Annotated in this window: 55 protein-coding genes (1 of these 55 only partly in view); 15 read left to right on the top strand and 40 right to left on the bottom strand. The window is 58.2% G+C overall.

Annotation, left to right across the window (positions count from 1 at the left end; genetic code table 11):
• The first annotated feature begins 189 nt into the window (after positions 1–189).
• A complete protein-coding gene (locus GGI48_RS15090; RefSeq protein ID WP_179598981.1) occupies positions 190–1,242 on the top strand; it encodes a DNA cytosine methyltransferase in 1,053 nt (350 codons plus the stop codon).
• Here the strand turns inward: GGI48_RS15090 and GGI48_RS15085 are convergent.
• From GGI48_RS15085 to GGI48_RS14945, 30 genes are all read right to left on the bottom strand, one after another.
• Positions 1,208–1,618, bottom strand: coding sequence for a very short patch repair endonuclease (locus GGI48_RS15085; protein ID WP_179598979.1), 411 nt, complete (start codon positions 1,616–1,618; stop codon positions 1,208–1,210). The two genes, GGI48_RS15090 and GGI48_RS15085, sit on opposite strands and share 35 nt — an antisense overlap.
• Positions 1,615–3,564, bottom strand: a complete 1,950-nt coding sequence (locus GGI48_RS15080; protein ID WP_218872807.1) for an ATP-binding protein — start codon at positions 3,562–3,564, stop codon at positions 1,615–1,617. The genes GGI48_RS15085 and GGI48_RS15080 overlap by 4 nt, the downstream gene beginning before the upstream one ends.
• 73 nt (positions 3,565–3,637) lie before the next feature.
• The gene (locus tag GGI48_RS15075; protein WP_179598977.1) at positions 3,638–4,438 is read right to left on the bottom strand and encodes an MAE_28990/MAE_18760 family HEPN-like nuclease; all 801 of its coding nucleotides are present in this window, start codon (positions 4,436–4,438) and stop codon (positions 3,638–3,640) included.
• Positions 4,435–5,553, bottom strand: a complete 1,119-nt coding sequence (locus tag GGI48_RS15070) for a DUF262 domain-containing protein (RefSeq protein ID WP_260620665.1) — start codon at positions 5,551–5,553, stop codon at positions 4,435–4,437. The genes GGI48_RS15075 and GGI48_RS15070 overlap by 4 nt, the downstream gene beginning before the upstream one ends.
• 82 nt (positions 5,554–5,635) lie before the next feature.
• Positions 5,636–5,962 carry a hypothetical protein gene (locus GGI48_RS15065; RefSeq protein ID WP_179598973.1) on the bottom strand — a complete coding sequence of 109 codons (327 nt, stop codon included), beginning with the start codon at positions 5,960–5,962 and terminating at the stop codon, positions 5,636–5,638.
• Between the two features lie 243 nt (positions 5,963–6,205).
• Positions 6,206–7,357, bottom strand: a complete 1,152-nt coding sequence (locus tag GGI48_RS15060; protein WP_260620664.1) for a Tn7-like element transposition protein TnsE — start codon at positions 7,355–7,357, stop codon at positions 6,206–6,208.
• 2 nt (positions 7,358–7,359) lie between these two features.
• The gene (locus GGI48_RS31170; protein ID WP_260620663.1) at positions 7,360–7,716 is read right to left on the bottom strand and encodes a hypothetical protein; all 357 of its coding nucleotides are present in this window, start codon (positions 7,714–7,716) and stop codon (positions 7,360–7,362) included.
• A gap of 88 nt (positions 7,717–7,804) precedes the next feature.
• Positions 7,805–9,307 (bottom strand): TnsD family Tn7-like transposition protein, encoded by a 1,503-nt coding sequence (locus tag GGI48_RS15055; protein WP_179598971.1) that lies wholly within the window; start codon positions 9,305–9,307, stop codon positions 7,805–7,807.
• Position 9,308: 1 nt separating this feature from the next.
• Entirely contained in the window at positions 9,309–10,919 is a 1,611-nt protein-coding gene (locus tag GGI48_RS15050) for an ATP-binding protein (protein WP_179598969.1), read from the bottom strand.
• Positions 10,912–12,972 carry a Mu transposase C-terminal domain-containing protein gene (locus tag GGI48_RS15045; protein WP_179601995.1) on the bottom strand — a complete coding sequence of 687 codons (2,061 nt, stop codon included), beginning with the start codon at positions 12,970–12,972 and terminating at the stop codon, positions 10,912–10,914. The genes GGI48_RS15050 and GGI48_RS15045 overlap by 8 nt, the downstream gene beginning before the upstream one ends.
• A gap of 13 nt (positions 12,973–12,985) precedes the next feature.
• Positions 12,986–13,813 carry a TnsA endonuclease N-terminal domain-containing protein gene (locus GGI48_RS15040; protein WP_179598967.1) on the bottom strand — a complete coding sequence of 276 codons (828 nt, stop codon included), beginning with the start codon at positions 13,811–13,813 and terminating at the stop codon, positions 12,986–12,988.
• A gap of 145 nt (positions 13,814–13,958) precedes the next feature.
• Complete coding sequence (glmS, locus tag GGI48_RS15035) at positions 13,959–15,791, bottom strand: glutamine--fructose-6-phosphate transaminase (isomerizing) (protein ID WP_016967478.1); 1,833 nt, start codon at positions 15,789–15,791, stop codon at positions 13,959–13,961.
• A gap of 10 nt (positions 15,792–15,801) precedes the next feature.
• Positions 15,802–16,569, bottom strand: a complete 768-nt coding sequence (locus GGI48_RS15030) for a DeoR/GlpR family DNA-binding transcription regulator (RefSeq protein WP_047306719.1) — start codon at positions 16,567–16,569, stop codon at positions 15,802–15,804.
• A gap of 163 nt (positions 16,570–16,732) precedes the next feature.
• On the bottom strand, positions 16,733–18,100 hold the full coding sequence (gene glmU, locus GGI48_RS15025) for a bifunctional UDP-N-acetylglucosamine diphosphorylase/glucosamine-1-phosphate N-acetyltransferase GlmU (protein ID WP_179598965.1): 1,368 nt from the start codon (positions 18,098–18,100) through the stop codon (positions 16,733–16,735).
• 115 nt (positions 18,101–18,215) lie between these two features.
• Positions 18,216–18,641, bottom strand: a complete 426-nt coding sequence (locus tag GGI48_RS15020) for a F0F1 ATP synthase subunit epsilon (protein WP_011064380.1) — start codon at positions 18,639–18,641, stop codon at positions 18,216–18,218.
• A gap of 45 nt (positions 18,642–18,686) precedes the next feature.
• Positions 18,687–20,063, bottom strand: a complete 1,377-nt coding sequence (atpD, locus tag GGI48_RS15015) for a F0F1 ATP synthase subunit beta (RefSeq protein WP_007924510.1) — start codon at positions 20,061–20,063, stop codon at positions 18,687–18,689.
• Between the two features lie 27 nt (positions 20,064–20,090).
• Positions 20,091–20,951 carry a F0F1 ATP synthase subunit gamma gene (gene atpG / locus GGI48_RS15010; protein WP_016964880.1) on the bottom strand — a complete coding sequence of 287 codons (861 nt, stop codon included), beginning with the start codon at positions 20,949–20,951 and terminating at the stop codon, positions 20,091–20,093.
• Between the two features lie 50 nt (positions 20,952–21,001).
• Positions 21,002–22,546 carry a F0F1 ATP synthase subunit alpha gene (gene atpA / locus GGI48_RS15005; protein ID WP_016964879.1) on the bottom strand — a complete coding sequence of 515 codons (1,545 nt, stop codon included), beginning with the start codon at positions 22,544–22,546 and terminating at the stop codon, positions 21,002–21,004.
• Positions 22,547–22,567: 21 nt separating this feature from the next.
• Positions 22,568–23,104, bottom strand: coding sequence for a F0F1 ATP synthase subunit delta (locus GGI48_RS15000; protein WP_016964878.1), 537 nt, complete (start codon positions 23,102–23,104; stop codon positions 22,568–22,570).
• Between the two features lie 12 nt (positions 23,105–23,116).
• Positions 23,117–23,587 carry a F0F1 ATP synthase subunit B gene (locus GGI48_RS14995; protein WP_011064385.1) on the bottom strand — a complete coding sequence of 157 codons (471 nt, stop codon included), beginning with the start codon at positions 23,585–23,587 and terminating at the stop codon, positions 23,117–23,119.
• Between the two features lie 57 nt (positions 23,588–23,644).
• Entirely contained in the window at positions 23,645–23,902 is a 258-nt protein-coding gene (gene atpE / locus GGI48_RS14990) for a F0F1 ATP synthase subunit C (RefSeq protein WP_002555987.1), read from the bottom strand.
• Between the two features lie 134 nt (positions 23,903–24,036).
• Complete coding sequence (atpB, locus tag GGI48_RS14985; protein ID WP_047306721.1) at positions 24,037–24,909, bottom strand: F0F1 ATP synthase subunit A; 873 nt, start codon at positions 24,907–24,909, stop codon at positions 24,037–24,039.
• A gap of 16 nt (positions 24,910–24,925) precedes the next feature.
• Positions 24,926–25,333, bottom strand: coding sequence for a F0F1 ATP synthase subunit I (locus GGI48_RS14980; protein ID WP_016964883.1), 408 nt, complete (start codon positions 25,331–25,333; stop codon positions 24,926–24,928).
• A 148-nt stretch (positions 25,334–25,481) separates the two neighbouring features.
• On the bottom strand, positions 25,482–26,354 hold the full coding sequence (locus tag GGI48_RS14975) for a ParB/RepB/Spo0J family partition protein (protein ID WP_047306723.1): 873 nt from the start codon (positions 26,352–26,354) through the stop codon (positions 25,482–25,484).
• A 9-nt stretch (positions 26,355–26,363) separates the two neighbouring features.
• Positions 26,364–27,161, bottom strand: a complete 798-nt coding sequence (locus GGI48_RS14970; protein ID WP_016964885.1) for a ParA family protein — start codon at positions 27,159–27,161, stop codon at positions 26,364–26,366.
• Positions 27,162–27,179: 18 nt separating this feature from the next.
• Entirely contained in the window at positions 27,180–27,815 is a 636-nt protein-coding gene (gene rsmG, locus GGI48_RS14965) for a 16S rRNA (guanine(527)-N(7))-methyltransferase RsmG (protein ID WP_179601993.1), read from the bottom strand.
• Positions 27,816–27,820: 5 nt separating this feature from the next.
• Positions 27,821–29,713, bottom strand: coding sequence for a tRNA uridine-5-carboxymethylaminomethyl(34) synthesis enzyme MnmG (gene mnmG, locus GGI48_RS14960; RefSeq protein WP_047306791.1), 1,893 nt, complete (start codon positions 29,711–29,713; stop codon positions 27,821–27,823).
• 560 nt (positions 29,714–30,273) lie between these two features.
• A complete protein-coding gene (locus GGI48_RS14955; RefSeq protein ID WP_047306725.1) occupies positions 30,274–30,606 on the bottom strand; it encodes a hypothetical protein in 333 nt (110 codons plus the stop codon).
• 128 nt (positions 30,607–30,734) lie between these two features.
• Positions 30,735–31,556 (bottom strand): phytanoyl-CoA dioxygenase family protein, encoded by an 822-nt coding sequence (locus GGI48_RS14950; RefSeq protein ID WP_016967092.1) that lies wholly within the window; start codon positions 31,554–31,556, stop codon positions 30,735–30,737.
• A gap of 48 nt (positions 31,557–31,604) precedes the next feature.
• Entirely contained in the window at positions 31,605–32,993 is a 1,389-nt protein-coding gene (locus GGI48_RS14945; RefSeq protein ID WP_016967091.1) for an amino acid permease, read from the bottom strand.
• Positions 32,994–33,326: 333 nt separating this feature from the next.
• Here GGI48_RS14945 and GGI48_RS14940 point away from each other — a divergent pair, with 333 nt between their 5' ends.
• Positions 33,327–34,160: a GyrI-like domain-containing protein gene (locus GGI48_RS14940; protein WP_016967090.1), complete on the top strand. Its 834-nt coding sequence runs from the start codon at positions 33,327–33,329 to the stop codon at positions 34,158–34,160.
• A 60-nt stretch (positions 34,161–34,220) separates the two neighbouring features.
• Here GGI48_RS14940 and mnmE read toward each other — a convergent pair whose 3' ends face one another.
• From mnmE to rpmH, 5 genes are all read right to left on the bottom strand, one after another.
• Positions 34,221–35,591, bottom strand: a complete 1,371-nt coding sequence (gene mnmE / locus GGI48_RS14935) for a tRNA uridine-5-carboxymethylaminomethyl(34) synthesis GTPase MnmE (protein WP_179598963.1) — start codon at positions 35,589–35,591, stop codon at positions 34,221–34,223.
• Between the two features lie 79 nt (positions 35,592–35,670).
• Positions 35,671–37,371 (bottom strand): membrane protein insertase YidC, encoded by a 1,701-nt coding sequence (gene yidC, locus GGI48_RS14930; protein ID WP_016967088.1) that lies wholly within the window; start codon positions 37,369–37,371, stop codon positions 35,671–35,673.
• Between the two features lie 2 nt (positions 37,372–37,373).
• Positions 37,374–37,619 carry a membrane protein insertion efficiency factor YidD gene (gene yidD / locus GGI48_RS14925; protein ID WP_003213574.1) on the bottom strand — a complete coding sequence of 82 codons (246 nt, stop codon included), beginning with the start codon at positions 37,617–37,619 and terminating at the stop codon, positions 37,374–37,376.
• The gene (gene rnpA, locus GGI48_RS14920; RefSeq protein ID WP_197662869.1) at positions 37,612–38,013 is read right to left on the bottom strand and encodes a ribonuclease P protein component; all 402 of its coding nucleotides are present in this window, start codon (positions 38,011–38,013) and stop codon (positions 37,612–37,614) included. The genes yidD and rnpA overlap by 8 nt, the downstream gene beginning before the upstream one ends.
• Positions 38,014–38,029: 16 nt before the next feature.
• A complete protein-coding gene (gene rpmH, locus GGI48_RS14915; RefSeq protein ID WP_003213577.1) occupies positions 38,030–38,164 on the bottom strand; it encodes a 50S ribosomal protein L34 in 135 nt (44 codons plus the stop codon).
• A 566-nt stretch (positions 38,165–38,730) separates the two neighbouring features.
• Here rpmH and dnaA point away from each other — a divergent pair.
• The 9 genes from dnaA (at position 38,731) to GGI48_RS14870 (ending at position 47,517) form a co-directional block, all read left to right on the top strand.
• Positions 38,731–40,272, top strand: a complete 1,542-nt coding sequence (dnaA, locus tag GGI48_RS14910) for a chromosomal replication initiator protein DnaA (protein WP_016967087.1) — start codon at positions 38,731–38,733, stop codon at positions 40,270–40,272.
• Positions 40,273–40,310: 38 nt separating this feature from the next.
• A complete protein-coding gene (gene dnaN, locus GGI48_RS14905) occupies positions 40,311–41,414 on the top strand; it encodes a DNA polymerase III subunit beta (protein WP_009046209.1) in 1,104 nt (367 codons plus the stop codon).
• A gap of 20 nt (positions 41,415–41,434) precedes the next feature.
• Positions 41,435–42,538 carry a DNA replication/repair protein RecF gene (recF, locus tag GGI48_RS14900; protein WP_016967086.1) on the top strand — a complete coding sequence of 368 codons (1,104 nt, stop codon included), beginning with the start codon at positions 41,435–41,437 and terminating at the stop codon, positions 42,536–42,538.
• Between the two features lie 4 nt (positions 42,539–42,542).
• Complete coding sequence (gene gyrB, locus GGI48_RS14895; RefSeq protein WP_016967085.1) at positions 42,543–44,960, top strand: DNA topoisomerase (ATP-hydrolyzing) subunit B; 2,418 nt, start codon at positions 42,543–42,545, stop codon at positions 44,958–44,960.
• A gap of 114 nt (positions 44,961–45,074) precedes the next feature.
• Positions 45,075–45,614: an Imm21 family immunity protein gene (locus tag GGI48_RS14890; protein ID WP_179598961.1), complete on the top strand. Its 540-nt coding sequence runs from the start codon at positions 45,075–45,077 to the stop codon at positions 45,612–45,614.
• Positions 45,615–45,765: 151 nt separating this feature from the next.
• Positions 45,766–46,278: a DUF4265 domain-containing protein gene (locus GGI48_RS14885; protein WP_179598959.1), complete on the top strand. Its 513-nt coding sequence runs from the start codon at positions 45,766–45,768 to the stop codon at positions 46,276–46,278.
• Positions 46,275–46,658: an Imm10 family immunity protein gene (locus tag GGI48_RS14880; RefSeq protein ID WP_179598957.1), complete on the top strand. Its 384-nt coding sequence runs from the start codon at positions 46,275–46,277 to the stop codon at positions 46,656–46,658. Before GGI48_RS14885 ends, GGI48_RS14880 begins: the two co-directional genes overlap by 4 nt.
• 56 nt (positions 46,659–46,714) lie before the next feature.
• The gene (locus tag GGI48_RS14875; RefSeq protein WP_179598955.1) at positions 46,715–47,200 is read left to right on the top strand and encodes a DUF4265 domain-containing protein; all 486 of its coding nucleotides are present in this window, start codon (positions 46,715–46,717) and stop codon (positions 47,198–47,200) included.
• A complete protein-coding gene (locus GGI48_RS14870; RefSeq protein ID WP_177435108.1) occupies positions 47,197–47,517 on the top strand; it encodes a hypothetical protein in 321 nt (106 codons plus the stop codon). Before GGI48_RS14875 ends, GGI48_RS14870 begins: the two co-directional genes overlap by 4 nt.
• Positions 47,518–47,544: 27 nt before the next feature.
• Here the strand turns inward: GGI48_RS14870 and GGI48_RS14865 are convergent, their stop codons facing one another.
• Entirely contained in the window at positions 47,545–48,273 is a 729-nt protein-coding gene (locus GGI48_RS14865) for a response regulator transcription factor (protein WP_047306730.1), read from the bottom strand.
• A gap of 232 nt (positions 48,274–48,505) precedes the next feature.
• On the opposite strand from GGI48_RS14865, the gene GGI48_RS14860 reads away from it, so the two are divergent.
• From GGI48_RS14860 to GGI48_RS14850, 3 genes are all read left to right on the top strand, one after another.
• A complete protein-coding gene (locus GGI48_RS14860) occupies positions 48,506–48,793 on the top strand; it encodes a hypothetical protein (RefSeq protein ID WP_047306731.1) in 288 nt (95 codons plus the stop codon).
• Between the two features lie 399 nt (positions 48,794–49,192).
• Positions 49,193–50,191 (top strand): FecR domain-containing protein, encoded by a 999-nt coding sequence (locus tag GGI48_RS14855; protein ID WP_047306732.1) that lies wholly within the window; start codon positions 49,193–49,195, stop codon positions 50,189–50,191.
• Positions 50,192–50,209: 18 nt separating this feature from the next.
• Positions 50,210–52,528, top strand: coding sequence for a CHASE2 domain-containing protein (locus GGI48_RS14850; RefSeq protein WP_179598954.1), 2,319 nt, complete (start codon positions 50,210–50,212; stop codon positions 52,526–52,528).
• A 181-nt stretch (positions 52,529–52,709) separates the two neighbouring features.
• On the opposite strand, the gene GGI48_RS14845 is transcribed toward GGI48_RS14850, so the two are convergent.
• The 4 genes from GGI48_RS14845 to glyQ all read right to left on the bottom strand — a co-directional run bounded on the left by GGI48_RS14845 (position 52,710) and on the right by glyQ (position 57,118).
• Positions 52,710–53,480 (bottom strand): lysophospholipid acyltransferase family protein, encoded by a 771-nt coding sequence (locus GGI48_RS14845; RefSeq protein WP_179598952.1) that lies wholly within the window; start codon positions 53,478–53,480, stop codon positions 52,710–52,712.
• A gap of 82 nt (positions 53,481–53,562) precedes the next feature.
• Entirely contained in the window at positions 53,563–54,096 is a 534-nt protein-coding gene (gmhB, locus tag GGI48_RS14840) for a D-glycero-beta-D-manno-heptose 1,7-bisphosphate 7-phosphatase (protein WP_016963392.1), read from the bottom strand.
• Positions 54,097–54,113: 17 nt separating this feature from the next.
• Entirely contained in the window at positions 54,114–56,168 is a 2,055-nt protein-coding gene (glyS, locus tag GGI48_RS14835) for a glycine--tRNA ligase subunit beta (protein ID WP_179598950.1), read from the bottom strand.
• Complete coding sequence (gene glyQ / locus GGI48_RS14830) at positions 56,165–57,118, bottom strand: glycine--tRNA ligase subunit alpha (RefSeq protein WP_003177094.1); 954 nt, start codon at positions 57,116–57,118, stop codon at positions 56,165–56,167. The genes glyS and glyQ overlap by 4 nt, the downstream gene beginning before the upstream one ends.
• An 81-nt stretch (positions 57,119–57,199) precedes the next feature.
• Between glyQ and GGI48_RS14825 the strand changes: the two genes are divergently transcribed.
• A protein-coding gene (locus GGI48_RS14825; protein ID WP_016963389.1) for a DNA-3-methyladenine glycosylase I crosses the window boundary here: on the top strand, positions 57,200–57,340 show its beginning. 423 nt of this gene lie beyond the right edge of the window; only the first 141 of its 564 coding nucleotides appear in the window; its start codon is at positions 57,200–57,202; its stop codon lies beyond the right edge, outside the window.

The raw sequence follows: 57,340 nt of genomic DNA, 5'->3' as shown, positions 1-57,340 counted from the left end.
AGATTCCGGCCATATTGACAACCGTGTCCACTAAAAATCAGGTGGGCACTATGACCTTCGCCAGCGACATCAGGAAGATGTGCTTGACGGACCCTCACGGCGGAAACATATTTCAACGCACTATTCGTGCTCGATCTTTACGCCAGATCCAGCTAGAATGGCCTCCATTAGGAGGCGGACTCAATGCCAATGCCAAAGATCGATACTGTTGACCTTTTTTGTGGTGCCGGCGGCTTGACCGCAGGGCTACGCAAAGCCGGCGTGCGCGTACGCGCAGGCTATGACATTGACCAAAACTGCAAATACGCCTACGAAAAAAACAATGGCACTGCCTTCATAACCAAGAGTGTGGAGGATGTATCGGTCGAAGAAATTGCCAGATGGTACCGACCAAAATCCATCAAGCTATTGGCTGGCTGTGCGCCCTGCCAACCGTTCTCTAGCTACAATCAAGGCCGAGATACCAAGCTAGACCGTAAGTGGCCTTTGCTCTATGCCTTCAAAAGGCTCATTGAAGGCGTGCAGCCAGAGCTAGTCACAATGGAAAACGTTCCTGACGTGACAAAGCACAAGGTTTATCACGACTTCGTCAAAGCGCTTGAAGACCTAAACTACTTCGTCTGGGCTGAAAAAGTCACCTGCACCGCTTATGGACTTCCTCAACAGCGTCGCCGTCATGTCCTCCTTGCATCCAAGCTTGGACCTATTTCACTGATCAAACCCACTCATCATGAACACCCGGTGACTGTTGAGAAAACGATTGGCCATCTACCGCGTCTCGCTGCAGGGGAGTGCGATCCAAACGATCCCCTGCATCGAGCTGCAAGCCTGAACCCATTGAATATTAAGAGAATTATTCACTCTCGACCAGGCGGGACATGGAAGGATTGGCCTCCTGATCTCATAGCTACATGTCACAAAAAGGAGAGTGGCAAGACTTATCCTAGCGTGTATGGGCGCATGCGATGGGATCAACCAGGCCCCACCATGACAACGCTTTGCTATGGCTTTGGTAATGGACGTTTTGGGCATCCAGAGCAAAATCGAGGAATATCCCTTCGTGAAGCTGCACTACTACAATCCTTCCCGCTCAACTATGTATTCATGCCACCAGAAGATATAACCTTCAAATCGGTAGGACGCATGATCGGTAATGCCGTACCCGTGCGTCTTGGCGAAGTTATCGGTTTGAGCCTAAAACAGCACCTCAAAGAAATTGAGAAAGCCCGAACTCTTGCGTAAAACGTTGCGTCAAAGCCGTTTCATTCCGAACTTCACATTCCCAGACAATCAAAACCTTCCAGCCCAGCTCAATTAGCTGGGCATGCTTTCGATAATCACGCTCTACATTTGCGGAAAACTTTGGTATCCAAAATTCCTGTCGTGTCTTTGGAGTAGTCGCATAGCGGCATCCTGGATGTCGATGCCAAAAACAACCATGGACAAAGATGATGCAGCGATATTTTGGCAGAACGATATCAGGAGAGCCTGGCAGGTCACGACGATGAAGCCTAAAGCGCAGCCCTAGTGCGTGTAGTAGTCTTCGCACTTTAAGTTCCGGCTTAGTATGCGTTCGCTTGACTGCACGCATAATTTCACTACGTGTGCTGGCCATCATGTCAGCTGCGCAACAATCTTATCGACACGATCAAGCTCCTTGTTACTATCAATATATGCCTGATACGCCTTTAGCGCGCTACTGATCAATGTGTCAAAATGAACAATTCTTGAGCCGGGGGAAATAGCGTCCATCATGCTCCTTACCCGAAGAGGGTTGCTGCTCTCTTCATCAACAGGAGGCCCGATTACAAATACTACTTCAATTACGGGGCTTGTCTCGCCTTGAGCAAGCAAAATTTTCCGGAGTTTGTCGGCATACAAAATTCCTTGAGCTTGTAACTCCATTAACCCCATTTTCCGGCCTGCACGTTTCAACTCGACCACAATGTGTGTGCCGAGAATAGTCCTGTATTTTATATCGACTCTGCCTAGTCGCTCCTTCTCAGTCAGATCTTCGACAATAACACCCTCGCTAGTCAGTCGAGTCTCTATTAGCTCAGATCCATCAGCTCGCTCCCATGTGGGATCAAGTAGCCACATGTGATCAAAGATATGATTCTGCAGTGCTTTTTCTTTTTCATTTTCATCAGCAAGCTTTTGAAATACACGAATGACTTCAATTCGAGACTTGATAATATCTCTGTATAAGGTGGCCTCTAGTGAGTCCCGCTGAGCAATTAATGGCATCAACCGGTCGGCGCCAATTTCGACAGCATCAATTAATTCATTAACTGTGCCGCGCAGCTTCAGACGTTCGAACGCCATAATGCTGTCACGAAGAACGGTTTTTTTATCGTCTTCGTTGTCAATTGGCAGTGAAGCAACTTTCGCCAATAATGCTTTTGCCTGATCTCTATAGCTTTCGTCTAAAGAAGAAAACCATTCCTTAATTACTGGATGCTCTTCAGCTACATCTTGGGCTCCGGAGTCGCGGCGCCATTTTGCCCATTGCGGCTCAATTTTAGAAAGTAAACTCTTCAGGTATGCTGACATTGCTACACTGCGCGGGTCACTCTCTTGGATTCGTTGCCTGTCACTAGTAGCAAGATCATCATCTGTATCAAAGTCTAGAAAATCAGCCTCGAGCTGGCCGGTAAGATATTTAGTGTAAAGACGCCCATCATTAATATTGTCTAGAATGTTTTCCTGTATGAGCCGTCCGTGAGCCATAAGGACAATTGAATTTAAATTATTTCCGTCCGCATCAACAAGCATCTTAGGCTTAACTGCTGTTCCGATCCAACCACGTACTTGCCAATCAGATTGCCAACCCTCAAGTCTCGTAGGTAATGTGATCTCACTTCGAAGATTCACAGCCGACCGAGTACGAGACTCAAGCTTATCGCCAATATGCCAGAGGTACTCAACAGCGCGAATATCATCTCGCTCACCCGCAGTAACCGGAGCACCATCAATGATAACTTTAAAGTCCTTGCTACCAATTACTGAAAAACGACGAGCGAGCCTGCGACGAAGAGCTGTAAGTGTTGAGGGTACTCTTCCCTTCTTAAGTTTAGACAGAACTATTTTTGTGCCTACATCCACAGAGAGAGACTCACTCGACAGCGCATCCGGCACGTAACGGCTGAGTTCCCCATCAATGGCCTCTCTGATTTTTGCAACATTCATCATGAGCCCGTGGCGCTGAAAATCCTTTACTGACTCAATTTGGACATCCTCAGCGATTGAAAAAAGAGACAACTTCCCGAGTCCTTTTCTGCCCATCACGTGCCGACCTAAAGCTGTAGTTGTACTTTCCTTCGCCCGCCGTCGGTAGCCAACTTTGAGGAATTTATTATTCATATCCTCAATAGTCATCCCAATACCATTGTCTTGTATGGCGATTTGCTGAGAGCTTGTATCATAAGTCACAATAACTTCGGTAGCATCGGCATCCCAGGCGTTAGCAACGATCTCCGTAAGTACCGCAGCAACGTTGCTATATAAGTTGATCCCCAAATGATCTAAGACATTTAGGTCAATGGTCATTTGATATGGCGACATGATAGCCTACCTCTATTTGGGATTACAAAACGCTGGGCGAATATACGGCTGCCATACGCGAGCTATGTACTCATCAGGCTGTCGAGGCTATTTCAGTAACTTCTGAATCGCCACCAGCAATAATCGGAGTAACGATGGCTACCTCTTTCTTGGCCAAATATCCACGATCACGTATATACGACTCAACATTGTCCAGGATTTCAGAAAGATAATGGATAACTTCGTCCTTTATCTGGCAAAGAGTTTCAATCTCTACGTTTCGTCCACAATCTCTGAAAGCTGTATGACCGTGCGCCAACTCATTTCGAGTCTTTTTTACATTAACAAGGCGGCCTCCATTTTTTGTTTTTGCCTTATCTGTATCACTAGAAAATCCATACTCCCCAGCGATTTGCCTTATTTTCAAAGCATCGACATTCCCTGAGAACCATGGGTTTCTATTATCTTTTATGTCTTTCCTATCCTGATTCAACCAACTCCTCAAGATTAGACGACTTGCAGGATGCGCACATAGATCGGCAGCACTAAGAGCATCAACCTTAAAACGACGAACTGACCTACTCATAAGTGGCTCTATTAGATGATCCGAGCCAATATCACCATCTGATTCTCTTTCTAGTTCCTCATGAATTTCATCTAAGGCGTTAGTCGCTGTGGCTTCAACTAAGTTGTATAAAAGCAAAAAGCCATTTGCCTTCAAAGTATGGGTCAAATCAAGAGAGATAGACGCCTCCTCACGCTCTATCTCTGCAGCAGCTCCCCTCGGTAAGGGGAAAATTAATGAAGCTTTTTTTTCTATAATGTTCTTGAGGAATTCAAAGTAAAGCTCGATTTCTTCAGCACGCTCTTTAAAGGTGTCCCGGCTTATTGTCATGGCGCTGAATCCTCGAAGGCTACTTTTCCGAGGAGATTATCACGTACAAAATTGATGCGATTTCTAACTTTGGGTCTGGAGTTGCTTGCATCAGAGCGCGTGTGAGTAATGAACTCTTGTGAGTTCAACCATGGACTAGGGTCCGCAGGAACCAAATCAGGTTGTTCGCGTAATGCAAGGACCACACCAACCGATATAGCTTCAAATCTAATTCTAGGAACAGTGGAGTTTGCTGCGTTTTTTCTGAAGCCGTACTGAAAGTGTTTTTTTACAAAGATAAGCATTGAGTCAAACTCATTGCGAAGGCGATCTTCATCAAAGCTTTCATTTTTTGAAATCAAGTACTCTGTCAGAAAGGCGTCAACTTCCTTATCGAAACCTAAGTAATTATCTGAATACGCAAATAAACGAAGTACGAGTTCTTGGTACTCAGCCCTCTCGGATCGAGAACGGCTAATAGGGCATAGCTCATGGAACAACGGATTTTTTGCTAATTCGTCAATGAAGTCCAAGAACGGACCGTCATGACTTCCTCTGCGTGACTCCATGGTATTTAATTTCGTTCCGCCAGAATTTAGCCTGTCAAAAATTTCTCGGCGAGTTTCCTCATCCGCAAGTTCAGTTAATTCAATCATCCTCAGCGTTTTTCGCATAAATCTGAGCTGACGAGGTTTGGAGAAGTCTGAAAATTTAAATCCGTTAGCTGAAGTAAGCTTCTTCAGGCCCGCAAGCATTAGGTCATTATCTGTAAAACGTACTAGAGTTCTAATCCTCTGGCTGCCATCAACGATTTCAAGTCGGCCCTCATATTTACCTTGGCCAATGTCTGCGACAAATAAGTAAGGGATTGGAAGGTTTAACAGAATCGACTCAATGAATTTTGACTGCTGAGCGTCGCTCCAAATAAACTCTCGCTGGTAATCTGGGATATATAGCTCAGCTTCATCTTTATCAAGACCGTCTTTAAACTTCTCGACAATCACACTGACGGGAAATTCTCTGATTTCATGATCAGTTATTTTCTGCTTTTCCTGAATGTCCGAGTCAAGAATTTCCTGCTCCTCTGGGGATTTCGGAAAATTGAAATCTGACTGTATTATCATTAATCTACCCATCTAAAATTTAGTGTAAAAATATAGTTTTGAATTTCATACGTTAAAATTCGACCGCGGTGTACTTTTATATAATTTTTGCGTTTCAGATTTGGTGAATCGCACTATCTCTTGGTGTATCATTTGATACTTGAGTAACATGGATCCTATCGCCTGAGTCAGGCAGAGATGAGTATTCCATAGCCCCCCCTAAGATAGTAGTTCGGGGATGAACTACATCAACAGTTATGGTGTTACGCTCTGCATCTTTAATTGCGCAAGTTGATGTGTAGTTAGTTTCGCCTAAAGCTGCAGAGTCGGAAATTAGCTCAGACGGTACCAGTTCCTTTTGCTCAGTACCTGCAAGCCAATAGGTACGCCAAATGCGGCCACCATCAGAAGACTTTTTGGTCCTTGAGACTACTTTTTCCATGGCTGCCCTTAGTAGCACTCGGCGTCGGAGAGGCACTTTTAGCGAGGCTATGTGAAGCATTGAAATTTCCATATTTCTAGGGGACGATAGGTAGCATGTAGGGGTAAGCATAATAGTTGATGGCTATCCAGTCTAACTGCCAAACTGGCATACGTTTTGCCTCAGGCTACGCAACGATAACGTCGTGGCTTGCCAATACGCAGCTAGCGACAAAATGTGTCGCATTCGAACTGTGTATTTCGGTCAGCTCAGGGCAGAGCTTATCCGCTGCTTCCATTCGAAGATCCTGGCATGGTTGGCACCAGATGAGCTTTCTTTCGGATGATGTACAGAGTGCAAAGGCTCACAGTACTTCGCCATGGTGACTGGCCAGCGCAACGAGCCTTTGACTGTCCCCTTCAAGACCCTGTCTACGCATTTCTCTGCTTCAGCACCTTCTTTGAAACCAATAATCCGCGTTGACATAGTCTTTCGGTTGTCTGAGGTATCTATTTCTAGAAGGTAGCGTTGATTGCCGTTTTGCAGCTTGAAACTTGCCAGCAAATAACAGCGCGGTGTTTCGTTATCAATCATGTGGTAGCTACAGCGCGGAACGGAAGGCAGCGGCTTTACTTCCAGTGATACCAGAGCGCCAAACTCTTGGGCAATCTGCCCAATAATCTCACGGAGCAGCGAGAAGCGATCTGCAAACCGCTCATAATCCTCCCCCTCATCCAGTTGCTGGAACTCTCCTGGTGTTATGCTGCCGCCGCTCACGGGATCAGCCACGCCAAAGAGCTGGCTCTCCCTGCTCGGATATTGTTGGTCCTCGACCTTCTTGCCATGACCACTGGCACGCTCCCCGTTGTAGGCAATCTTGCTACTCAGCTGAGAATCAAAAATGATTCCCTCAGTGGGCAGATGAATCAACTTCGGTTCCTTGGCAGCAGTCGGCTCCTCGTTAGCATCCACCTCCACCTCTTCAGCTCCCGATGGCCCAGGTGCACAGCCTGTGCTCTCTCCCCTGACAGGAAGCTTGAGAGCTGGGTGATGGAAAAAAACATCGCCACGATGGTTAAATCGGAGCCCTTGAAGGGTTTCAATCTCCCAGACCAGCAACTCGTTACTTTTCGGGTCGAAGGGGCCTCGCACATACATGGTGGTATCTGCGAGGGAAATGGGTGCTGTGAAGTCGAACTTCCACCTGGCATACACCGAATCTTGCGATACCCGTTCTTCCTCTTGGTTGAGACTTTGCCAGATCGACTCGAAGGATCGCTTCACATCCTGATTCAGCAGCAGCCAACTGAAATGGTCTCTGTACCCCTTGACTCTGAGAAGCTGACTTGGCGCGCCCGTCTTCGTAGGCGTATGGATATGAACAGCATCGCCCTCTCTGTAGATCGTGAAGGCCATGTTCAGACCATCGGTTCGAAGGCTGCACGGACGATGAAAGCCGCGTGGAAGAACAGTTTGCGCGCCAGCTCGAATTTCGGCAGCCAGACGGTCAGACCATCGGCCTCAAACACAAAGCATTGTTGCTCAGATATCTCAGGGTTTGCTGCCAACCTTCTTGCTAAACGCGGGCATTCGCCCAACTGCCTTTCCCGCCAGGTATCTACTACAGGAAGCACCACCGTCTTCTTGAAACCACTGGTACGGTAAGGAGCCCCTTCTTCGCCAGGAAACTCGCGACCAACCGCAAGGACACAGGACATCTCCAACGGGAACCGCTGCAACTGCAACTGGCCGTTACGCTCAAAAAGTGTCGCCAAGCGCCACTGGGCCCCCGCAGTGGGCGCTCTAAACAAGTTTCCAATAGCTAGCAGCCTAGATCCATTCTGGATCTGACGGAATAAGGTCCTATTCAATCCATCGTCCTATCAATCGAATGAACACAGTGGTCAGCGGTGACACCCTGTTTTTTTCCAATCCACAACGCTTTTCCAGCTCCCAGTATCTGGACGATATGCCAGTCTGTACATCCTCCAGCATCGCTGCAGTCAGGCGACGGATCTGATACTCGCCGACAGACTCGGCGTAGCGATCCAAGAAAGTGCGGCACAGAGGCATTTGATCGAGGTGGTGCTCGACTGATGCCCGATGTGGTAGCTGCTGCAGGAACCAATTGCGGCTCCTGCGCGGCAGCCTCAGGTCTTCTTCGCCGTCTCTGGCAATTCGGATTAGCAGGCGCACCAACTTCCTGTCGCGTGCTCGCCAGTCGACGTGACTGTTGTTGCCCTGTCGGCGCTGCCTAGCCTGATTCACAGCCATCAGCCAGTGTCGGTCATGACGATAGAGCCAGGCGTAACATGCCTCCCCTCCGTCTTGCCTAGCTGCCTTGGCTCCACCGTGGTTATCCAGCACTTGCAGCCAAACGGCTCGGTACTGCTGCTTTTGCTCTAACTCAGCAGGGAGCAACTGCGCTGACTGTTCGGTGGGAAGGTCGACCTGGCGAGTGTTCGCCTCGTCGATCAGTTCGCCAGCATGCTGGCCGGGGCGCAAGCTGGTCCAGACGATCAGATGCTGCAGCGCACTGAATCCCTTGCGATGGTTCCTGAACATCGCTAACAGCCAGGGCGGAGGCTCCCCGGATGTCAGCAGACCGTTCACAGCAAGCCAATCCCGGCGGTGGGATGCCAGGATTTTCTCCCAGATAACTTCAGCCCTGACCTGCCGGCCGCGCCTAGCGCCGCACTTTGTAGCCAAATAACGGTACAGGTTGGTCCAACGACCGTAGCCAGGCGACTGTGTTTCTTCAAGCGACAGCAGTTGCGTAGCAGCCTTGGCGAGCCTGATAGCTTCTTCTCTCGCCGGGCTCACGCGAAGATCACGGGGCAAAAACAGGGGAGAGGCTGGATGAAACTCATGCCGCTGCGCTCGTCGGAACGGGATGGGAGAGTTCAAGAGCTGACAGCCATGCTCGGGACAAGTATCTATTCCTTGGATCTGCCAGCTACGCCGCCAGTAGGGCTCACCGAAGCGGGCGGTCATATCGTCAAAGCAGACCGGGCAATAACGTAGCCACTCAGGCCATTTGACCAAGGCCGTCGAAGCACCAGCCAGACCAATGGTCGGCCGGTCGGAAGCGAGCATGGCCTGGAAAAGGTCGGTACGACGCTCCTGTGGAATGAAGGGGGCATAGAGCGGAAACAGCGTGTGACGCACGATCACGTTCGCCGTATCCAGCCCAGTATTGTTCGCCAGAGCGACCAGGTGCGTAGGCAGGTCGGTGATCGCAGCTACTTTGCTGTCACCGAACAGCATGTGCAGCAAAGTCTTGTGGCTGCCGATCCCCAGATGTACCCGGCACCGAGCAATGCCACTGTAGAGCAGCTCGTCCGGGTAGAGCCTGGGGAAATACATGTCAGCTCGCTCTCAGCAGAGGCCGCAGATCAAGGATCAGGCCAGCCTGTTTGAATCTGTCGTAGACCTCACTGACAAGCCCATCGGCATAACGTCTACGCAGATCCTCCTCGGATAGGCGTCCCCATTCCGTCCGCTTAACCCTAGAAATGCTGGGCCTCTTGGGAACCTCCTGCGCGAGGTAGGCCGTAGCCTTGTGGATCAGGGCCGCCAGCGGGATACCCGGATTCTCCGCCAACAGTTCGTCGGCCATGGGAATCGCAATATCCCTTGGGATTTCCATTTCTTCGAGCAGGGCGGCCATCCGCTTGGCCTTATCATCAGCCAGAGGTGCTGGCGGTTTCGATTGGGCGACGTTATCCAGAGAACGAGTCAGGATCAGCAACCGCCCCTCGATCTCTGGCATCAGCAGGTCGTCATATTTGGCGATCAGTTCGGGTCTACCGCTCCGCAAGGCCGCCAGCATCGGATGGACCGGTTTGAACTCGTCCTCGAAAACCTTCCGCAACAACAGCGGCTTGATGCACTCGACGCCTGTCACTATCGCCCGGATCTGCGCCAGCGCGAACAGCTTGATGACGATGTCCATGACCCCTTGGGTGAGGTCATACATGGTCGATTCCAACTCGTCGTCCAGCGGCACCACATTTCGCAGCCACTGGTACTTCCAGAGCCGCTTCAATAGGCGCTTCCAGTGCTCGTCCCGAGGCAACCTATCCCAACGGATGCTACCCAGCCCGGAGACCCGCCGAGCAGCCCGGAAAGTGCGTTGAAAGAACTTACTGGCCCGGTGAGTGCCGACCTGAATGATCGGAACACCAATAGTATTCACCAGCGACACGAAGAAATTATGCATCTTCTCGGCACCACCGGAGCGTGCCTCGTTGAGATTCTGAACCTCGTCGATTATCAGCACACCGAGTGCGTGCAGGTTGGCTACTTGACACATGGATGCCAGCAGGCGTTTGGTTCCCAACTTCTTGCGCCCGTGGCTACGGCTGTAGTGAGTACCCAGGATCTTGTCTACCTCGTTGAAGAAGCTCAGGCACAGCTCATCTAGGTCGCCATCGATGGGGCAGTCGACCTTCAGGTAAACCAATTGAGTGATGTTGTAGTCAGGGTGATGGAGGGCCCGGGGGTACATACCCAAAATCCGCTCTAGCGTGCGCGTCTTACCGCAACCGGAGCAGCCAAACAGCGACAGGCTGCTGGCCGTGGAGGAAACGCTCTGGTACACCGCCGCATCTAGATCCTCTTCCTCTAACCGGCGATAGCCATTCTGCATGTGCGCATACCAAGCGCCACTGGCCGGATTTCGACCAATGTAGCCCTGACGAACCATCAAGCTAATCTTGCTCTCCAGTTCCAGGTGGTGACTCAGCGGCTGGAAAAAGCCGTGCAACAGGCGGGCGATAGCATGAGCCCTGAGTCGACCATCCAGAAGCGCCTCCTGCGGCGCGAAACTGGGAAGCTGCTGCAATAGGTTGACCACCTCCTGCAGATCAGGAATCGGAGGTAATGCGCAGATGAGCGGATTTTCCTGATATTCGGGCAACTGCTGTTCCTGGTAACGCGCCAGAGGAATGACTCCGCGCTGGAGTTCTTCAGTCATCCTCTTCCTCCTTGAATATCAGATCGCTGAGATCTGGGAAGGCATAATCTTCCTGCTTCTCGCTCCGCAGATGGATCACCTCGGCTGGCTTCTCCTGCTGCACTTTCTTCGGTTTGAATGCAGTTTTCTGGCGTTCCTGACGCTTTTCCTGCTGCTTGTTCTCGCGGATCTGGGTTCCCAGATCCTTCTTGGTCATACCTGTTTTGACCGGACTGGCATCCTCTGCCTGGGCAACGATGGACTCAATATGCCCCAGAAGCTTTCCTCTCTCCACCAAGGCTTCCGCCGCCGCGTTGGCATCGCTACGCCGCTCCTCTCTGGACAGCAGCCAGACATCCCAGAAGGTCATCCCTCTAAAACGTCGACTGCGGTCAGCACGATCGCAAATCCAGTAATCCTTGAGACTATTGGATGGCCGCAGGTAGATGTGGTCGGCGCTACGCGGATCATATGCGACCGTTACCACTGCCGGCCGGCGCCCCTGGCCTCGGTGGAACCAACCCTCCCTGAGTGCCTTCTGACAGGTGTAGAAGCAGCCGAATAGCCTGATTCCCAGCTCCGAAACCGTGGCCGACTCATGGGGCAACAGGTTGATCCGCACCAGTTCCTCGGGCGCAGTACGCAACCGGCCGGTCAGGTTGGCCAAGCCCCAGTTCCACAGCATGACCGGGATGGCCGGCAGATCGCCCGGCATCCCCGCAGCCCTGTCGTATTTGCTCAACGTGTGGAAGTTGTTGTGGTAGAGAATCCCGGCAATGATGATCTGCGTGAACTCGGGCAAGGTCAGACTGGCGTCAAGCCTGTAGTCGTGGCCACCTCGTTTCCGGCTAGTGGTGTCCTCGACCACACCGTGGGCGTAGGGTTTGAAACGCTCCTGCATCGTCCGGAAATAACGCTCGACGATGCCCTTTGCATCCCCTCGTCTGGCCGGTGCGTTCTCGATACGAACGCCGAAGGCTTGGGAAAATGCTTCCACCTTGGTGCCGTTCAGTTCGCCCTTGTCGGCCAGCACCACATCCGGTAAGCCTTTGACCGGCCAGTCTCCAGCATCGATCTCCACACCATACTGGCGACAATATTCGACCTTGTCGGCAACCGTGTTGGCCAATGCCACCATGGCGCTTATCCAGGAAGGGCCCTCGAATCCAACGTACATACCGACCACCATGCGGCTGAACACGTCGATAACCATGTAAACGACAGGCCTGCCGACGATAAGGCTGCGATCATGTTCTGAAACCAGATAGATATCGGCGATGGTGGCATCTATCTGGTAGCGGTATCCGGGCCCCAATGTCTCGGTCGTCGATGTGCTGCTGATCGGCCGGAAGTCCTTGGCAAAATCCACAGCGGACATCCTGCGTGGCAAAGTGTCGGTGAAGTGATATTCGCGCCCATAGAAGTAACGGAACTGTCCCAATGTAGGCAGTTCGGAGATCGGCAGCTCCGGCAGAACAGCACGGAGCAGGTTCAACCCGGAGGCGTAGGCATCAGGAATGGACGAATGTTTTTCCTTGAGCAAGCGTTCTTCGATGACCCGGCGAAAAATGCGCTCGACATCCGGAGTGACATTGCTCCCTTTCCCCTCCATCACCACTCTAGGCCTGCCCAGTTTGGCCTGGCTCGGCTTTCGGCGCTTACCACGGGCGCCCGAGTTTACATAGTCCGGCAAGAGGGCGTTCCTGCACATGCCTCGCTGCCAGTAGCGCCTCAGTAACCTGTACACCGTCTGCTTGGTGACACCATGATGCTCCATTATGCCTCTGACAATGAGCCCTCTGGGGCGCCGCACGAAAAGCTGGGGATCGTGCACAAAATCCGCCAACATTGCCCAAGCTTCATCACGCTTCAGTTGATCAAGGGAACCTTCCTCCACCTCCCGTAGGACTGTCTCCTCGAAGGGATCGGCAATACTCTCCAACTCCCGCTCCATGAGCAGCCGCTCCAGCTCTGCAACCGATATCGGTTCGGGCAGCGCCGTGTCCGAATCGATATTGATCCAGACTGCCTGCTCGGTACCGGACCAGAGCAGGCGCTTTCGCAGTTCCCCAATCAGGAACACCTGATTAACGGGCAACACTGCTCAGCTCCTGATGCATTTGATGAAGGTTGGCAACTAGGTCTTTCGGCTTCAGTTCCCGGTAAGGGGTGTCAAGATCGAAAAGGAAACAGTGCCGAGCCAGCAGCTGGCGTAGCCAGTAGAGCGCCTGACCGGTCTCCAGTTGACCGGAGGTATCCAGGCCTTGGGCAATAGCGATCAGCTTCCGGTCTGGGTGACGCTGAAACTCGCACAAAAACAGCTGCTGGTAGTGTGCGAGATCGTCCTGAGCGATATCGCCTTCAGCATGGGCAGGATAGAGCCATTGGATATTGGCAAATGCCACCCTGGATACCTCACGTTCCGTGACGATGGCCCAGGGAATACCTTTTTCCTGCCAGTAGCGCCTTTCAAGCTCAAGCCTTTCGATGACTTCAGGCTCCTGCAGATCGGCACTGTACTTGGCCTGAATCGCGACGGTCGGCCGCTGGGGGGTATCGAAATCCACCAGGAAATCGCTGGTCAGAATCTGTGGGGTGTCCTGATAGCGACCATGGGCAAGGCCAAGCTCCTCGGCGATGCGTACCGTATCTTCGACACGCATCGGAAACTGTTCACGGATATCGGTGACATGGGGAGACCGATCCAACGTGAGGAAGATAGCCAGTTCAAGATCGGATAGAAGATGGTGTAGACGTCGGGTCTTGCTGCCGGGCAAGCGGTGGGAACGTCCCAGCGAGGACACATCCCTGGTGTATATGAACGGCTTGTAGTCCGGTCCCTGGCCTTGGCCACGACCGTCCTTAAGCCTTCTGTCGATCTGGGCCTGGGTCAGGCCCTTGAATGTTCCGGACATGAGAAAGCCTGCACCCGCTGTGTCGATAACCTAAACATAGCGGATGCAAGCTTGGGATGAAGCTTTATTTGTAAGGATGGTTCTTTATTTATACAGATGAAACTTTATTTGCATCCCACATGTCTGACGGACAGCTGTGGATAACTCACTCCACGGTCACCGACTTGGCCAGGTTGCGCGGCTGGTCGACGTCGGTGCCCTTGAGTACGGCAACGTAGTAGGACAGCAGCTGCAACGGGATGGTGTAGAGGATCGGCGAGAGGATGTCGTGGATGTGCGGCATCTGGATCACGTGGGTGCCTTCGCCATTGGTCATGCCGGCTTGTTCGTCGGCAAACACGATCAGCTCGCCGCCACGGGCCCGCACTTCCTGCAGGTTGGACTTGAGCTTTTCCAGCAGTTCGTTGTTCGGCGCCACGGTGACCACCGGCATGTCGTTATCCACAAGGGCCAGCGGGCCGTGCTTGAGCTCACCGGCCGGGTAGGCTTCGGCGTGGATGTAGGAGATCTCCTTGAGCTTGAGCGAGCCTTCCATTGCCACCGGGTACTGGGCGCCACGGCCGAGGAACAGGGTGTGGTGCTTGTCGGCGAACAGCTCGGCGGTCTTTTCCACCACGCTGTCCATGGCCAGGGCTTCGCCCAGGCGGATCGGCAGGCGACGCAGTTCTTCCACCAGCTCGGCTTCGACGCCGGCGGCCAGGGTGCCGCGCACCTGACCCAGGGACAGGGTCAGCAGCAGCAGGCCCACCAGTTGGGTGGTGAAGGCCTTGGTCGAGGCCACGCCGATTTCGCGACCGGCCTGGGTCAGCAGGGTCAGGTCGGACTCACGCACCAGCGAGCTGATGCCGACGTTGCAGATCGCCAGGCTGGCCAGGAAACCCAGCTCCTTGGCGTTGCGCAGGGCGGCCAGGGTGTCGGCGGTTTCACCGGACTGGGAAATGGTCACGAACAGGGTGTCGGGCTGCACCACTACCTTGCGATAACGGAACTCGCTGGCCACTTCCACCTGGCACGGAATGCCGGCCAGTTCTTCCAGCCAGTAACGGGCCACCATGCCGGCGTGGTAGCTGGTGCCGCAGGCAACGATCTGCACATTGCGCACCTTGGCGAACAGCTCGGCGGCTTGCGGACCGAAGGCCTGGACCAGCACCTGATTGGCGCTCAGGCGGCCTTCCAGGGTGCGTTGCACCACGGATGGCTGCTCGTGGATTTCCTTGAGCATGAAGTGGCGGAACTCGCCCTTCTCCGCCGCTTCGGCGCCATCGCGGTACTGCACCGCCTCGCGCTCCACGGCCTGGCCGTCGATGTCCCAGATCTGCACGCTGTCGCGGCGGATCTCGGCGATGTCGCCTTCTTCCAGGTACATGAAGCGGTCGGTGACCTGGCGCAGGGCCAGTTGGTCGGAGGCGAGGAAGTTTTCCCCCAGGCCCAGGCCGATCACCAGCGGGCTGCCGCTGCGGGCCGCGACCAGACGGTCCGGCTGGCTGGCGCTGATCACCGCCAGGCCATAGGCACCGTGCAGTTCCTTGACCGTGGCCTTGAGCGCCACGGTGAGGTCGCCCAGGTCCTTGAGCTTGTGATCCAGCAGGTGGGCGATGACTTCAGTGTCGGTGTCCGAGGTGAACGCGTAGCCCAGGGCGCTGAGTTGCGCGCGCAGGGCTTCGTGGTTCTCGATGATGCCGTTGTGCACGATCGCCAGGTCGCCGGAGAAATGCGGGTGCGCGTTACGCTCGCACGGCGCGCCATGGGTGGCCCAGCGGGTGTGGGCGATGCCCAGGCGGCCCACCAGCGGCTCGCCGGCCAGGGCCTGTTCCAGTTCGCTGACCTTGCCCGGGCGACGCATGCGCTCGAGCTTGCCGGCGTTGGTGTAGACCGCCACACCGGCGCTGTCGTAGCCGCGGTATTCGAGGCGCTTGAGGCCTTCCAGCAAAATGGCGGTGATATTGCGTTCAGCAACGGCGCCAACAATTCCACACATGGTTTTTCTCCTAGCTGACAGCCGCGCAAATCAGAGTTATGCCGCGGGCCTGGATTTGGTCGCGGACCTCTAAGGGCAGGCGATCATCGGTAATGAGGGTATGGACGCTGCTCCATGGCAGCTCCAGGTTGGGAATCTTGCGGCCGATCTTGTCGGATTCGACCATCACCACCACTTCACGAGCCACTTCGGCCATGACCCGGCTCAACCCCAGCAATTCGTTGAAGGTGGTGGTGCCACGGGCCAGATCGATGCCGTCGGCACCGATAAACAACTGGTCGAAGTCGTATGAGCGTAGAACCTGTTCGGCCACCTGGCCCTGAAAGGACTCGGAATGCGGGTCCCAGGTGCCGCCGGTCATCAACAGCACCGGTTCGTGCTCCAGCTCGCTCAGGGCGTTGGCCACATTCAGCGAGTTGGTCATCACCACCAGGCCCGGCTGCAGGCCCAGTTCAGGGATCATCGCGGCGGTGGTGCTGCCGCTGTCGATGATGATCCGCGCGTGTTCGCGAATGCGCTGCACCGCGGCGCGAGCAATCGCCTGCTTGTAGAGAGACACCGGCTGGCCGAGGTCGCTGACCAGTTCCTGGGGCATGGTGATGGCGCCGCCATAGCGCCGCAGCAACAGGCCGTTGCTCTCCAGGGCGGCCAGATCCTTTCGAATCGTAACTTCAGAGGTTTCGAAACGCTTGGCCAGGGCATCCACGCTCACTTCGCCCTGTTCATTGAGCAAGGCGAGGATGTTGTGGCGGCGTTGAGGAGTATTGCGTTTCGACATGGCGGCTTAAGTTTCGATTCGAAAGATAACAGGCGCAATAAAAACCTATGATCGAAACTTCGTCAAGCGGGGGACGTGAAAAAATTCGCCGGCAAGCCGGCTCCTACACCCATCGGTAGGAGCCGGCTTGCCGGCGAACAGGGTTCCACGGTTGTGGATAACCTCAGTCTTTCTTGATCTTCTCCGGCCGCTTCCAGCCGTCGATGTTCTTCTGCCGCGCCCGCCCCACCGCCAGCTGGGCTGGAGCCACATCCTGGGTGATGGTGGAACCGGCGGCGGTGGTGGCGCCGGACAAGATATCCACAGGCGCCACCAGGGAGTTGTTGGAGCCGATGAACACGTCTTCGCCCATCACGGTCTTGTGCTTGTTCACCCCGTCGTAGTTGCAGGTGATGGTGCCGGCGCCGATGTTGGTGCGGGCGCCGATCACCGCGTCGCCCAGGTAGGTCAGGTGACCGGCCTTGGCGCCCTGGCCCAGGTGGGCATTCTTCAGTTCGACGAAGTTACCCACATGGGCACGGGCCTCCAGCACAGTGCCGGGACGCAGGCGGGCGAACGGGCCGGCATCGCTGCCCTCGCCCATGACTGCGCCGTCGAGGTGGCTGTTGGCCTTGATCACCACGCCCTTGCGCAGGGTGCTGTCCTTGATCACGCAGTTGGGGCCGATCACCACGTCGTCCTCGATCACCACCCGGCCTTCGAGAATCACGTTGATGTCGATCAGCACGTCGCGGCCGACCGTGACTTCGCCACGCACATCAAAACGTGCCGGGTCGCGCAGAGTCACGCCCTGGGCCATCAGCCGGCGCGCGGCGCGCAGTTGGTAGTGGCGCTCCAGCTCGGCCAGTTGCTTGCGGTCGTTGGCGCCCTGCACTTCCATGGCGTCGTCTGGCTGTTCGGTGGCAACGATCAGGCCGTCGCTGACCGCCATGGCGATCACGTCGGTGAGGTAGTACTCGCCCTGGGCGTTGTTGTTGGACAGGCGGCCGGTCCAGTCGCCGAGGCGTTTGCCGGGCACCGCGAGAATCCCGGTGTTGCCTTCGGTGATCGCGCGCTGGGCCTCGTCGGCATCCTTCTGCTCGACAATGGCGGTGACCTTGCCACTGGCGTCACGGACAATGCGCCCGTAGCCGGTCGGGTCATCCAGCTCGACGGTGAGCAGGCCCAGTTGCTCTGGCCCCGCTTGCTTGAGCAGGCGCTGCAGGGTCTCGACTTCGATCAGCGGCACGTCGCCGTAGAGGATCAGCACCGTGTCGGCGGTAATGAAAGATACGGCCTGGGCCACGGCGTGGCCGGTGCCCAGTTGCTTGTCCTGCAACACGAAATTCAGGTCATCGGCCGCCAGGCGCTCGCGCACCGCATCCGCACCGTGGCCGATCACCACGTGGATGCGCTGTGGATCGAGTTGCCGGGCGCTGTGGATAACATGCCCGAGCATGGAGTTGCCGGCGACCGGATGCAGTACCTTGGGCAGCGCCGAGCGCATGCGGGTGCCTTGACCTGCGGCGAGGATAACGATTTCGAGAGACATGACTGGCTACCAATCCTGGGGGGCCGGCGACTGCGACCAAGGGGGGTGAATGGCGGAAAATAAAAAGGGTAGCCGAGGCTACCCTTTTTAAGCAATCACACAGAAAGCCTGCGACTTAGCCGCCGAACTTCTTGCGGATCTGCTGGACGGTACGCAGCTGAGCTGCGGCCTCGGCCAGACGTGCAGCAGCAGAACCGTAGTCGAAATCTGCGCCTTTTTCATTCAGGGCCTTCTCAGCAGCCTTGACGGCTTCCTGAGCGGAGGCTTCGTCCAGGTCGGCAGCACGTTGCACGGTGTCGGCAAGAACCTTGACCATGTTCGGCTGAACCTCGAGGAAACCACCGGAGATGTAGAACACCTCGGCTTCCCCGCCCTGCTTGATCAAGCGGATCGGACCTGGCTTCAGGTTGGTGATCAGCGGTGCGTGACCCAGAGCGATACCAAGATCACCCAGCTCACCGTGCGCAACCACCATCTCCACCAGACCGGAGAAGATTTCCCCTTCCGCGCTGACGATATCGCAATGGACTGTCATAGCCATCTGCTTGCCTCAACCTAAATTAGCGCCCGTTGCCGGGCGCCGGGATTACAGTTTCTTGGCTTTCTCGATCGCTTCTTCGATGCCGCCGACCATGTAGAACGCTTGTTCTGGCAGGTGGTCGTAGTCACCGTTGAGGATGCCTTTGAAGCCCGCGATGGTGTCTTTCAGGGAAACGTATTTGCCTGGAGAACCCGTGAAGACTTCAGCCACGAAGAACGGCTGCGACAAGAAGCGCTGGATCTTACGAGCGCGGGATACCAACTGCTTGTCGGCTTCCGACAGCTCGTCCATACCCAGGATCGCGATGATGTCCTTCAGCTCTTTGTAACGCTGCAGTACGTATTGAACGCCGCGAGCGGTCTCGTAGTGCTCGTTGCCGATCACGTTCGGGTCCAGCTGACGGGAAGTCGAGTCCAGTGGGTCTACCGCTGGGTAGATACCCAGGGAAGCGATGTCACGGGACAGAACGACGGTGGCGTCCAAGTGGGCGAAGGTGGTCGCTGGCGACGGGTCGGTCAAGTCGTCCGCAGGTACGTATACCGCTTGGATCGAGGTGATCGAGCCTTGCTTGGTCGAAGTGATACGTTCTTGCAGAACGCCCATCTCTTCAGCCAGGGTCGGCTGGTAGCCTACTGCGGAAGGCATACGGCCCAGCAGTGCGGATACTTCGGTACCGGCCAGGGTGTAACGGTAGATGTTGTCGACGAACAGCAGAACGTCGTTACCTTCGTCACGGAACTTCTCGGCCATGGTCAGGCCGGTCAGTGCTACGCGCAGACGGTTTCCTGGTGGCTCGTTCATCTGGCCGTAGACCAGAGCAACCTTGTCCAGAACGTTGGAATCCTTCATCTCGTGGTAGAAGTCGTTACCCTCACGAGTACGCTCACCCACACCGGCGAACACGGAATAACCGCTGTGCTCGATGGCGATGTTACGGATCAGTTCCATCATGTTTACGGTCTTGCCTACACCGGCACCACCGAACAGACCAACTTTACCGCCCTTGGCGAACGGGCAAACCAGGTCAATTACCTTGATCCCGGTTTCCAGCAGGTCGTTGCCGCCTGCCTGTTCTGCGAAGGAAGGAGCTGGACGGTGGATACCCCAACGCTCTTCTTCACCGATAGGACCGGCTTCGTCGATTGGGTTGCCCAGTACGTCCATGATCCGGCCCAGGGTCGCTTTACCGACCGGTACGGAGATGGCTGCGCCAGTGTTGTTGACGTCCAGACCGCGCTTCAAGCCTTCGGTGGAGCCCATCGCAATGGTACGCACCACGCCGTCGCCCAGCTGCTGCTGAACTTCCAGAGTGGTTTCGGCGCCTTGAACCTTCAAGGCGTCGTAGATGCTCGGTACGCTGTCGCGTGGAAATTCCACGTCGATAACGGCGCCGATGATTTGAACGATACGTCCGCTACTCATAGCTGGATCCTCTGAATATTTGAACCGTTAAACCGCGGCAGCGCCGCCGACGATTTCCGAGATCTCTTGGGTGATCGCAGCCTGACGCGCCTTGTTGTAGATCAGCTGCAAATCGCTGATCAAGTCACCGGCGTTGTCGGTAGCGTTCTTCATTGCGATCATCCGCGCGGCTTGTTCAGCTGCGTTGTTCTCGACCACCGCCTGGTAGACCTGCGACTCCACGTAACGGACCATCAAGCCGTCCAGCAGCTCCTTGGCATCCGGTTCGTAGAGATAGTCCCAGTGGTGCTTGAGTTCTTGATCCGGGGTTGCCTCCAGTGGAATCAACTGCTCCACGGTCGGCTGCTGAGTCATGGTGTTGATGAACTTGTTGGATACCACGGACAGGCGGTCAATCCGGCCTTCCAGGTACGCATCCAGCATCACCTTGACGCTGCCGATCAGATCGTTGATCGACGGCTCTTCACCCAGATGGCTGATAGCTGCTACGACGTTACCGCCGAAGTTGCGGAAGAAGGCCGCACCCTTGCTACCGACCACACACAGATCGATCTCGACGCCTTGTTCGCGGTTTACCGCCATGTCCTTGACCAGGGCCTTGAACAGGTTGGTGTTCAAGCCACCACACAGACCACGGTCACTGCTCACCACGATATAACCGACGCGCTTGATAGCACGGTCGATCATGAACGGGTGACGATATTCCGGGTTGGCGTTGGCCAGATGACCAATAACCTGGCGGATGCGCTCCGCATAAGGACGGCTAGCAGCCATGCGCATTTGTGCCTTGCGCATTTTGCTGACCGCCACTTTTTCCATGGCGCTGGTAATTTTTTGCGTGCTTTTGATGCTCGCAATCTTACTGCGAATCTCTTTTGCGCCTGCCATGTAACACCTATCAGGTTAGCAAGCGGGAGCCTTGCGGCTCCCGCTGCGGCTTACCAGGTTTGGGTGGCTTTGAACTTCTCGATACCGGCTTTGAGGCCAGCGTCGATTTCGTCGTTGAAGTCACCCTTCACGTTGATCTTCGCCATCAGGTCGGCGTGATCGCGGTTGAAGTAAGCAATCATGGCCTGTTCGAAGCTACCAACTTTGGCAATCTCGACGTCCGTCAGGAAGCCACGTTCAGCGGCGTACAGGGACAAGGACATGTCGGCGATGGACATCGGCGCATATTGCTTCTGCTTCATCAGCTCGGTAACGCGCTGACCATGCTCAAGTTGCTTACGGGTCGCTTCGTCCAGGTCAGAAGCGAACTGGGCGAATGCCGCCAGTTCACGGTACTGAGCCAGAGCGGTACGGATACCACCGGACAGCTTCTTGATGATCTTGGTCTGAGCGGCACCACCCACACGGGATACCGAAACACCGGCGTTCACAGCAGGACGGATCCCGGAGTTGAACATGGCCGATTCCAGGAAGATCTGACCGTCGGTGATGGAGATCACGTTGGTCGGAACGAACGCGGAAACGTCGCCAGCCTGGGTTTCGATGATCGGCAGAGCGGTCAGGGAACCGGTCTTGCCAGTCACTGCGCCGTTGGTGAACTTCTCTACGTACTCTTCGGAAACGCGGGAAGCGCGCTCCAGCAGACGGGAGTGGAGATAGAACACGTCACCTGGGTAGGCTTCACGGCCTGGTGGACGGCGCAGCAGCAGGGAAATCTGGCGGTAAGCCACTGCTTGCTTGGACAGATCGTCATAAACGATCAGCGCGTCTTCACCGCGGTCGCGGAAGTATTCGCCCATGGTGCAACCGGAGTACGGTGCCAGGAATTGCAGTGCTGCCGATTCCGAAGCACTGGCCGCCACGATGATGGTGTTAGCCAGAGCGCCGTTTTCTTCCAGCTTGCGAACCACGTTGGCGATGGTCGATTGCTTCTGACCGATCGCTACGTATACGCAGAAAATGCCGCTGTCTTTCTGGTTGATGATCGCGTCGATCGCCAGAGCGGTCTTACCGATCTGACGGTCACCGATGATCAGCTCACGCTGGCCACGGCCGACAGGGATCATGGCATCGACAGCCTTGTAGCCAGTCTGTACAGGCTGGTCTACCGACTTACGCCAGATCACGCCTGGAGCAACTTTCTCGACCGCGTCGGTCTCGGTGTTGTTCAGCGGACCTTTGCCGTCAACTGGGTTACCCAGTGCGTCGACTACGCGACCCAGCAGTTCCTTACCAACCGGAACTTCGAGGATGCGGCCGGTGCACTTGGCGCTCATGCCTTCAGCCAGAGTGGTGTAAGCGCCCAGTACTACGGCACCTACAGAATCTTGCTCAAGGTTGAGGGCCATACCGTAGACGCCGCCCGGAAACTCGATCATCTCGCCGTACATAACGTCGGCCAGACCGTGAATCCGCACGATGCCGTCAGATACGCTGACGACAGTGCCTTCGTTACGGGCTTGGGAGGTCACATCGAGCTTGTCGATGCGGCCCTTGATAATTTCACTTATTTCGGAAGGATTGAGTTGCTGCATTGCTCTGCTGCCCCTTCAAACTCAAGATTTCAATGCTTCGGCAAGGTTCGCGAGTTTGCCGCGAATCGAGCCATCGATAACCAGGTCGCCGGCGCGGATTACGACGCCACCAATAAGGCTGGCATCCTCCGCAGCGTGCAGTCGCACTTCCCGGCCGAGCCGTGCACTGAGAACCTTGGCGAGTTTGTCTTGCTGTTCTTGGTTCAATGCGAACGCACTGGTCACATCCACATCCACCGATTTCTCTTGCTCGGCCTTGTACAGGTCGAACAGAGCGGAGATCTCCGGCAACAGCAGGAGACGGTCGTTTTCGGCGGCAACGTGAATGAAATTCTGTGCCTGTGCATCAAACTTGTCGCCACACACTTCGATAAAAGTGTTGGCCTTTTCTGCGCTCGTCAGTCGCGGGGCCTTAAGCACGCGCTGCATGGTGTCATCTTGTGACACCGCTGCAGCCAGGCCGAGCATGGCTGACCAAGAGGCCAGCTGCTGGTGGGCCTGAGCGTGCTCGAAGGCCGCCTTAGCGTAAGGTCGGGCCAACGTGGTCAGTTCTGCCATGATCGCCCTCGCTTAAATTTCAGCAGCCAGTTTGTTAACCAGCTCTGCGTGCGCGTTTTGATCGATTGTGGCACCCAGGATCTTCTCTGCGCCGTTGACTGCCAGGCTACCCAGTTGGGCACGCAGCGCGTCTTTGACACCGTTCAGTTCCTGTTCGATCTCGGCCTGAGCCTGAGCCTTCACACGTTCAGCTTCGACACGAGCCTGTTCACGGGCTTCGTCGACGATCTGAGAACCGCGCTTCTTGGCTTGCTCGATGATTTCAGCTGCCTGAGCTTTAGCTTCGCGCAGTTGCTGACCCGCTTTATCTTGGGCCAGTTCCAGGTCACGAGCTGCTCGGCTGGCAGCGTCCAGTCCATCCGCGATCTTCTTTTGACGTTCGTGCAAAGCAGCAATGACCGGAGGCCAAATGAACTTCATGCAGAACAATACAAAAATTAAGAACGCAACGGACTGGCCAATCAGGGTTGCATTAATGTTCACGCCAACACCTCGCTCGTTCGTTGTCCGTCACACCAATCAACTCGAATACTCGAGTGATTAGCCAGCGAGTTGACCAACGAAGGGGTTTGCGAAGGTGAAGAACAGAGCGATACCAACACCGATCATGGTTACGGCGTCGAGCAGACCGGCAACGATGAACATTTTAACTTGCAGCATTGGAACCATTTCTGGTTGACGCGCAGCGCCTTCCAGGAACTTGCCGCCCAGCAGGCCGAAACCAATTGCGGTACCCAGTGCGCCCAGGCCGATCAACAGTGCAACAGCGATAGCGGTTAGACCAACTACAGTTTCCATCTTTCCTCCCGACTTTTACGTCGTATGGTTTAGGTTTTTTAGATTAAAGCGGTAAAACAAATCGTTTCATCAAGCCCGAGAAGGGCACCCCTCTCGCCGCAACGAGAGGGACATCAGACTGGCCGAAACCGGTCTTAATGGTTCTCTTCGTGTGCCATCGACAGGTAGACGATGGTCAGCATCATGAAGATAAAGGCCTGCAGGGTGATGATCAGGATGTGGAACACCGCCCACGCCCATTGCAGGACTACACCCATGCCGCTGAGCCACAGCAGGCCGCTGCCGAACATCACAGCGATCAGGATGAACACCAGTTCGCCGGCATACATGTTGCCGAACAGACGCAGTGCCAGAGAGATTGGCTTGGCTACCAGGGTCACGAACTCCAGCAGGAAGTTCACCGGAATCAGCAGCGCCTGAACCAGGATGTTCTTGCTGCCGAACGGATGCAGGGTCAGTTCGCCGATGAAACCGCCGATGCCCTTGACCTTGATGCTGTAGAAAATGATCAGCGCGAACACCGACAGGGCCATGCCCAGGGTGGCGTTCGGATCAGTGGTGGAAACAGCACGGAATGGAATGTGCTGATCGCCCGAGATCAACATGGCCAGTTGTGGAATCCAGTCCACGGGTACCAGGTCGATGGCGTTCATCAGGAACACCCAGACGAAAATGGTCAGTGCCAGCGGTGCGATCACCGGGCTGCGACCGTGGAAACTGTCCTTCACGCTGCCATCGACGAAGCCAACCATGACTTCAACGAAGTTCTGCAAAGCGCCCGGCACGCCGGAAGTCGCCTTCTTGGCCGCCATGCGGAACAGAAGAATGAAGATCACACCCAGTGCGACAGACCAGCCGAGGGTATCGACGTGGAATGCCCAGAAGCCCATTTGCTTGGCTTCTGCTGCGGAGTGGGCAAAGCCCCAGCTCCCATTGGGTAGCTGACCGAAGGTCAGGTTCTGCAAGTGGTGCTGGATATAGCCCGAAGCGGTTGTTTCTGCTGACATGGTTGCCTCAAACGCCCTAAGGTCTCGAAAGTCTTGTTCTCATTAGCAGGGGAGCGAACCAGCTGACCAGTTGGGTCAGCACGAAGACGCCGAATACAGCCAGCGGCGCCAATGGCTTCACACCTGCGAACGTCAGTGCAAACAGCACAGCCGTCAAAATCAGTTTGCCCGCCTCACCGGCATAAAAAGACCGGACGATGGCTTGGGCCGCTCGGGCGCCGGAAAACCGAAATGCCCTGTGAGCGAAATACACATTGGGTAGCAAGGCTATCAGTCCTCCGCAAAGGCCTGAGTATCCGGCTACGACTCCACGCCATTGCCAGAGCGCCAGAGCGGCTATCAGTAGAATGACCAACTGAGCCAATAAAACCGGGAAAACCGCCAAGCGATGAAACGGCAAGCGGTTTGGCGTGCGGGTTTCCATCGCTCTTGCTCCTCAAGGGTCGGCTGCCAGAATTCAATAACTTGGCATAATTTGTGCCGACAAAATGCGCGCAGAGTATAGGGGCGGTTCAGCCCCTATTCAACTGCCGGGTAGTGATTTCCGACTGCGCGCTACATAAGGAAATGTTTCAGCGGATGTGGGCAAGGACGCCTTGCAGCTCATCCAGGGAGTTGTAGCCGATCACCAGCTGTCCCTTGCCCTTCTTTCCGTGGCGGATCTGCACCGCAGAGCCTAGGCGCTCGGCCAGACGCTGCTCGAGACGGGCGATATCCGGGTCTGGCTTGACCGGTTCAGCAGGCTCCTGTTTACCGCTCAGCCACTGGCGAACCAGGGCCTCGGTCTGACGCACGGTGAGGCCTCGTGCGACAACGTGTCGCGCCCCTTCAACCTGTTGATTTTCCGGCAATCCGAGCAAGGCACGGGCATGACCCATTTCCAGGTCGCCGTGGGACAACATGGTCTTGATCACTTCCGGCAAGGCAATCAGGCGCAGCAGGTTGGCCACGCTGACACGGGACTTGCCCACCGCTTCGGCGACCTGTTGCTGAGTCAGCTGGAACTCCTGCTGCAGGCGCTGCAGGGCCACGGCTTCCTCGATGGGATTGAGGTCTTCGCGCTGGATGTTCTCGATCAATGCCATGGCGATGGCGGTTTCATCCGGCACATCGCGAACCATGGCCGGGATGGTTTCCTGGCCGGCCTGCTGGCTGGCGCGCCAGCGGCGTTCGCCGGCAATGATCTCGAAACGACCACCACCGATGGGGCGCACCACGATCGGCTGCATCACGCCCTGGGTCCTGATGGAGTTCGCCAGTTCTTCCAGCGCTTGAGGATCCATGTCCCGGCGCGGCTGATACTTGCCGCGCTGGATCAGGTCCAGGGGCAGGTGCTGTAACTCGCGCTGGTCAGCCTGCACCGCTTGTTCTTCAAGGGCGCTGACAGTCGGACCACTCAGCAGTGCATCCAGTCCACGTCCGAGACCTCTTTTCTTGACGGCCATGGGGATTCCTTAAGTTGGCTGGGCGGCTGCGGCGCGGGATTGTTTACGTTGCCGGCGAACCATCTCGCCCGCCAGGGCCAGATAGGCCAGCGCGCCACGGGATTGTTTGTCGTACGCCAATGCCGGCATGCCGTAGCTCGGCGCCTCGGCCAAACGGATGTTGCGCGGAATCACGGTGTCGTACAGCTGATCACCAAAGTGTTCCTTGAGCTGTGCGGAAACATCGTTCATCAGGCTCAGTCGCGGATCGAACATGGTCCGCAGCAAGCCTTCGATCTTCAGCTCCGGATTGAGCAGCTCGGCGATACGCTTGATGTTATCCACAAGGTCGCTCAAGCCTTCCAGCGCGTAGTACTCACACTGCATGGGGATAATGACCCCATCGGCGGCCACCAGCGCGTTGAGGGTGAGCATCGACAGCGACGGCGGGCAGTCGATCAGAATGTAGTCATAGTTCTCGCGGATCGGCGCCAGGGCGCTGCGCAGACGGCTTTCCTTCATCTGCATTTCCAGCAGAACCACTTCCGCGGCGGTCAGGTCGCGGTTGGCCGGCAGCAGTTGATAACCGCCGTGCTCGGAGAAATGCATGGCCTGGGCCAGGTCGCACTCACCGATCAGCAGGTCATAGACCGAGTTTTCCAAACCGTGTTTATCCACACCGCTACCCATGGTGGCGTTGCCCTGTGGATCAAGATCGATCAACAGCACCCGGCGCTTGGTCGCTACCAGGGATGCTGCGAGGTTGATGCAGGTGGTGGTCTTGCCCACGCCACCTTTCTGGTTCGCTATCGCGAATACCTTAGCCATTCTTGCTTGTGTTCCCAATCATGCCGTGCGGCGCAGTATCAGCAGATGGCGTTGGCCTTGGCAACCGGGTACGGCCAAGGCGTGTTCGCTATCGAGGTGGAAGTCTGCCGGCAATGCTAACAGCTCATCCGAGGGATGGACGCCCTTCATTGCCAGCCAGCGTGTATCGCGGTCGCCCAGGTGGCGGGTCCAGCTGGTGAAGTTCTCCATGCTGCTGAACGCCCGGGAAATGATCCCGTTGAATGGCAGTTCAGGGGTGAAGGCTTCGACCCGGCTGTGGATAACTTGCAGGTTGTCCAGCTTCAGTTCGAGTTTGACCTGAGTCAGGAAGCGGGTTTTCTTGCCGTTGCTGTCCAGACAGGTGACTTGCGACTCGGGAAACAGGATCGCCAGCGGGATACCGGGCATCCCGCCGCCGCTACCAACATCCAGCCAGCGGCCGTTTTCGATGAACGACATCACGCTCAGGCTATCGAGCAGATGGCGAGAGACCATTTCGTCGGGATCGCGCACCGCGGTCAGGTTGTAGGCCTTGTTCCACTTGATCAACAGGGCCAGGTAACCCAGCAGCTGTTCGTGCTGGGTTGGGCTCAGATTGACACCGAGCTGGCGAGCGCCTGTGGATAACTCATCCGCGTGTTGTGGGGTGACCATAGAACTCAAGCGCTTTGCTCCAACTGACGGCCGGCGCCGCGTTTTTTCAGGTGAATCATCAACAGGGAAATGGCCGCCGGGGTAACGCCCGGGATTCGCGATGCCTGGCCCAGGGTTTCCGGACGGGTAGCGCCGAGCTTGCTCTGGATTTCCTTCGACAGCCCGGAAATGCCGGTGTAATCGATATCCACAGGCAGTTTGGTGTCTTCACTGGCGCGCAGACGGGCAATTTCATCCTGCTGACGATCGATGTAGCCGGCGTACTTGGTCTTGATCTCGACCTGTTCCGCGACTTGTGGATCTTCAGCGCCCTGCCCGGTCACTTCGACCAGACCAGCGTAGTCGATTTCCGGACGGCTCAGCAGATTCAACAGGTTGTACTCATGAGTCAGCGGCGTGCCGAATTTCTGGGCAATGGCATCGCCCTGTTCGGTGCCCGGACGGACCCAAGTCGACTTCAAGCGCTGCTCTTCCTGGGCGATGCCTTCGCGTTTCTTGCAGAAAGCGGCCCAGCGCACGTCATCCACCAGCCCCAGTTCGCGACCCTTTTCGGTCAGGCGCAGGTCGGCGTTGTCTTCCCGCAGAATCAGGCGGTATTCGGCCCGGGAAGTGAACATCCGATACGGTTCCTGGGTACCCAAAGTGATCAGGTCATCCACCAGCACACCGATATAGGCCTCATCGCGACGCGGGCACCAGCTGTCTTTGCCCTGGGCACGCAGTGCGGCGTTGGCTCCGGCCAGCAAACCCTGGGCGCCGGCTTCTTCGTACCCGGTGGTGCCGTTGATCTGGCCGGCGAAGAACAGGCCGCCGATGACCTTGGTTTCCAGGCTGTATTTCAAATCCCGCGGATCGAAGTAGTCGTATTCGATGGCATAACCCGGGCGCACGATGTGTGCGTTTTCCATGCCGCGGATCGATTGCACGATCTGCAACTGCACGTCGAACGGCAGGGATGTGGATATCCCGTTCGGGTACAGCTCATGAGTGGTCAGGCCTTCCGGCTCGATGAAGACCTGATGGCTTTCCTTGTCGGCAAAGCGATGGATCTTGTCTTCGATCGACGGGCAATAACGCGGGCCAATGCCTTCGATCACTCCGGAGTACATCGGCGAACGGTCGAGGTTCGAGGCGATGATCTCGTGGGTGCGGGCATTGGTGTGGGTAATCCAGCAACTGACCTGTTGCGGATGCTGTTCTTTGGAACCCAGGAACGACATCACCGGAATCGGCGTATCCCCAGGCTGTTCGGTCATGACCGAGAAATCCACAGAACGGCCATCGATGCGTGGCGGAGTACCGGTTTTCAGGCGGCCGACCCGCAGTGGCAACTCCCGCAGACGTTGTGCAAGGGCGATCGAGGGTGGATCACCTGCGCGACCGCCGGAGTAGTTCTGCATTCCAATGTGGATAAGTCCGCCGAGGAAGGTGCCGGTGGTCAGCACCACCGATTCGGCGAAGAACCGCAGTCCCATCTGAGTGACCACGCCCCGCACCTGATCCTGTTCGACGATCAGGTCATCAGCGGCTTGTTGAAATATCCACAGGTTGGGCTGGTTCTCGAGAATCTCGCGTACTGCGGCCTTGTACAGAACGCGGTCGGCCTGGGCGCGGGTTGCGCGCACGGCAGGGCCTTTGCGGCTGTTCAACACACGAAACTGAATACCACCTTTATCGGTAGCCATGGCCATCGCGCCGCCGAGGGCATCGATTTCCTTGACCAGATGGCTTTTGCCGATCCCACCAATCGCGGGATTGCAGCTCATTGCTCCGAGGGTTTCCACGTTATGCGTCAGCAACAGGGTTTTGGCCCCCATGCGTGCTGATGCAAGTGCTGCCTCGGTACCGGCATGACCGCCGCCGATGACGATCACTTCAAAACGGGAAGGGAAATCCACCACGCACCTCGTGCCTGCTTCAAGTAGGAGTAATTAGGAGTAGTTGTCGGGTTGGTTTTTGGACCAAGGCGGCAAGTATAGGGACTTAGCCCTTCCTAAAGAACCCTTTGCACAAAATTTAACCAGCTGTGGATGAATCACGGTCAATAGAAATTAAAAGAGAGAAATTTATTAAATCCTTGTTTTTATGTTTATTCTTATGCACACGCCTTTCTGTGGATAGATTGCTACAGGCCTTTATATTCAATATGTACAGAGGTTTTAAACTCTGTGATTAGGTAGCCAGGAGGCCCTTGGATAAGCGCTTTAAACCTGTGGATGAATGGGGTGGTTATCCACAGAGGTGGTTTTCCTCAGTTTTGAAGCCTGGTTATCAACCGAGCTGAAGGGCAGTTATTCACAGGGCTTAATCCACAGAAAACATCCATGTCGAGGGAAACTCAGGCACAGGTCGACCTTGTTGTAGCCTCAACGGCGACAACGGATCGATCAGGGAGGGGGAGAAACAGACAGGCTGCGCGAGCCTGTCTGTGGATAACACCAGGTGATGATTGCAGCGGTTACTCGGGGCGCTTGGCCAGGCGAGCTTGTATCCACCAACTCAACCCCAGCGTGACAATGACCAGGACCAGCCAGTACTTCTTCAAGCCAGCCTTGGCGCTATCGAGCTTCGAGGCGCTGGCCATGTCATTGCCCGCCAGAGATGGGTTCGTCGAGATCCCGTCGCTCAAGCTTTCAGCTTCAACCTCTGGGGAGTTCTGGGCCGAAACGGCGGACGGCTCGAAGGCGGCGACACCCTCCGCCACAGGCGCCTGATCCGAGGGAAGTTGAGCCCAGCTGCCTTGGCAGACAAGGGCCAGAGCCAGTACCGCGAGATAGCTACAAAAGCGCATAAACACCCTTCCATCCATTTGATAGCAGCGACCGCGGATGCTGGCCGGGGCTTGTACGAATGAATATCAGCTGATTCCGATTCTGCCGGCGGCCTCAAGCCGCTGATCCGCCGGTTTCTGAACCGGCTTCATTTGCCCTGGGATGTCCACAAGCAAGGGAAAAGCTCATGTTCCATCGGCGCTCCGGCAGGCAGAGCCGTGGCCAGCCCCGGAAACTCGGGCGAGGTGCGCCAGGGGCGGGGGGCATGACGCATGTCCTCCCCCAGAAAACGCAGCGAAAATGCCCGCCGCCGGCGATCGCCCCCCACACCGCCAGAGGCGTGCAGGGTGAGCATGTGGAAGAACACCGCGTCCCCGGGTTCCAGGGCCCAGCCGAGGATATTGAAGGCCGAGCGATCGGCTTCGATGTCCGGCAGGTCCGCCAGACTGCCTTCGGGAAACCATTTGGCCTGATTGTCCAGAAAGGTTCGCGGCATCAGCCAGGGACCACGGTGGGAACCGGCGACAAACTCCAGTGTGGACGCCCGCGTTACCGGGTCCACGGGCATCCACATGCTGCAGTTTTGTTGTCCTTCGACGTTGTAGTACGGCTGATCCTGATGCCAGGGCGTGGGTTGCCGAGTGTTGGGTTCCTTGACCAGCAGGTGATCGTGATACAGCCGCACCTTGTCGCTTTGCATCAGCTGGCTGGCGACATGGCCTACTCGGCTGTTGAAGATGAAGCGCCTGTAGTCGGGGTTGTCCTGCCAGTTGCAGAAGTCCTCGAAGAACCAGCCAGGATCATCCGCCTGGCTAGCGACCTTGGCCCGCTCGCTGGGGCTGGCCAGGTTGTGTTCGATCCCCCGCTCCAGCAGCGCCACTTCGTCGGCACTGAACAGCTGGCGAATACACACGGCGCCATCGCGCTGAAACGCCTCGATGGTTGAGGGGGGCAGGTGGAACGCTTGCATGGTGTTTTCCTTTTCATCCAATGGAGGGCGGCACAACGGCCGGGAGCTTCAATCCGGGAGGGGCACATCAGTGAGGGCAGTGTGCGGCCTGATCCATATCCAGTAGGCCAGTGACAGCAAGGCCAGCCAGCCGACACCGACATAAAGCGCCAGGCGGGTTTGCGCAAAGGCGCCGAGCACCCCAAAGATGAACAGCATGAAGAGCACCGCGCAGACCTGGCCAGCGGCGCCAAAAGGTACGGGAAAGCCCAGGGCGGCGATTTCTTCCGGGGTCATGCTACGGCGCATGGCCATCTGCGAGAGCAGGATCATCAGCCAGACCCAGACCACCGAGAAGGTCACCAGCGAAGCGAACACCAGGAACAACTCCTCGGGCACCAGGTAGTTGAGCAAGACACCGAACAGCAGAGCCACCGACATCACCAGCACCGTCATCCAGGGCACCCCGAAGCGCGAGGTGCTGGCAAACGCCGCCGGGGCCTGGCCGATCGCCGCCATGCCGTACATCATGCGGCCGGCACTGAAAATGTCGCTGTTGATCGCCGAGAACACCGCGGAGATCACCACCAGGTTCAGTACCGTTGCCGCCGAATTTATCCCCAGGCCGCTGAAGATCTGCACGAAGGGACTGCCCTGGCTGCCGATACCGGACCAGGGAAACAGCATCAGCAACACCAGCAGGGTCAGGATGTAGAAGATCAGAATCCGCAGTGGCACGGAGTTGATCGCTTTGGGAATCATGCGTTGCGGGTCCTTGGCTTCGCCCGCCGTGATGCCGATGACCTCGATCCCGCCAAAGGCGAACATGACAATGGTGAACGAGGCGATCATGCCCTCCAGGCCATTGGGGAAAAAACCGCCATAGGCCCACAGGTTGCTCAGGCCCACAGAATGCTGCCCGTCGCCCAGCTGGATACCGAAAAGCAGCACCGCAAAGCCACCGCCGATCATTGCGATGATCGCCGCGACCTTGAGCAGCGATAGCCAGAATTCCATTTCGCCAAAGATCCGCACACTGCACAGGTTCAAGGCGCCGATCCCCAGCACGATGCTGAGCACCCAGATCCAGCGGGGCGTATCGGGGAACCACAGGCTCATGTAGACACCAAAGGCGGTGACGTCCGCCAGGCACACCATGAGCATCGAAAAAGCATAACTCCAGCCGGTGAGAAACCCCGGAAAGCGTCCCAGATAACAGCTGGCGTAATGGCCGAAGGAACCCGATACCGGGTTTCTGACAGCCATTTCCCCCAAGGCGCGCATGGTCAGGTAGATCGCCGCTCCGCCGATCAGATACGCCAGCAATACCGAAGGACCGGCCTGCTTGATGGCGGCCGCCGAACCGTAGAACAACCCGGTGCCGATGGCTGAACCCAGCGCAATGAAGCGGATGTGCCGGGTGCTCAAGCCACGGTTTAATGCAGTCGTGCTAGCCATTTCTGTTCCTTGAATGCCGGACTGTCGATCCCATCGGCGTCCATCGGCCGACCCAGGGGCTATTTCCTCAGGTGTACAAACCTGTACATCTGCCAGGATGCAAATCAGGTACCACTTAGGGAATGAAGGGGAAAAGTAGCGAATGCGTCGGCTACTGCGGATAACTGGCGGAAAGTTGAGGGATCGACGAAATGCGCCTGTTACTCAAGACCGCAGGTTCATCGGCTGGAATCGGGAAAGGGGGCAAAGGTAACGTCGTTGTCCCTTGGGGCCGGTAAAAATCGCAAAATCTGCAAATCTGCCGTCGCTACAGTGGCGTGCCAAGGAGGTCTTATGAAACCTGCAACCCGAATCCATTACGGCCAGCGCATGGAGCCGGTGCTGCGTTGGCTGGCAAGCCATCCACACAGCGATCCGGACCTGTACCACCTGGCGGACCTGGCCTGTATGTCGGCTTACCACTTTCACCGCATCTACCGCGCAATGATGGGAGAAACGCTGAACGCCACGGTGCAACGGATGCGCATGCACCTGGCTGCCGCGGCGTTGGCGGGTACGCAAGAGGACCTGGCCGAGGTGGCGTTGCGTGCCGGCTACGAGTCGGGGGCGGCGTTCAACCGGGCATTCTCTGGCGTTTTCGGCTTGCCGCCTGGGCGTTATCGCGCAACCCGTTCCCGTCCTTTCGACCCTGAGGTGTCAAATATGTACCCCATTACCATCGAAACTTTCCCCGGCGTTGTTCTGGCAGCCCTGCCTCATCAGGGTTCCTACCAGGAAATCGGTCCGGTCTTCACCCGCGCTTTCATGCTGGCCGCCAGCCGGGGGCTGATGCATTCGGACACCAGCGGATTCGGTGTGTACTTCAATGACCCCGAGCAGGTCCCGACTGAGCAATTGCGTTCGCTGGCCGGAGTCTCGGTCGCGCCCGATGCCGACCTGGGCGAACAGCTGGAAAGGTTCGACATTCCTGCAGGGCGCTACGCAGTCCTGAATTACGTGGGTCCGTACAACGAGATGGGTAAAGCCTATGCCTGGATGTTCTCCGAGTGGCTGCCTGACAGTGGGCTGACGCCAGGGCACTTTCCGATGTTCGAACACTATGTGAACGATCCACGCATCACCCCACCCGCACAGCTGCAGACACGCATCTACCTGTCGGTGGAATAAACGCCGTCCGCGACCGGCAGGGGTGTGGATAACCTCTGCCGGTACGCACCGGGGGCGGCTCTACTTGCCGATGCAGAAGCTGGAGAAGATCCGTCCCAACAGGTCATCGGAACTGAAGGCCCCGGTGATTTCTCCCAGGGATTGCTGGGCCTGCCGCAGATCCTCGGCCAGCAGCTCACCGGCGCCGGCCAGGGTCAGCTGGGCCCGGCCATGCTCCAGCGCGGCACTGGCGTAGCGCAGCGCTTCGAGGTGCCGGCGGCGGGCACTGAAGCTGCTTTCCGACGTCTGTTCATAACCCATGCACGCCTTGAGATGCTCACGCAGCAAATCCAGCCCGACACCGGCGGACATGGCGCTGAGGCTGATGGTCACATGGCCATCCTCACAGGTTTCCAGAGCGATGGGCTCGCCAGTCAGATCGGCCTTGTTGCGGATCAAGGTCACCTTGGCCGGGTCCGGACGCTGCTCAAGAAATTCCGGCCACAGGGCGAAGGGATCAGCCGCTTCTGCTGCAGTGGCGTCCACCACCAGCAATACCCGGTCGGCTTCACCGATGGCCTTGAGTGCACGTTCGACGCCGATCTTCTCCACTTGATCCTCGGTGTCCCTGAGGCCGGCGGTGTCCACCACGTGCAACGGCATGCCGTCGATGTGGATATGTTCCTTGAGAATGTCCCGAGTGGTGCCGGCGATATCAGTGACGATGGCCGCCTCGCGCCCGGCCAGGGCATTGAGCAGGCTGGACTTGCCGGCGTTCGGACGGCCGGCGATCACCACCGTCATGCCGTCACGCAGCAAGGCGCCCTGCCCGGCTTCCTTCAGTACTGTGGATAACTCATCGCGGACCGCATCGAGCATGGTCAACACGTGGCCATCGGCGAGAAAGTCGATTTCCTCCTCGGGAAAATCAATCGCCGCCTCGACATAGATCCGCAGGGCAATCAGCTGTTCGGTCAAGTTATGCACACGCTGGGAGAACGCACCCTGCAGTGAGCGCAAGGCGTTGCGCGCGGCCTGTGCAGAACTGGCCTCGATCAGGTCGGCAATGGCTTCGGCCTGGGCCAGGTCGAGCTTGTCATTGAGAAACGCGCGCTCGCTGAATTCTCCAGGTCGGGCCAGTCGGCAACCCAGCTCGAGGCAGCGCTGCAGCAGCATGTCGAGAACGATGGGGCCGCCATGGCCCTGAAGCTCCAGCACATCTTCGCCGGTGAAGGAGTTCGGCCCCGGGAAATACAGGGCGATGCCCTCATCCAGCACCTCTCCCCGTTCACTGAGAAAGGGGCCGTAATGCGCAAACCGCGGTTTCAGCTCACGGCCGCTGATGGCCTTGGCCGCCGCGCCCGCCAGGGGGCCGGAAATCCTAACGATACCCACGCCGCCGCGGCCTTGGGCGGTGGCGATGGCGGCGATGGTTTCACGAGGGACATTCATAACCCGACATCCAGACAAAAGTGACAGATAGCAAAACGCCCCACTAGGGGGCGTCTTGTGTGGTTATCCACAGCGTAGGTCAGGCAGCCGCTTTCTTGGTGGCCGCTTCGATCTTACGAGTGATGTACCACTGTTGAGCGATCGACAGGCAGTTGTTCACGACCCAGTACAGCACCAGACCGGCTGGGAACCACAGGAAGAAGAAGGTGAAGATGATCGGCATCATTTTCATCACCTTGGCCTGCATCGGATCCGGAGGCGTCGGGTTCAACTGCTGCTGGATGAACATGGTGGCGCCCATGATGATCGGCAGGATGAAGAACGGATCCTTGATCGACAGGTCGGTAATCCACAGCATGAACGGCGCCTGGCGCATTTCCACGCTTTCCAGGAGCACCCAGTACAAAGACAGGAAGACCGGCATCTGCACCAGGATCGGCAAGCAGCCGCCCAGCGGATTGATCTTCTCTTTCTTGTACAGCTCCATCATCGCCTGGGACATTTTCTGACGATCGTCGCCGAATTTTTCCTTCAGCGCGGCCAGTTTCGGAGCCACGGCACGCATGCGCGCCATCGACTTGTAGCTGGCAGCCGACAGTGGGAAGAAGATCCCCTTGATCAGCATGGTCAGGAAGATGATCGACCAGCCCCAGTTACCCACCAGGCTGTGGATATGTTGCAGCAGCCAGAAGATCGGCTGGGCGATGAACCACAGGAAACCGTAGTCGACAGTCAGTTCCAGACCTGGGGACAACTCTTTCAGCACTGCCTGGCTTTTCGGGCCGGCGTACAGAATGGCACTGGTTTCAGCCTTGGCACCTGGAGCAACGGTCATCGAAGGGCCGGTGTAGCCGATGATGTAGTTGCCTTTGCTGTCCTTGCGCGCCAGAACCTGGTTGTTCTCGCCTTTTGGCGGAATCCAGGCGGTCACGAAGTAGTGCTGCAGCCAGGCTACCCAGCCACCCTGAACATTTTCAGTGATTGGGGCCTTGGTTTTATCCTCGTTCACCTTGTCCATGTCTTTCATGGACACTTTTTTGTACGGCTCGGAACTTGTCCACAGGGCGGCGCCCAGGTAAGTCGCAGTGCCGGTGGCGGTGCTGGAGGATGGATCGGAACTGGCGTCACGCTTGAGCTGGGCAAACATTGCACCGGTCCAAGGTTGTGCGCTTTCGTTGTCGATCAGGTAGGAAACAGTGATGTCATACAGGCCACGTTTCAGGGTGAAACGCTTGATGTAGTTGACGCCGTCCTTGCTGAACTTCAGGTCGACCACCAACTGGTCCTGACCATCGGCCAGTTGATAACTTTTCTTCTCCGAGGAGTAGATCGGACGACCAGCCGGGCTTGCGTCCGGGCCGCTGCTGCCAATCAGGCCGCTTTGTGCCAGGTAAGTCCGCTCGTTGCCGTTATCGAACAGCTGGAACGGGATTTCCGGGTGGTCCTGACGGCGTGGATACAGTGGCAGACGCAGTTGTGCGATATCCCCACCTTGTGGATCGACAGCCAGGTCGAGCACATCCGTTTTGATCTGAATGAGATCTTTGCTTGCAGCAACGGGGGCTTCAGCGGGTGCAGTAGTGTCGCTTGCTGCGCGCGGAATATCGTCGTTGGCAGCGGAAGTGCCATTTGGCGTGTCCGGCAAGCCCGGAGTGGTCGTGCTGGAAGCAACATTCTGAGTCGGCAGGGCAGCCTGGCCATAATCCTGGTTCCATTTAAGAACCATGACATAGGACACGATTGCCAGGGCGACGATCAGGATCGTGCGTTTGATATCCATGATTACTCGGCCATCGAAGAAGAACGGGAGGTAGGGATAGGTGGAACCGGGTCATAACCACCGGGATTCCACGGATGACAGCGACCTAAACGACGAAAGGTCAGCCAGCCACCGCGCAGAAGGCCATGATTTTCGATGGCTTCTAACGCGTAGCAGGAACAACTGGGGTAGAAACGACAGTGATTGGCCATCAGGGGACTAATGGCATAGCGGTAAAACTGGATCGGAACGAGTGCCAGTTTACGCATCAGGACTGTCTACCCCTACAGTTTCGGATTTGACTGCTGGTTCCGGCTTGTTGCGTGCCAGACGTTTCCAGAGTTTGCCGAAATGCTGAATCAATTCGGGGTTTTCTACATCGCCCAAACCTTTGCGCGCGACGATAACGATATCCCATCCGACCAGTGAATCCTGGTGGAGACGAAACGATTCGCGCATCAGACGCTTGAGGCGATTGCGCTCAACGGAGAGCTTTACGCTCTTTTTCCCGATCACGAGCCCCAGACGGGGATGATCCAGGTCGTTGTTGCGCGCAAGGAGCAGGAGATTTTTCCCCGGAACCTTGCCGGTAGGGGAGTCAAAGACCGCCTTGAAGTGCCGGGGGGTAAGCAGACGCTTTTCCCGACTGAAGTCCTGACTCACCTCCAGTGCCGGATTATCAAACTGCCAGACGCGCACGACCTTTGGCGCGACGACGCGACAGGACGGCACGACCGTTCTTGGTAGCCATGCGAGCACGGAAACCGTGGGTACGAGCGCGTTTGATAGTGCTTGGTTGGAAAGTACGTTTCATGTCGTGTTACCTGGTTCGTCCACAACGGGCCGGAATGGCCCCCGTTTTAAGAGATCGGCGATTCTAGAGAAAGCAAGCCTCTAGGTCAATTTCCAACCAGCTTTTCCTTTATCTATGTATGTCCGGGGACGGGGTTGTGAGCCAGGGTCGGGTAGATATAAAAATAAAGAAGGAAAGTATTTAAAGCTTTTCTGTAAAGCTTATAAAAGCTAGGGACGGCACCTTCTGTGGATAACTTCCTTAAGCCCTTCTATTCCGTACTGTACAGAGAATGACAACACGGTTGAGAAACGGTGTCCTGCCTGTGCTGCGCTATCGGAAAACCTGTGCGTGGAACGATCAGTTATCCACAGGTGAGTTACCCACAGCGTTTCGACCCGAGTTGTGCAACGACCTCACGCGGGGTTATCCACAGAGCTTATGCACATACCGCTGGTCGTGTTTATTCAGGATAAGGCGTTGATTCTTAGTGTCCTGAGGGCACGCTACATGTGGATAAGTGGGCGGCTGATCGCTACAATGGCCGCTTGTTTTTGCCTCACCGGCTTTCAACTTAGGGGATATCCGTGTCAGTGGAACTTTGGCAGCAGTGCGTGGAGCTTCTGCGTGATGAGCTGCCTGCCCAGCAATTCAACACTTGGATCCGTCCGCTACAGGTCGAAGCCGAAGGCGACGAGTTGCGTGTTTACGCACCGAATCGTTTTGTTCTCGATTGGGTCAACGAAAAGTACCTGGGCCGCGTGCTCGAGCTGCTGGATGAACACGGCAACGGCAATGCGCCGGTTCTTTCCTTATTAATAGGCAGTAAACGCAGTTCGGCGCCTCGCGCTGCACCTAATGCGCCACTGGCCGCCGCTGCTTCGCAAGCACTGCAAGCGGCAGCAGCCAATGCCTCCCCGGCGGCGGCTCCTGCGCCAACTCCGGCACCCGCTTCTGCCCCGGCCAAGAAAGCCGCGGCGCAGAAGAGCGCCGAGGTCAGCGAAGAACCCTCTCGTGACAGCTTCGACCCGATGGCGGGCGCCAGCTCGCAGCAGGCACCGGTACGTGCCGAGCAACGTACCGTCCAGGTAGAAGGTGCGCTCAAGCACACCAGTTACCTGAACCGCACCTTCACCTTTGAGAATTTCGTCGAGGGCAAGTCCAACCAGCTGGCCCGCGCGGCGGCCTGGCAGGTGGCGGACAACCCCAAGCATGGCTACAACCCGCTGTTCCTGTATGGCGGCGTCGGTTTGGGTAAGACCCACTTGATGCACGCTGTGGGTAACCACCTGTTAAAGAAGAACCCGAATGCCAAGGTCGTGTACCTGCATTCCGAGCGCTTCGTGGCGGACATGGTCAAGGCGTTGCAGCTCAATGCCATCAACGAATTCAAGCGCTTCTACCGTTCGGTCGATGCGCTGCTGATCGATGACATTCAGTTCTTCGCCCGCAAGGAGCGTTCCCAGGAAGAGTTTTTCCACACCTTCAACGCCCTCCTCGAAGGCGGCCAGCAGGTGATCCTTACCAGCGACCGCTATCCGAAAGAGATCGAAGGCCTGGAAGAACGCCTTAAGTCCCGCTTCGGCTGGGGCCTGACGGTGGCCGTCGAGCCACCGGAACTGGAAACCCGGGTCGCGATCCTGATGAAGAAGGCCGACCAGGCCAAGGTCGAACTGCCCCACGACGCGGCGTTCTTCATTGCCCAGCGGATTCGCTCCAACGTCCGTGAACTGGAAGGCGCGCTCAAGCGGGTCATTGCCCACTCGCACTTCATGGGGCGCGACATCACCATCGAGTTGATTCGCGAATCCCTGAAGGACCTGCTGGCGCTGCAGGACAAGCTGGTGTCTGTGGATAACATCCAGCGCACCGTCGCCGAGTACTACAAGATCAAGATTTCCGATCTGCTGTCCAAGCGACGTTCGCGTTCGGTGGCTCGTCCGCGTCAGGTGGCCATGGCCCTGTCCAAGGAACTGACCAACCACAGCCTGCCGGAAATCGGCGATGTGTTCGGCGGCCGCGACCACACCACGGTGCTGCACGCCTGCCGCAAGATCAATGAACTTAAGGAATCCGACGCGGACATCCGCGAGGACTACAAGAACCTGCTGCGTACTCTGACCACTTGATGACTCCAACGCAGCTTATTAAGGCAAGGGACTAGACCATGCATTTCACCATTCAACGCGAAGCCCTGTTGAAACCCCTGCAACTGGTCGCCGGCGTCGTCGAACGTCGTCAGACCTTGCCGGTGCTTTCCAACGTGCTGCTGGTTGTCGAAGGCCAGCAACTGTCGCTGACCGGTACCGACCTGGAAGTCGAGCTGGTCGGTCGTGTGCAACTTGAAGAACCGGCCGAGCCGGGGGAAATCACCGTCCCCGCGCGCAAGCTGATGGACATCTGCAAGAGCCTGCCCAACGACGCCCTGATCGATATCAAGGTCGATGAGCAGAAGCTGGTGGTGAAGGCCGGGCGTAGCCGCTTCACCCTGTCGACGCTGCCGGCCAACGACTTCCCGACCGTGGAAGAAGGCCCGGGCTCGCTGACCTGCCAGCTGGAGCAAAGCAAGCTGCGTCGCCTGATCGAGCGCACCAGCTTCGCCATGGCCCAGCAGGACGTGCGCTACTACCTCAACGGCATGTTGCTGGAAGTGTCCGCCGGGATCATCCGCGCCGTGGCCACCGACGGTCACCGTCTGGCCATGTGCTCGATGCAGGCGGATATCGGTCAGCCGGATCGTCACCAGGTGATCGTGCCGCGTAAAGGCATCCTGGAACTGGCGCGCCTGCTCACCGAGCCGGACGGCAACGTCAGCATCGTCCTGGGTCAGCACCATATCCGCGCCACCACCGGCGAGTTCACCTTCACCTCCAAACTGGTGGACGGCAAGTTCCCGGACTACGAGCGTGTGCTGCCCAAAGGCGGCGACAAGCTGGTGCTGGGCGACCGTCAGGCCCTGCGTGAAGCCTTCAGCCGCACCGCGATCCTGTCCAACGAGAAGTACCGCGGCATCCGTCTGCAACTGGCCAATGGTCAGCTGAAGATCCAGGCCAACAACCCGGAGCAGGAAGAAGCGGAAGAAGAAGTGGGCGTGGAATACAACGGCGGCTCGCTGGAAATCGGCTTCAACGTCAGCTACCTGCTGGACGTACTGGGGGTGATGACCACCGAACAGGTTCGCCTGATCCTGTCCGATTCCAACAGCAGTGCGCTGGTGCAGGAATCCGACAACGACGACTCGGCTTACGTTGTCATGCCGATGCGCCTGTAATCATGCTCAGCAGAAGCTAGATGTCCCTCAGTCGCGTCTCGGTCACCGCGGTGCGCAATCTGCACCCGGTGACCTTCTCCCCCTCTCCTCGCATCAACCTTCTCTACGGCGCCAACGGCAGTGGCAAGACCAGCGTGCTGGAAGCCATCCACCTGCTGGGGCTTGCCCGCTCGTTCCGCAGCACCCGCCTGTTACCGGTGATCCAGTATGAACAACTGGCCTGCACGGTATTTGGTCAGGTGGAGTTGGCTGAGGGCGGACACAGCAACCTGGGGATATCCCGGGATCGCCAGGGGGAGTTCCAGATCCGCATCGACGGGCAGAATGCCCGCAGCGCCGCTCAGCTGGCGGAAATCCTGCCGCTGCAGCTGATCAACCCGGACAGCTTTCGCCTGCTCGAAGGTGCTCCCAAGATCCGCCGGCAGTTCCTGGACTGGGGCGTGTTCCATGTGGAACCGCGCTTCATGTCCACCTGGCAGCGCCTGCAGAAGGCCCTGCGGCAGCGGAACTCATGGCTGCGGCATGGTACACTTGACGCCGCTTCGCAAGCGGCCTGGGACCGGGAACTGTGTCAGGCCAGCGCTGAAATCGATGAATACCGCCGCGCTTACATCAAAGCCTTGAAACCAGTCTTTGAGCGGACCTTGGGCGAGTTGCTGCAGCTCGAGGGCCTGACGCTTAGCTATTACCGTGGTTGGGACAAGGACCGAGAGCTCAGTGAAGTGCTCGCGACCGCCCTGCACCGTGATCAGCAAATGGGTCATACCCAGGCCGGTCCACAACGTGCTGATTTGCGTCTGCGCCTAGGCGGACACAACGCCGCGGACATCTTGTCCCGTGGCCAGCAGAAGTTGGTGGTCTGTGCCTTGCGCATTGCCCAGGGGCACCTGGTGAGCCAGGCCCGCCGCGGTCAGTGTATTTATCTGGTGGATGACTTGCCGTCCGAGCTGGACGAGCAGCACCGCCGCGCACTTTGTCGCTTGTTGGAAGACTTACGCTGCCAGGTGTTCATCACCTGTGTAGACCACGAATTATTGAGGGAAGGCTGGCAGACGGAAACGCCAGTCGCTTTGTTCCACGTGGAACAAGGCCGTATCACCCAGACCCACGACCATCGGGAGTGAAGGCATGAGCGAAGAAAATACGTACGACTCGACCAGCATCAAGGTGCTGAAAGGTTTGGATGCCGTACGCAAACGTCCCGGTATGTACATTGGCGACACCGATGACGGCAGCGGTCTGCACCACATGGTGTTCGAGGTGGTCGATAACTCCATCGACGAAGCGCTGGCCGGTCATTGCGACGACATCAGTATCATCATCCACCCGGACGAATCCATCACCGTGCGCGACAACGGTCGCGGCATCCCGGTGGATGTGCATAAAGAAGAAGGTGTTTCGGCGGCCGAGGTCATCATGACCGTGCTCCACGCCGGCGGTAAGTTCGACGACAACTCCTACAAGGTTTCCGGCGGCCTGCACGGCGTGGGTGTGTCGGTGGTGAACGCGCTGTCCGAGGAACTGATCCTCACCGTGCGTCGCAGCGGCAAGATCTGGGAACAGACTTACGTCCACGGTGTTCCGCAAGAGCGGATGAAGATCGTTGGCGACAGCGAAACCACCGGTACCCAGATTCACTTCAAGCCTTCGGCTGAAACCTTCAAGAACATCCACTTCAGCTGGGACGTCCTGGCCAAGCGGATTCGTGAACTGTCCTTCCTCAACTCCGGTGTCGGCATCGTCCTCAAGGACGAGCGCAGCGGCAAGGAAGAGCTGTTCAAGTACGAAGGCGGCCTGCGGGCCTTCGTTGAATACCTGAACACCAACAAGACTGCGGTCAACCAGGTGTTCCACTTCAACATCCAGCGTGAAGACGGCATCGGCGTGGAAATCGCCCTGCAGTGGAACGACAGCTTCAACGAGAACCTGTTGTGCTTCACCAACAACATTCCTCAGCGCGACGGCGGCACCCACCTGGTGGGCTTCCGTTCGGCCCTGACCCGTAACCTGAACAACTACATCGAACAGGAAGGTCTGGCCAAGAAGCACAAGGTCGCCACCACCGGTGACGACGCGCGTGAAGGCCTGACCGCCATCATCTCGGTGAAGGTGCCGGATCCGAAGTTCAGCTCCCAGACCAAGGACAAGCTGGTGTCTTCCGAAGTGAAGACCGCGGTCGAACAGGAAATGGGCAAGTACTTCTCCGACTTCCTGCTGGAAAACCCCAACGAAGCCAAGTTGGTGGTGGGCAAGATGATCGACGCTGCCCGCGCTCGTGAAGCGGCGCGTAAAGCCCGTGAAATGACCCGTCGCAAGGGCGCGCTGGATATCGCCGGCCTGCCGGGCAAACTGGCGGACTGCCAGGAAAAAGACCCGGCGCTGTCCGAACTCTACCTGGTGGAAGGTGACTCTGCTGGCGGTTCCGCCAAGCAGGGACGCAACCGCAAGACCCAGGCGATCCTGCCGCTCAAGGGCAAGATCCTCAACGTCGAGAAAGCGCGTTTCGACAAGATGATCTCCTCGCAAGAGGTGGGCACCCTGATCACCGCGCTGGGCTGCGGCATCGGCCGCGAAGAGTACAACATCGACAAGCTGCGTTATCACAACATCATCATCATGACCGATGCTGACGTCGACGGTTCGCACATCCGTACCCTGCTGCTGACCTTCTTCTTCCGTCAGTTGCCGGAGCTGATCGAGCGTGGCTACATCTACATCGCCCAGCCGCCGCTGTACAAGGTCAAGAAAGGCAAGCAAGAGCAATACATCAAAGACGACGACGCCATGGAAGACTACATGACCCAGTCGGCTCTGGAAGATGCCAGCCTGCACCTGAACGAAGAAGCCCCGGGGATCTCCGGCGAGGCGCTGGAGCGCCTGGTCAACGATTTCCGCATGGTGATGAAGACCCTCAAGCGCCTGTCGCGCCTGTACCCGCAGGAGCTGACCGAGCACTTCATCTACCTGCCGGCCGTGACCCTGGAGCAACTGTCCGACCACGCCGCCATGCAGGATTGGCTGGCCAAGTTCGATGCCCGCCTGCGCACCTCCGAGAAGTCCGGCCTGGTCTACAAGGCCAGCCTGCGCGAAGACCGTGAACGTAATGTCTGGCTGCCAGAGGTCGAGCTGATCTCCCACGGCTTGTCGAACTACGTCACCTTCAACCGCGACTTCTTCGGCAGCAACGACTACAAGACCGTCGTTTCCCTGGGCGCTCAACTGAGCACCCTGCTGGACGAAGGCGCGTATGTGCAGCGCGGCGAACGCAAGAAAGCGGTCACCGAGTTCAAGGAAGCCCTGGACTGGCTGATGGCGGAAAGCACCAAGCGCCACACCATCCAGCGATACAAAGGTCTGGGCGAGATGAACCCTGACCAGCTGTGGGAAACCACCATGGACCCAAGCATGCGCCGCATGCTCAAGGTGACCATCGAAGACGCCATCGGCGCCGACCAGATCTTCAACACCCTGATGGGTGATGCGGTCGAGCCACGTCGCGACTTCATCGAAAGCAACGCCCTGGCGGTGTCCAACCTGGACTTCTGATCCGCAGCGGCACCTAAAAAGCCAACGCCTAGCGTTGGCTTTTTTTTGCGCGGACATCATGGCGTTGTCAGTGGATCATGTAGCTGTTCTGCTCAACAGGAAGGCAAGGAGCCTATGAGTCGATTCAAGATTTCTCCATGGCTGTCCAGTTCCGGTGGCCCCTTGGTGGTGATAGGTGACGGCTTGGCCGGTATGTGGCGTGGCCTCGACGGCGATCCCTCGGATTACCACAGGGCGTGTCAGATTGATGACTATGCCGGCCGGCTGGAGGGTGTCGATGGCGATATTCTGGTCCTGGGTGACGAGCCTTTGGACACGGCGATTGCCACGGCAGACGACGCGTTGCTGATTATCCGATGGATTTGCGCACCATCTGAGGCCGAGGTGCTGGCGCAGCTTGAGCGGCTTGAGCTTGGTTCACTGACCCCGATCGAGCGGTTGAGTATTGATTGGTCAAGCGACGCGCTGGTGCTGTTTGATGGGGTCGACTGGTTTGATCCACAGGCTTGTCTGCGCCTTCAACTGCTGTCGCCGCACAGCGAGGTATCGACATTTCGCTACCAACCCACGCCCGATACCGCCCTGTTGATCCATCAGATAGTGCCTCGTCAGCGGGCCCATCCGGTGCTGCGCAGCGCAGGTGCCCAAGGATAATTTTATAAAATGCTGGGACGACTTTTTCTATCCGTCCGATGAGAATACGGCCCTGGCCATGCCGAATAGCGCAGAGGTCATATTTTCCTTCGAGGAAAACTTCTTTTACGGACAGTTTGTGAGGCCCATCGCGACGCCTCGGTGAGATGGAATGGATACCTCGGCAGCACAGTTTCACAAGATCATTTTCAAGCTCACCGTCGATGCCGATGGTTACCCTCCGGTGGGGTATGAATCGATGTGGGGTATTCAACGGGGCGCAGGTGTCTATGAGTTGGATAACACGCCCTGCTATCTCTACGGCGTGAGCAAGGGGGACTGGGTGCTGACTCGCGCCGATGCCCACGAGCTGATCGCAACCGGCGTGGTGCGGCAATCCGGGCACTCGACGCTGCGGGTTTTTGCCGAGCGCGAGTCAGAGCGCGCGAGCATTGTGCAGCACCTGCGCAGCCTTGGCGCCCGGTGCATGCTTACCCGGGGCCTGTCGCTGTTCACCGTGGACATCGCGCCCGAGGTCAGTTTTTGCGCCATCGACCACTACCTGTCTTCCATCACCGACGACCAACATATCGCTTATGAAGATGCCTGTTTGCAGCACGGGAACATTGATCCTGCGCGCATGAGCGAGTGCTTGTCGCTGGCTTCACTTGAGGTTCAAGCATGACCGTTGAATGGCCTGCCAGTTATTTCAGCGCAACCCTGGAGGACGATGTCTGGCTCGTGGCTTTTGCCGATACCGCCGACGAGCCCGAGCACTACCTGTTGTTGCAACGCAGCACCGAATGCGACGAACAGGACGCCGCCCTGGGCCAGGACACCTACCATCTGGAAATCTCCAGCCCCGCCCTCTCCGGCTATGGCGGGGTTGCACAAGTGCGTATCGAACAGGAGCGCATCATTTTCAGCATGGACAGCTCCGTCACCTGGTGTGCCGGCCTGGACCGGCTGGTGCTGCGGCTGGCACCTGAGCTGCAAGACGATCCGGCTATCGAACAGGCGCTTGGAGCGGTGTTCATCGAGCAGTCGACCCCGCTACGCGGCTGAGCCTGGCTCGGCTCTTTTCACCCTTCGAAAAAACAGCAATCGCGCGGAAATTTGTGATGGATGATGAAAACCAGGAAATATCGATTCGCGTGATCGCGGGGCAAAACCGCCATGGCCCGGTCTATGAGCCGCTGCATGTACGGCGGCTCGATGAGGACAGTTACGAGATTCTCTACTCACCAGGGCTGACACTGAACCTGGCCAAGGGCGACATCATTTCGATCAAGGACCCCCAGGCCCCCGCCGTGGTGCTCAAGCGAGGCGGCAACTTCTGCATCCATATTTATGCGAAGCACATCCCTGAGGACCCTATAGTTGCCCTGGCGGCGGATGTGGCGAGCGAATTGGGCGGCACGCTCGACGGGCGCTACAAGGGCAATCTGACACTGTCGGTGCCGGCGCGAAACGGCATGGACAACATCGCCTTGTTCTTCAACCGCTTTCGCGAAACCACGGGCATCGAGTGGTACTACGCCAACATCTATAAAAACCTCGATGACACCGAGGACGAGACCTTGCTCGATTGGTGGCTGGAGCAATGAACGAAAGACAGCAGCTTATCTGTGAACGCTACGACCTCGCTCCCCAGGCACCGGAGCCGATGATTGCCCTGGCCATCGGTTCCCTGGCGCAGTCGCCCATCTATGGCACCCGGATCGAGTTGCCGGAGAACGGCACGGTCAGTTGGTTTATCCATTGCGGCGAACATTCCGCCGCTGTGGATTTCTACCAGCCGCTGTGCGCCGAGCATCTGGTCGAGCTGCTGCCGGAGGTGATCGATTACCTGTATCTGCCGAGCGGGACGCGTTTCATCATCGACCGCGCCGGCTATGAAGATGTCTGGCAGGACCCGCAATGATCTCAGGCCGCTGTTGAGGGCCAGCGGTCAGTGGCCCTGCTCGTCGGGCGCCGCGACGCTTTCCAGGCGGTAGCCATAGCCGTAGATGGTCAGCAGTTGCCAACCACGATCCGCGGTCAGCCCCAGCTTGTTGCGCAGGCGATAGATGTGGGTGTCCAGGGGCCGTGAGGAGGCGATTTCCTCATGGGTCCAGAACCTTTCGTACAGGTACTCCCGCGACAGTGGCCGGCCCAGGTTGGCGAACAGGCAGCGGGCCAGGCGGTACTCGCGCTCGGTCAGGCTGATGGGGGCACCGGCGCGGGTCACGGTCAGTTCGGCATCGTCGAAGGTCAGGTCGTTGAAGCTCTGGCGCTCTTCGCTGCCGTTGCGCTGCAAACCGTGGCGGCGCAGCACCGCATTGACCCGGGCCTTGAGTTCGTTGGGACGAAACGGCTTGCTCAAGTAGTCGTCGGCGCCGGTGTTCAGGGCCTGGACAATATCGCTCTCGGCATCGCGGCTGGTGAGCATGATGGCCGCCGGAGGCGAGTCCATGTGCTCCCGGGTCCAGCGCAGCAACGACAGGCCGCTGAGGTCCGGCAGTTGCCAGTCGAGAATCAGCAGGTCGAAGGTTTCGCGCCGCAGTTGGCGTAGCAGGTCTTCGCCCCGTTCGAAGCGATGCAGGGACCAGGCGGCTTCACCGGGGCCGGGAATTTCTCGCAGTGTCTGTTCCACCCGTGCCAGTTCTGCGGGTTCGTCATCCAGTATCGCGACACGCATGCCAGGCAGTTCCTTATGGTTCGAAGAGCACCTGAGACACAGATCCAGCGGCTTCAGGCTGGGGGAAGTTTAGGTGCCTTGGCTGATTCTGAACAATTGTGGCGAATTGCTCTTGAGCCCCTGCTCCCTCGGTACGCTGATATCAAATAGCCGGTAAGGCACCTGGAGCACGGGGGCCTGGGGGGCTATCGCAGCAGCACGATACCGGCTCGCTCAAGCAAGGAAAAGAACCATGGGGAACATGTTCAGCAAAGGCCAGGTCGCGTTGATCAGAATGTTCAGCGGCGATGATCCGCTGCGCCTGGTCAGTTTGATGCTGGCGGCTTATCTGGGGATCAGTGCCAGCGGCTTGTCGTCGCCATCCGCTTCCTGTTGTGAGGCGGCCAAGGCCGAGGCTTACTCGACACTGGCCTCGCCCGACAGCCATCAAACCCGCCTGACCCTGGATGCCGAGCCGGTACTGGGCAGAACAGCCCTGCCTGCGGATTGGCAGGCACCGGCACCACGCTGGGTCTTTTAGCAGGTGGGGCGATGATTCTGAACAAATATTGCAAAACCGCCCCGGCCGCTCGCCCGGCGCTACATTGGCTCTCGCTGAGTGGCACACGGGGGCACCTGGAAGTGCTCCGACACAGGGAGTGTCAACCGCCAGGCTGGCGGCACCACGCGCGCTTGCGTGCGTGGTTGAAGGGGAATACAGGGAGTGCCTCCTCAGGACTTTGGGCCGGGCGACCTGTCGCCCTGGTTCCGACACAGGGATGTGTCACTTTCTCCGGCTCCTGCACTCTTCCCTCCCAGGCCCGAACCCTGCCCTGTTCCTGGGCGCCGTCCCGCAGCGTCCGGCTTTCTGCCCATGTGCCGCCTCAGGTATGGTGCGTAGGATTTCGCCGTGGTTTTCCCAAAGGCTCAAAGCATATTCATGAATGACCTCTGCCCTTCTCCGTCCGTTGGCCGGTTGCAGGTGGCGTGCGCCGCAGTGCTGCTGGCGGGTCTGATCCTGCCATCGTGCGCCGTGCAGGCTGCCCCGCAACGCCTTGCCTATATAGATGACCACCAGCAATGCCGTGGCCAGCCCTTGCCGGCGACCGTCGAGCACCTGACGGGCGAGGCCTGGAAGCTGGACGCCAAGGGCCGCGAGGTGGCCCTGGAAGAAGGCATGAGCATCGATGAGAAAGAAGGGGTGAAAACCTCGCCATCGGCCTTCGTCAGCCTGTCCCTCGGCGATGGTTCGCGAGTGGTGTTGCCCTCCAGTTCCCAGGTCACCCTGCAACTCAATACGCAATACAGCATTCCTCGGGTGGTCCTGGAACAGGGGCAGATCGAGTCCTATGTGATCAAGCGCAACAGTGACCACGACCGCTTCCAGATCGTGACCCCCGTAGGCGTGCTGGGGGTACGGGGGACGCACTTCCGGGTGCGTAATGACGATCAGCAATCCCTGGTGGAGGTGCTCAACGGCCAGGTGGCGGTGAGCCGCGATGACCCGCCGCCGAGCCAGGCCGCCCGGCGTCCCGGCAAACGCGTTGTGGATAAACCTGCTGGCCCGCTGCCGGGTGAGGTCCAGGTCATGGCGCGCCAGGGATTGCGCATTCACAAGCAGGGCGAGCTCAAGCCGGTGGAGCTGCTGGCCGCGCCCCGGCTGCTGGGGCAGGCCGGGCAAACCGGCGCCCTGCCCGTCTGGCAACTGATCCTGCAGCCGTTGCCGGGCGCCCGGCGCTATCGGGCGCAGGTGGCCACCGACAAGGATTTCCTCAACATCAAGCAGGAACAGTTCTCCAGCACCCCGGAAGTGAACTTCACTGGCCTGAAGGCGTTTTTCTATCATGTACGGCTCTCGGCGTTCGACGAGCATGGCCTGGAAGGAGAAACCGGGGTCTATGACATCTTCTACTACCCCAGGACCACTCGTGTTCAATAAGCCGTCGACGGGCCGCCGATGAGTCTCGGCCAGCAAAGGACCGACGGCCGTGAACCGACCCAGGCCCAGCGCCTGTTTCGCCGCCTGGTACGTGAATGGTTGTGGGTCGGCCTGATACTTCTGCCCCTGACGGCCTTGCTGTCCCTGAGCCACGGCCTGGCGTTGAACAACCTGTTCTATGACCACCTGCGACGTTTTACCCCGCCGCCGGTAGACCCACGCATCCTGTTGGTGACCATCGACGACTACAGCCTGCAGCAACTGGGCCGCTGGCCCTGGCCCCGGGCGCTGCATGGACAGTTGCTGGACCGGCTGACGGAGGCCAAGGTCAAAGGCGTGCTGTTCGATGTAATCCTCAGCGAGCCCGGCAGCACTGTGGAAAACGACACGCAGTTGGCCGCCGCCCTGTGTCGCGCCGGCACGGTGTTCCTGCCGGTGCTGCGCGAGGGGGTTGCTCGCTATGGCCAGGACCTGCAGGAGATCCCTCCGGTGCCGGTACTGCGCCACTGTGCCCGGGGGCTCGGGCATATCAACGCAGAGGCGGATGCCGACGGCACCGTGCGCAGTGTCTACCTGCGCGAAGGTCCGCAGCAGGCGCCGCGGGCGCAACTGACCTGGTTGCTCTACCAGCTCACCGAAGCCGATCCGCTGTCGTCGCTGATGCCGGGCCCCGGGGCGGCGCAGATCACCAGGGGCTGGCTGCGGGCCAACCCGGTACGTATTGCCTTTATCGACAAGGCGGCGGGCTTTCCCAGCGTGCCCTATGTCAGCGTGCTGCGTGGCGAGGTGCCGGCCGAGTTGCTGCGTGACCGGCTGATCCTGGTCGGTTCCACCGCACCGGGGCTGGGCGACCGTTACGTCACCCCGCAATCCGGCAGCCAGGGCACCACCCCCGGGGTGGAAATCCAGGCCAACCTGCTCAATGGCCTGTTGCAGCATCGCAGTATCGTCGCCCTGGGCCAGTGGTCGGGGATGCTGTTGTCCATGGCCCTGACCGCCGCCTTGCTCGGGTTGTTGCTCTGGCGTCCGCGCCACGCCTTGTGGATAACCCTGGCTTGCATGGGCCTGGCGCTTTCGGGGTCGGTGCTGATGCTGCGTCTGGGCTATTGGTGGTCGCCGGTGGCCAGCCTGCTGGGCATGCTGCTGGCGTACCTGATCTGGAACTGGCGACGGCTGAGCGTGATCCTGGCCTATTTCGGCTGGGAGCTGGAGCGCCTGGACAACGAGCCCAAGGTGTTGCCGGAGCGCCGTCGCAGCCAGACCCCCGTCGGTGATGTGCTGCAAGGGCAGATCGTTGCCCTGGAACAGGCCCTGAGCCGGACCCGGGATACCCGGCGCTTTATCGCCGACGGCCTGGAGTACCTGCCGGTGGCGACCCTGATCAGCGATCCGGACGGCAAGATTCTGCTGGCCAACCGCAATGCCCGGGACGTGTTCGCCCATTCCCTGGTGGGGCAGCCCTTGCTTGCGCAGTTGGCCGCCCTGGGCTACCCGGGCCTGACGGACGCGGCAGCGTACCCGAGCCTGGAGCAGTTGCCGGCCCTGGAGTTTCGCGATGTCCGGCAGCGCAGCCTGCGCATGGAACTGGCGCCCTTGCTACCGGTGGACAGCGACAACGCCATCGGCTGGTTATTGAGCCTCACCGACCTCAGTGTCGAGCGAGACGCCGAGCAGCAGCGTGGCGTGCTGTTGCGCTTTCTGTCCCACGATCTGCGCGCGCCGCACTCGGCGATCCTCGCGCTGCTGGATGTGCAGGGCCGCCAGCCCTCGCCGCCCAGGCAGGTCTACAGCCAGATCGAGCAGCAGGTGCGCCGGGCCCTGGGGCTGACCGAGGCCTTCGTGCAATTGGCCAAGGCCGAGTCGGAGGCCTATCAGTTCGCCCCGAGCATGTTTGCCATGCTGGTGCTGGATGCCTTCGACCAGGCCACCACCCTGGCCCAGTTGAAGCAAATCCGCCTGCTGCATGACCTGGATGAAGACCATGAGGGCATGGTCCTGGCGGACCAGTCGCTGCTGACCCGGGCCTTGTTCAACCTGCTGGAGAACGCCATCAAGTACAGCCCGCCAGGTTCCACGGTCCGTGTTGCGGTGAGCTGTGCCGAGGGCTGGCTGCGCTGCGAGATCGCCGATCAGGGCCAGGGGATTGCGCCGGCGGACCTGCCCCAGCTGTTTGGCCAGTACCAGCGCTTTGCCTCGGCCCAGGGCATCGATGGCCTGGGCCTGGGTCTGTCCATGGTCAAGGCGGTGGTGGACCGGCATCAGGGGCGGATCAGCTGCCGCAGCGAGGTCGGCCAGGGCTCCTGTTTCATCCTTGAGCTGCCTTTATTGCAGGACTGAAGCCGGTGGGATTGAGCGGGCGAAAAAAAACCGGCATCGAAGCCGGTTTTTTTTGTGTCGGAAAAACTTATGCACGTTTTTCCACATTTTATGAGCTTGGGAAATATGCATATAAATCAGTGATTTATAGGTTGATTTCCGCCGCTGTGAGAAAAGTCGTACACAGGTTATCCACAGAAGCTCATACAGCAACCTTATCCGTGGAAGTGGCCAATGGTGGCAATGAGCCCATATCCCGCTGGGCCTGTTCATTCCAGGCCGCCACCCGGTCATTGAGCTCGGCAATGGCTCGCGGTCCGCTGCCTTCGGCGTACATCGGCGCGCCAATGGTCACGGTGATGGTGCCCGGGCGCTTGGCCCAGCCGGTCTTCGGCCAGAACTTGCCGGCGTTGTGGGCCACTGGCAGCACCGGCAGGTCGGCGTTCACCGCCAGGGCGCTGCCACTGCGGGAGAACTTGCCGACGGTGCCATAGGGCACGCGGGTGCCTTCCGGAAAGATCAGCACCCAGACATTGTCCTTGAGCAGTTCGTCGCCCTTGCTCGCCACTTGCTTGAGCGCGGCCTTGGGGTTGTCGCGGTCGATGGCGATGGGCCGCAGCATGGCCATGGCCCAGCCGAAGAACGGCACATACAGCAACTCACGCTTGAGGACCTGGCTCAAAGGCTCGAAATAGGCCGAGAGGAAGAACGTCTCCCAGGTGCTCTGGTGATTGGAGACGATCACGCACGGCCGCTCGGGGACGTTTTGTGCGCCCTGCACTTCCACGCGAATGTTCAGAAATACCTTGGTCAGCAACAGCGCGCAGCGACACCAGTAGACATTGATAAAGCGGTAGCGCGCCTTGAAAGGCAGGAATGGCGCGATAAAAAAACTCAGCGAGCACCACAGCAAGGCACTGGTACCCAACAGCAGGTAAAAGAAGAAGGTTCTGATGGCCTGCAGGATCGACATAGCGGCATTTACCATTGCGGGCATGCCCGCCTGTTAAAAAGCGCTCTCCCGAACAGTCCTTGGTCAGGATGCCAGAAGGGGCCTAATTGTGGATAAGTTCAGCGGCAACGGCCGCCAGGTCGTCAAAAATCAAGGTGCCTACCGGCAGGGTTTTCCCCAGGGTCTTTTCGCCTTTCCCGGTCTTTACCAATACTGGCTGAGAGTCGACGGCTTTTGCGGCCTCCAGGTCACCGAGACTGTCACCGACAAACCACAGGCCTGTCAGTTCTGCCTGGTAATGCTTGGCAATGGTTTGCAGCATGCCCGGTTTCGGTTTGCGACAGGCGCACCCTTCGTCGGGGCCATGGGGACAATAGACGATCAGCCCGACCTCGCCACCCTGCTCCGCCACCAGCTCGCGCAGGCGCGCGTGCATGGCGTCGAGGGTGGCCAGATCGTAGTAGCCGCGAGCGATGCCGGACTGGTTGGTGGCGACCGCCACCGTCCAGCCGGCCTTGCTCAACTGCGCAATGGCTTCGATCGCGCCGGGGATTGGAATCCACTCCTGCACCGATTTGATGTAGGCGTCGGAGTCGTGATTGATCACGCCGTCCCGGTCGAGTATCAGCAGTTTCACAGCCTTTCCTTACCTGATCAGCTCAGTACCGAAATGTCCGCCACACCCAGGAACAGGCCCCGCAGACGCGCCAGCAGCGCATAGCGGTTGGCCCGCACCTTGGCATCCTCGGCATTGACCATCACCGCCTCGAAGAAGGCGTCCACCGGCTCGCGCAGGGCTGCCAGACGAGCCAGGGTTTCGCTGTACTGACGGGCAGCGGCCATCGGCTGGACTGCCTGGTCGGCCTGCTGGATCGCCGAGTACAGGGAGAACTCGTTGGCGTTGTCGAAGTACTTGGCCTCGACGGTGGTCGCCACATTGCCTTCGACCTTGCTCAGCAGGTTCGACACGCGCTTGTTCACCGCGGCCAGGGCGGCGGCTTCCGGCAACTTGCGGAAGGCCTGCACGGCTTGCACGCGCTGGTCGAAGTCCAGGGCCGAGCCCGGCTTCAGGGCACGTACCGACAGGTAGGTGGCCACATCCACGCCTTCGTCTTCGTAACGGGCACGCAGGCGGTCGAAGATGAACTCCAGCACCTGCTCGGCCAGGCCGGCGGCCTTGACCTTGCTGCCGAAGGCGCTGACGGCGAAGGCCACGGCGTCGTTCAGGTCGAGGTCGAATTTCTTCTCGATCAGGATCCGCAGCACGCCCAGGGCCGCGCGACGCAGGGCGTAGGGGTCCTTGCTGCCGGTGGGCAGCATGCCGATGCCGAAGATCCCCACCAGGGTGTCCAGCTTGTCGGCGATGGCCACGGCGGCACCGGTCACGGTGCTCGGCAGCTCGGCGCCGGCGCCACGGGGCATGTACTGCTCGTTGAGGGCCAGGGCCACGTCTTCCGGCTCGCCGTCATTGAGGGCGTAGTAGTAGCCGGCGATACCTTGCATCTCCGGGAACTCGCCGACCATCTCGGTGGCCAGGTCGCACTTGGACAGCAGGCCGGCACGGGCTGCGCGCTGAGCGTCGCCGCCAATGCGCGGGGCAATGAAGGCGGCCAGCCTGGAAACCCGCTCGGCCTTGTCGTAGACGCTGCCGAGTTTTTCCTGGAAGACCACGTTCTGCAGGCGCAGGTTGAAGTCTTCGAGCTTCTGCTTCTTGTCCTGCTTGAAGAAGAACTCGGCGTCGGTCAGGCGTGGGCGCACGACTTTCTCGTTGCCCTCGATGATCTGGCGCGGGTCCTTGCTCTCGATGTTGGCCACGGTGATGAAGCGCGGCAGCAGCTTGCCGTCCACGTCCAGCAGGCAGAAGTACTTCTGGTTGTCCTGCATGGTGGTGATCAGGGCTTCCTGGGGCACTTCAAGGAAACGCTCCTCGAACGAGCACACCAGTGGCACCGGCCATTCCACCAGGGCGGTCACTTCGTCCAGCAGGTCCGCCGGGACGATCGCCGTACCTTCCTGCAGGGTGGCCAGTTCCGCGGTGCGCTTGCTGATCAGCTCGCGACGCTCGTTGGCGTCGGCCAGCACATAGGCGGCACGCAGGTCGGCCAGGTAGTTGGCCGGCGAGGTGATGCGCACGCTTTGCGGGTGGTGGAAGCGGTGGCCACGGGAGTCGCGACCGGCCTTCTGGGCGAGGACGGTGCAGTCGATGACGTCGTCACCCAGCAGCATCACCAGCCATTGGGTCGGACGCACGAACTCTTCCTTGCGCGCGGCCCAGCGCATGCGCTTGGGAATCGGCAGGTCGTTCAGCGAATCTTCGACGATGGTCGGCAGCAGGCTGGCGGTCGGCTTGCCCTTGATGCTCTGGCTGTAGCGCAGTTTCGGGCCGCTCTGGTCGATCTCGCTGAGTTCGACGCCGCACTTCTTGGCAAAGCCCAGGGCCGCCTGGGTCGGGTTGCCTTCAGCGTCGAACGCCGCCTGGCGTGGCGGGCCATCGAGGTTGATGCTGCGATCCGGCTGCTGGGTGGCCAGCTGGGTGATCAGCACGGCCAGGCGCCGTGGCGCGGCGTACACGTGCTTGGCCTGAAAGCTCAGGCCGGCGCTCTGCAGGCCTTTCTCGATGCCGGCCAGGAAGGCTTCGGCCAGGGTGTTCAGGGCTTTGGGTGGCAGTTCTTCAGTGCCCAGTTCAACCAGAAAATCTTGCGCACTCATTGTGCCGCCTCCAACTTAGCCAACACTTCATCACGCAGGTCCGGGGTTGCCATGGGGAAGCCCAGCTTGGCCCGGGCCAGCAGGTAGGCTTGCGCCACGGAACGCGCCAGGGTGCGCACACGCAGGATGTACTGCTGACGCGCAGTCACCGAGATCGCCCGGCGTGCATCCAGCAGGTTGAAGGTGTGCGAGGCCTTGAGGACCATTTCATAGCTCGGCAGCGGCAGCGGCTGATCCAGCTCGATCAGGCGCTTGGCTTCGCTTTCGTAGAAATCGAACAGTTCGAACAGCTTCTCGACGTTGGCGTGTTCGAAGTTGTAGGTCGACTGCTCCACTTCGTTCTGGTGGAACACATCGCCATAGGTGACCTTGCCGAACGGGCCGTCGGCCCAGACCAGGTCGTACACCGAGTCCACGCCCTGCAGGTACATGGCCAGGCGTTCCAGGCCGTAGGTGATCTCGCCGGTCACCGGGTAGCACTCGATGCCACCGGCCTGCTGGAAGTAGGTGAACTGAGTCACTTCCATGCCGTTGAGCCAGACTTCCCAGCCCAGGCCCCAGGCGCCCAGGGTCGGCGATTCCCAGTTGTCCTCGACGAAGCGGATGTCGTGCACCAGCGGGTCCAGGCCCACGTGCTTCAGGGAACCCAGGTACAGCTCCTGGAAGTTCTCCGGGTTGGGCTTCAAGACCACCTGGAACTGATAGTAGTGCTGCAGGCGGTTGGGGTTTTCGCCGTAGCGGCCGTCAGTCGGGCGACGACTGGGCTGCACATAAGCGGCGTTCCAGGTTTCCGGGCCGATGGCCCGCAGGAAGGTAGCGGTGTGGAAAGTGCCGGCGCCTACTTCCATATCGTAGGGCTGAAGTACCACACAACCTTGCTCGGCCCAGTACTGCTGGAGGGCGAGGATCAAGTCTTGGAAGGTACGCACGGCTGGCGTAGGCTGGCTCACGAAATTCACCTGTTACTTGGGCTGCGATTTAAGGAGCGGGAGTATACCCGATTCAGTCCTGCGCACGCCCCCTGGAGCCTTATGCCACGCTGCTTTTGGTGTTCCGAAGATCCGCTGTACATGGCTTATCACGATCAGGAGTGGGGCGTGCCGCTGCGCGATGAGCAGCGTCTGTTCGAGTTGTTATTGCTCGAAGGGTTCCAGGCCGGGCTGTCCTGGATC

The organism is Pseudomonas protegens (genome assembly GCF_013407925.2).
In the GTDB taxonomy this organism is placed as follows: domain Bacteria; phylum Pseudomonadota; class Gammaproteobacteria; order Pseudomonadales; family Pseudomonadaceae; genus Aquipseudomonas; species Aquipseudomonas fluorescens_AP.
Note: the sequence above shows the minus strand (reverse complement) of the source record. Positions and strands in the feature narration are given on the sequence as shown.

Coding starts and splice junctions, on each gene's coding strand:
- GGI48_RS15090 (WP_179598981.1), top strand. CDS start 190: ATGCCAAAGATCGATACTGTTGACCTTTTTTGTGGTGCCGGCGGCTTG.
- GGI48_RS15085 (WP_179598979.1), bottom strand. CDS start 1,618: ATGATGGCCAGCACACGTAGTGAAATTATGCGTGCAGTCAAGCGAACG.
- GGI48_RS15080 (WP_218872807.1), bottom strand. CDS start 3,564: ATGTCGCCATATCAAATGACCATTGACCTAAATGTCTTAGATCATTTG.
- GGI48_RS15075 (WP_179598977.1), bottom strand. CDS start 4,438: ATGACAATAAGCCGGGACACCTTTAAAGAGCGTGCTGAAGAAATCGAG.
- GGI48_RS15070 (WP_260620665.1), bottom strand. CDS start 5,553: ATGGGTAGATTAATGATAATACAGTCAGATTTCAATTTTCCGAAATCC.
- GGI48_RS15065 (WP_179598973.1), bottom strand. CDS start 5,962: ATGGAAAAAGTAGTCTCAAGGACCAAAAAGTCTTCTGATGGTGGCCGC.
- GGI48_RS15060 (WP_260620664.1), bottom strand. CDS start 7,357: ATGGCCTTCACGATCTACAGAGAGGGCGATGCTGTTCATATCCATACG.
- GGI48_RS15055 (WP_179598971.1), bottom strand. CDS start 9,307: ATGTATTTCCCCAGGCTCTACCCGGACGAGCTGCTCTACAGTGGCATT.
- GGI48_RS15050 (WP_179598969.1), bottom strand. CDS start 10,919: ATGACTGAAGAACTCCAGCGCGGAGTCATTCCTCTGGCGCGTTACCAG.
- GGI48_RS15040 (WP_179598967.1), bottom strand. CDS start 13,813: ATGTCCGGAACATTCAAGGGCCTGACCCAGGCCCAGATCGACAGAAGG.
- glmS (WP_016967478.1), bottom strand. CDS start 15,791: ATGTGTGGAATTGTTGGCGCCGTTGCTGAACGCAATATCACCGCCATT.
- GGI48_RS15030 (WP_047306719.1), bottom strand. CDS start 16,569: ATGTCGAAACGCAATACTCCTCAACGCCGCCACAACATCCTCGCCTTG.
- glmU (WP_179598965.1), bottom strand. CDS start 18,100: ATGTCTCTCGAAATCGTTATCCTCGCCGCAGGTCAAGGCACCCGCATG.
- GGI48_RS15020 (WP_011064380.1), bottom strand. CDS start 18,641: ATGGCTATGACAGTCCATTGCGATATCGTCAGCGCGGAAGGGGAAATC.
- atpD (WP_007924510.1), bottom strand. CDS start 20,063: ATGAGTAGCGGACGTATCGTTCAAATCATCGGCGCCGTTATCGACGTG.
- atpG (WP_016964880.1), bottom strand. CDS start 20,951: ATGGCAGGCGCAAAAGAGATTCGCAGTAAGATTGCGAGCATCAAAAGC.
- atpA (WP_016964879.1), bottom strand. CDS start 22,546: ATGCAGCAACTCAATCCTTCCGAAATAAGTGAAATTATCAAGGGCCGC.
- GGI48_RS15000 (WP_016964878.1), bottom strand. CDS start 23,104: ATGGCAGAACTGACCACGTTGGCCCGACCTTACGCTAAGGCGGCCTTC.
- atpE (WP_002555987.1), bottom strand. CDS start 23,902: ATGGAAACTGTAGTTGGTCTAACCGCTATCGCTGTTGCACTGTTGATC.
- atpB (WP_047306721.1), bottom strand. CDS start 24,909: ATGTCAGCAGAAACAACCGCTTCGGGCTATATCCAGCACCACTTGCAG.
- GGI48_RS14980 (WP_016964883.1), bottom strand. CDS start 25,333: ATGGAAACCCGCACGCCAAACCGCTTGCCGTTTCATCGCTTGGCGGTT.
- GGI48_RS14975 (WP_047306723.1), bottom strand. CDS start 26,354: ATGGCCGTCAAGAAAAGAGGTCTCGGACGTGGACTGGATGCACTGCTG.
- GGI48_RS14970 (WP_016964885.1), bottom strand. CDS start 27,161: ATGGCTAAGGTATTCGCGATAGCGAACCAGAAAGGTGGCGTGGGCAAG.
- rsmG (WP_179601993.1), bottom strand. CDS start 27,815: ATGGTCACCCCACAACACGCGGATGAGTTATCCACAGGCGCTCGCCAG.
- GGI48_RS14955 (WP_047306725.1), bottom strand. CDS start 30,606: ATGCGCTTTTGTAGCTATCTCGCGGTACTGGCTCTGGCCCTTGTCTGC.
- GGI48_RS14950 (WP_016967092.1), bottom strand. CDS start 31,556: ATGCAAGCGTTCCACCTGCCCCCCTCAACCATCGAGGCGTTTCAGCGC.
- GGI48_RS14945 (WP_016967091.1), bottom strand. CDS start 32,993: ATGGCTAGCACGACTGCATTAAACCGTGGCTTGAGCACCCGGCACATC.
- GGI48_RS14940 (WP_016967090.1), top strand. CDS start 33,327: ATGAAACCTGCAACCCGAATCCATTACGGCCAGCGCATGGAGCCGGTG.
- mnmE (WP_179598963.1), bottom strand. CDS start 35,591: ATGAATGTCCCTCGTGAAACCATCGCCGCCATCGCCACCGCCCAAGGC.
- yidC (WP_016967088.1), bottom strand. CDS start 37,371: ATGGATATCAAACGCACGATCCTGATCGTCGCCCTGGCAATCGTGTCC.
- yidD (WP_003213574.1), bottom strand. CDS start 37,619: ATGCGTAAACTGGCACTCGTTCCGATCCAGTTTTACCGCTATGCCATT.
- rpmH (WP_003213577.1), bottom strand. CDS start 38,164: ATGAAACGTACTTTCCAACCAAGCACTATCAAACGCGCTCGTACCCAC.
- dnaN (WP_009046209.1), top strand. CDS start 40,311: ATGCATTTCACCATTCAACGCGAAGCCCTGTTGAAACCCCTGCAACTG.
- recF (WP_016967086.1), top strand. CDS start 41,435: ATGTCCCTCAGTCGCGTCTCGGTCACCGCGGTGCGCAATCTGCACCCG.
- gyrB (WP_016967085.1), top strand. CDS start 42,543: ATGAGCGAAGAAAATACGTACGACTCGACCAGCATCAAGGTGCTGAAA.
- GGI48_RS14890 (WP_179598961.1), top strand. CDS start 45,075: ATGAGTCGATTCAAGATTTCTCCATGGCTGTCCAGTTCCGGTGGCCCC.
- GGI48_RS14885 (WP_179598959.1), top strand. CDS start 45,766: ATGGATACCTCGGCAGCACAGTTTCACAAGATCATTTTCAAGCTCACC.
- GGI48_RS14880 (WP_179598957.1), top strand. CDS start 46,275: ATGACCGTTGAATGGCCTGCCAGTTATTTCAGCGCAACCCTGGAGGAC.
- GGI48_RS14875 (WP_179598955.1), top strand. CDS start 46,715: ATGGATGATGAAAACCAGGAAATATCGATTCGCGTGATCGCGGGGCAA.
- GGI48_RS14870 (WP_177435108.1), top strand. CDS start 47,197: ATGAACGAAAGACAGCAGCTTATCTGTGAACGCTACGACCTCGCTCCC.
- GGI48_RS14865 (WP_047306730.1), bottom strand. CDS start 48,273: ATGCGTGTCGCGATACTGGATGACGAACCCGCAGAACTGGCACGGGTG.
- GGI48_RS14860 (WP_047306731.1), top strand. CDS start 48,506: ATGGGGAACATGTTCAGCAAAGGCCAGGTCGCGTTGATCAGAATGTTC.
- GGI48_RS14855 (WP_047306732.1), top strand. CDS start 49,193: ATGAATGACCTCTGCCCTTCTCCGTCCGTTGGCCGGTTGCAGGTGGCG.
- GGI48_RS14850 (WP_179598954.1), top strand. CDS start 50,210: ATGAGTCTCGGCCAGCAAAGGACCGACGGCCGTGAACCGACCCAGGCC.
- GGI48_RS14845 (WP_179598952.1), bottom strand. CDS start 53,480: ATGTCGATCCTGCAGGCCATCAGAACCTTCTTCTTTTACCTGCTGTTG.
- glyS (WP_179598950.1), bottom strand. CDS start 56,168: ATGAGTGCGCAAGATTTTCTGGTTGAACTGGGCACTGAAGAACTGCCA.